The organism is Streptomyces sp. NPDC022910, from assembly GCF_055561075.1.
Window position 1 is genome coordinate 1 of the sequence record NZ_JBVHHL010000005.1, and the last position, 55421, is coordinate 55421.

Annotated in this window: 53 protein-coding genes and 2 pseudogenes (1 of these 55 running past the window's edge); 26 read left to right on the forward strand and 29 right to left on the reverse strand. The window is 70.7% G+C overall.

Features of this window, described 5'->3' with window-relative positions; translation table 11 throughout:
* From ACZ3TS_RS06305 to ACZ3TS_RS06320, 4 genes and pseudogenes are all read right to left on the reverse strand, one after another.
* Positions 1-146 (reverse strand): annotated as a pseudogene (locus ACZ3TS_RS06305) (ABC transporter ATP-binding protein); the annotation flags it as partial.
* 81 nt (positions 147-227) lie between these two features.
* The gene (locus tag ACZ3TS_RS06310; RefSeq protein ID WP_467614127.1) at positions 228-1694 is read right to left on the reverse strand and encodes an ABC transporter permease; all 1467 of its coding nucleotides are present in this window, start codon (positions 1692-1694) and stop codon (positions 228-230) included.
* 185 nt (positions 1695-1879) lie between these two features.
* On the reverse strand, positions 1880-3145 hold the full coding sequence (locus ACZ3TS_RS06315; RefSeq protein WP_467614129.1) for a L,D-transpeptidase: 1266 nt from the start codon (positions 3143-3145) through the stop codon (positions 1880-1882).
* 222 nt (positions 3146-3367) lie between these two features.
* Complete coding sequence (locus tag ACZ3TS_RS06320) at positions 3368-3730, reverse strand: hypothetical protein (RefSeq protein ID WP_467614131.1); 363 nt, start codon at positions 3728-3730, stop codon at positions 3368-3370.
* A 110-nt stretch (positions 3731-3840) separates the two neighbouring features.
* On the opposite strand from ACZ3TS_RS06320, the gene ACZ3TS_RS06325 reads away from it, so the two are divergent.
* Complete coding sequence (locus ACZ3TS_RS06325; protein WP_467614133.1) at positions 3841-4146, forward strand: hypothetical protein; 306 nt, start codon at positions 3841-3843, stop codon at positions 4144-4146.
* Positions 4147-4187: 41 nt separating this feature from the next.
* A complete protein-coding gene (locus ACZ3TS_RS06330; RefSeq protein ID WP_467614135.1) occupies positions 4188-4985 on the forward strand; it encodes a hypothetical protein in 798 nt (265 codons plus the stop codon).
* A gap of 65 nt (positions 4986-5050) precedes the next feature.
* Here the strand turns inward: ACZ3TS_RS06330 and hutH are convergent, their stop codons facing one another.
* From hutH to ACZ3TS_RS06345, 3 genes are all read right to left on the reverse strand, one after another.
* Positions 5051-6589, reverse strand: a complete 1539-nt coding sequence (gene hutH, locus ACZ3TS_RS06335; RefSeq protein ID WP_467614545.1) for a histidine ammonia-lyase — start codon at positions 6587-6589, stop codon at positions 5051-5053.
* An 85-nt stretch (positions 6590-6674) separates the two neighbouring features.
* Complete coding sequence (locus ACZ3TS_RS06340) at positions 6675-7814, reverse strand: GGDEF domain-containing protein (RefSeq protein WP_467614136.1); 1140 nt, start codon at positions 7812-7814, stop codon at positions 6675-6677.
* A 104-nt stretch (positions 7815-7918) separates the two neighbouring features.
* Positions 7919-8725 (reverse strand): enoyl-CoA hydratase/isomerase family protein, encoded by an 807-nt coding sequence (locus ACZ3TS_RS06345; RefSeq protein ID WP_467614137.1) that lies wholly within the window; start codon positions 8723-8725, stop codon positions 7919-7921.
* A 227-nt stretch (positions 8726-8952) separates the two neighbouring features.
* Between ACZ3TS_RS06345 and ACZ3TS_RS06350 the strand changes: the two genes are divergently transcribed.
* Positions 8953-9549: a hypothetical protein gene (locus tag ACZ3TS_RS06350; protein ID WP_467614138.1), complete on the forward strand. Its 597-nt coding sequence runs from the start codon at positions 8953-8955 to the stop codon at positions 9547-9549.
* A 579-nt stretch (positions 9550-10128) separates the two neighbouring features.
* On the opposite strand, the gene ACZ3TS_RS06355 is transcribed toward ACZ3TS_RS06350, so the two are convergent.
* Together ACZ3TS_RS06355 and ACZ3TS_RS06360 are read right to left on the reverse strand one after the other, a co-directional pair.
* Positions 10129-11268 (reverse strand): adenylate/guanylate cyclase domain-containing protein, encoded by a 1140-nt coding sequence (locus tag ACZ3TS_RS06355; RefSeq protein ID WP_467614140.1) that lies wholly within the window; start codon positions 11266-11268, stop codon positions 10129-10131.
* A gap of 149 nt (positions 11269-11417) precedes the next feature.
* Positions 11418-12311 (reverse strand): biotin--[acetyl-CoA-carboxylase] ligase, encoded by an 894-nt coding sequence (locus tag ACZ3TS_RS06360; RefSeq protein WP_467614142.1) that lies wholly within the window; start codon positions 12309-12311, stop codon positions 11418-11420.
* Between the two features lie 147 nt (positions 12312-12458).
* On the opposite strand from ACZ3TS_RS06360, the gene ACZ3TS_RS06365 reads away from it, so the two are divergent.
* From ACZ3TS_RS06365 to ACZ3TS_RS06380, 4 genes are all read left to right on the forward strand, one after another.
* The gene (locus ACZ3TS_RS06365; RefSeq protein ID WP_467614143.1) at positions 12459-14042 is read left to right on the forward strand and encodes an acyl-CoA carboxylase subunit beta; all 1584 of its coding nucleotides are present in this window, start codon (positions 12459-12461) and stop codon (positions 14040-14042) included.
* 24 nt (positions 14043-14066) lie between these two features.
* Positions 14067-14276, forward strand: a complete 210-nt coding sequence (locus ACZ3TS_RS06370; RefSeq protein WP_467614145.1) for an acyl-CoA carboxylase epsilon subunit — start codon at positions 14067-14069, stop codon at positions 14274-14276.
* A 172-nt stretch (positions 14277-14448) separates the two neighbouring features.
* Complete coding sequence (gene mmpB / locus ACZ3TS_RS06375) at positions 14449-14577, forward strand: morphogenic membrane protein MmpB (protein ID WP_467614147.1); 129 nt, start codon at positions 14449-14451, stop codon at positions 14575-14577.
* A gap of 22 nt (positions 14578-14599) precedes the next feature.
* A complete protein-coding gene (locus tag ACZ3TS_RS06380; RefSeq protein WP_467614149.1) occupies positions 14600-15220 on the forward strand; it encodes a Maf family protein in 621 nt (206 codons plus the stop codon).
* Positions 15221-15245: 25 nt separating this feature from the next.
* On the opposite strand, the gene ACZ3TS_RS06385 is transcribed toward ACZ3TS_RS06380, so the two are convergent.
* On the reverse strand, positions 15246-15758 hold the full coding sequence (locus tag ACZ3TS_RS06385; protein WP_467614151.1) for a hypothetical protein: 513 nt from the start codon (positions 15756-15758) through the stop codon (positions 15246-15248).
* Positions 15759-16122: 364 nt separating this feature from the next.
* Between ACZ3TS_RS06385 and ACZ3TS_RS06390 the strand changes: the two genes are divergently transcribed.
* Positions 16123-17895 carry an acetyl/propionyl/methylcrotonyl-CoA carboxylase subunit alpha gene (locus ACZ3TS_RS06390; protein ID WP_467614152.1) on the forward strand — a complete coding sequence of 591 codons (1773 nt, stop codon included), beginning with the start codon at positions 16123-16125 and terminating at the stop codon, positions 17893-17895.
* Between the two features lie 428 nt (positions 17896-18323).
* On the opposite strand, the gene ACZ3TS_RS06395 is transcribed toward ACZ3TS_RS06390, so the two are convergent.
* Both ACZ3TS_RS06395 and ACZ3TS_RS06400 read right to left on the reverse strand, forming a co-directional pair.
* Positions 18324-19283, reverse strand: coding sequence for a DeoR/GlpR family DNA-binding transcription regulator (locus ACZ3TS_RS06395; protein ID WP_467614153.1), 960 nt, complete (start codon positions 19281-19283; stop codon positions 18324-18326).
* A gap of 191 nt (positions 19284-19474) precedes the next feature.
* Positions 19475-20923 (reverse strand): NAD(P)H-quinone dehydrogenase, encoded by a 1449-nt coding sequence (locus ACZ3TS_RS06400; protein ID WP_467614154.1) that lies wholly within the window; start codon positions 20921-20923, stop codon positions 19475-19477.
* Between the two features lie 96 nt (positions 20924-21019).
* Here ACZ3TS_RS06400 and ACZ3TS_RS06405 point away from each other — a divergent pair, with 96 nt between their 5' ends.
* From ACZ3TS_RS06405 to ACZ3TS_RS06420, 4 genes are all read left to right on the forward strand, one after another.
* Positions 21020-21457, forward strand: coding sequence for a gamma-glutamylcyclotransferase family protein (locus ACZ3TS_RS06405; protein WP_467614155.1), 438 nt, complete (start codon positions 21020-21022; stop codon positions 21455-21457).
* A gap of 54 nt (positions 21458-21511) precedes the next feature.
* Positions 21512-21796 (forward strand): type II toxin-antitoxin system RelE family toxin, encoded by a 285-nt coding sequence (locus tag ACZ3TS_RS06410; protein WP_467614156.1) that lies wholly within the window; start codon positions 21512-21514, stop codon positions 21794-21796.
* Between the two features lie 113 nt (positions 21797-21909).
* Positions 21910-22734 carry a purine-nucleoside phosphorylase gene (locus ACZ3TS_RS06415; RefSeq protein ID WP_467614157.1) on the forward strand — a complete coding sequence of 275 codons (825 nt, stop codon included), beginning with the start codon at positions 21910-21912 and terminating at the stop codon, positions 22732-22734.
* Between the two features lie 300 nt (positions 22735-23034).
* Positions 23035-24693 (forward strand): phospho-sugar mutase, encoded by a 1659-nt coding sequence (locus ACZ3TS_RS06420; RefSeq protein ID WP_467614159.1) that lies wholly within the window; start codon positions 23035-23037, stop codon positions 24691-24693.
* 427 nt (positions 24694-25120) lie between these two features.
* Here ACZ3TS_RS06420 and ACZ3TS_RS06425 read toward each other — a convergent pair whose 3' ends face one another.
* Positions 25121-25798 carry a PH domain-containing protein gene (locus ACZ3TS_RS06425; protein WP_467614161.1) on the reverse strand — a complete coding sequence of 226 codons (678 nt, stop codon included), beginning with the start codon at positions 25796-25798 and terminating at the stop codon, positions 25121-25123.
* Positions 25799-25945: 147 nt separating this feature from the next.
* Here ACZ3TS_RS06425 and deoC point away from each other — a divergent pair, with 147 nt between their 5' ends.
* From deoC to ACZ3TS_RS06440, 3 genes are read left to right on the forward strand one after another with little or no spacing between them, the layout of a single operon-like run.
* Positions 25946-26902, forward strand: a complete 957-nt coding sequence (deoC, locus tag ACZ3TS_RS06430; protein ID WP_467614547.1) for a deoxyribose-phosphate aldolase — start codon at positions 25946-25948, stop codon at positions 26900-26902.
* Between the two features lie 6 nt (positions 26903-26908).
* On the forward strand, positions 26909-28342 hold the full coding sequence (locus ACZ3TS_RS06435) for an aldehyde dehydrogenase family protein (RefSeq protein WP_467614163.1): 1434 nt from the start codon (positions 26909-26911) through the stop codon (positions 28340-28342).
* Positions 28332-29252 (forward strand): aldehyde dehydrogenase family protein, encoded by a 921-nt coding sequence (locus ACZ3TS_RS06440; RefSeq protein WP_467614165.1) that lies wholly within the window; start codon positions 28332-28334, stop codon positions 29250-29252. Before ACZ3TS_RS06435 ends, ACZ3TS_RS06440 begins: the two co-directional genes overlap by 11 nt.
* Positions 29253-29337: 85 nt before the next feature.
* On the opposite strand, the gene ACZ3TS_RS06445 is transcribed toward ACZ3TS_RS06440, so the two are convergent.
* Complete coding sequence (locus ACZ3TS_RS06445; protein WP_467614167.1) at positions 29338-29739, reverse strand: hypothetical protein; 402 nt, start codon at positions 29737-29739, stop codon at positions 29338-29340.
* A gap of 127 nt (positions 29740-29866) precedes the next feature.
* Here ACZ3TS_RS06445 and ACZ3TS_RS06450 point away from each other — a divergent pair, with 127 nt between their 5' ends.
* Positions 29867-30496 carry a uridine kinase family protein gene (locus ACZ3TS_RS06450; RefSeq protein WP_467614168.1) on the forward strand — a complete coding sequence of 210 codons (630 nt, stop codon included), beginning with the start codon at positions 29867-29869 and terminating at the stop codon, positions 30494-30496.
* A 163-nt stretch (positions 30497-30659) separates the two neighbouring features.
* Here the strand turns inward: ACZ3TS_RS06450 and ACZ3TS_RS06455 are convergent, their stop codons facing one another.
* Complete coding sequence (locus ACZ3TS_RS06455; protein ID WP_467614170.1) at positions 30660-31397, reverse strand: SigE family RNA polymerase sigma factor; 738 nt, start codon at positions 31395-31397, stop codon at positions 30660-30662.
* A gap of 288 nt (positions 31398-31685) precedes the next feature.
* Here ACZ3TS_RS06455 and afsQ1 point away from each other — a divergent pair, with 288 nt between their 5' ends.
* The 5 genes from afsQ1 to ACZ3TS_RS06480 all read left to right on the forward strand — a co-directional run bounded on the left by afsQ1 (position 31686) and on the right by ACZ3TS_RS06480 (position 35572).
* Positions 31686-32363 carry a two-component system response regulator AfsQ1 gene (gene afsQ1, locus ACZ3TS_RS06460; RefSeq protein ID WP_467614171.1) on the forward strand — a complete coding sequence of 226 codons (678 nt, stop codon included), beginning with the start codon at positions 31686-31688 and terminating at the stop codon, positions 32361-32363.
* A complete protein-coding gene (locus ACZ3TS_RS06465; RefSeq protein WP_467614173.1) occupies positions 32360-33925 on the forward strand; it encodes an ATP-binding protein in 1566 nt (521 codons plus the stop codon). Before afsQ1 ends, ACZ3TS_RS06465 begins: the two co-directional genes overlap by 4 nt.
* A complete protein-coding gene (locus ACZ3TS_RS06470; RefSeq protein ID WP_467614175.1) occupies positions 33922-34536 on the forward strand; it encodes a hypothetical protein in 615 nt (204 codons plus the stop codon). Before ACZ3TS_RS06465 ends, ACZ3TS_RS06470 begins: the two co-directional genes overlap by 4 nt.
* 116 nt (positions 34537-34652) lie before the next feature.
* Positions 34653-35204 (forward strand): VanZ family protein, encoded by a 552-nt coding sequence (locus ACZ3TS_RS06475; protein ID WP_467614176.1) that lies wholly within the window; start codon positions 34653-34655, stop codon positions 35202-35204.
* A 164-nt stretch (positions 35205-35368) separates the two neighbouring features.
* Entirely contained in the window at positions 35369-35572 is a 204-nt protein-coding gene (locus ACZ3TS_RS06480) for a PspC domain-containing protein (protein ID WP_467614177.1), read from the forward strand.
* Between the two features lie 89 nt (positions 35573-35661).
* On the opposite strand, the gene ACZ3TS_RS06485 is transcribed toward ACZ3TS_RS06480, so the two are convergent.
* Positions 35662-36030, reverse strand: a complete 369-nt coding sequence (locus ACZ3TS_RS06485; protein WP_467614178.1) for an ATP-binding protein — start codon at positions 36028-36030, stop codon at positions 35662-35664.
* A 130-nt stretch (positions 36031-36160) separates the two neighbouring features.
* Positions 36161-37315 carry an adenosine deaminase gene (locus ACZ3TS_RS06490; RefSeq protein ID WP_467614179.1) on the reverse strand — a complete coding sequence of 385 codons (1155 nt, stop codon included), beginning with the start codon at positions 37313-37315 and terminating at the stop codon, positions 36161-36163.
* 113 nt (positions 37316-37428) lie between these two features.
* Between ACZ3TS_RS06490 and ACZ3TS_RS06495 the strand changes: the two genes are divergently transcribed.
* Positions 37429-38199: a dienelactone hydrolase family protein gene (locus tag ACZ3TS_RS06495; protein WP_467614180.1), complete on the forward strand. Its 771-nt coding sequence runs from the start codon at positions 37429-37431 to the stop codon at positions 38197-38199.
* Between the two features lie 40 nt (positions 38200-38239).
* On the opposite strand, the gene ACZ3TS_RS06500 is transcribed toward ACZ3TS_RS06495, so the two are convergent.
* Positions 38240-39202, reverse strand: coding sequence for a LysR family transcriptional regulator (locus ACZ3TS_RS06500; RefSeq protein ID WP_467614181.1), 963 nt, complete (start codon positions 39200-39202; stop codon positions 38240-38242).
* Between the two features lie 63 nt (positions 39203-39265).
* Between ACZ3TS_RS06500 and ACZ3TS_RS06505 the strand changes: the two genes are divergently transcribed.
* The 3 genes from ACZ3TS_RS06505 (at position 39266) to ACZ3TS_RS06515 (ending at position 42914) form a co-directional block, all read left to right on the forward strand.
* The gene (locus ACZ3TS_RS06505) at positions 39266-40546 is read left to right on the forward strand and encodes an MFS transporter (RefSeq protein ID WP_467614182.1); all 1281 of its coding nucleotides are present in this window, start codon (positions 39266-39268) and stop codon (positions 40544-40546) included.
* Between the two features lie 109 nt (positions 40547-40655).
* A complete protein-coding gene (dnaN, locus tag ACZ3TS_RS06510) occupies positions 40656-41798 on the forward strand; it encodes a DNA polymerase III subunit beta (RefSeq protein WP_467614184.1) in 1143 nt (380 codons plus the stop codon).
* Positions 41799-41906: 108 nt separating this feature from the next.
* On the forward strand, positions 41907-42914 hold the full coding sequence (locus ACZ3TS_RS06515) for a sigma-70 family RNA polymerase sigma factor (RefSeq protein ID WP_467614185.1): 1008 nt from the start codon (positions 41907-41909) through the stop codon (positions 42912-42914).
* On the opposite strand, the gene ACZ3TS_RS06520 is transcribed toward ACZ3TS_RS06515, so the two are convergent.
* From ACZ3TS_RS06520 to ACZ3TS_RS06565, 10 genes and pseudogenes are all read right to left on the reverse strand, one after another.
* A complete protein-coding gene (locus tag ACZ3TS_RS06520; protein WP_467614187.1) occupies positions 42807-43193 on the reverse strand; it encodes an STAS domain-containing protein in 387 nt (128 codons plus the stop codon). The two genes, ACZ3TS_RS06515 and ACZ3TS_RS06520, sit on opposite strands and share 108 nt — an antisense overlap.
* A 32-nt stretch (positions 43194-43225) precedes the next feature.
* A pseudogene (locus ACZ3TS_RS06525) lies at positions 43226-43694 on the reverse strand (Uma2 family endonuclease); the annotation flags it as partial.
* A gap of 5 nt (positions 43695-43699) precedes the next feature.
* The gene (locus tag ACZ3TS_RS06530) at positions 43700-44977 is read right to left on the reverse strand and encodes a thymidine phosphorylase (RefSeq protein WP_467614189.1); all 1278 of its coding nucleotides are present in this window, start codon (positions 44975-44977) and stop codon (positions 43700-43702) included.
* Between the two features lie 82 nt (positions 44978-45059).
* Positions 45060-45461, reverse strand: a complete 402-nt coding sequence (locus ACZ3TS_RS06535) for a cytidine deaminase (protein ID WP_467614190.1) — start codon at positions 45459-45461, stop codon at positions 45060-45062.
* On the reverse strand, positions 45458-46720 hold the full coding sequence (locus ACZ3TS_RS06540; protein WP_467614192.1) for an ABC transporter permease: 1263 nt from the start codon (positions 46718-46720) through the stop codon (positions 45458-45460). Before ACZ3TS_RS06540 ends, ACZ3TS_RS06535 begins: the two co-directional genes overlap by 4 nt.
* Positions 46720-47844 carry an ABC transporter permease gene (locus ACZ3TS_RS06545; RefSeq protein ID WP_467614193.1) on the reverse strand — a complete coding sequence of 375 codons (1125 nt, stop codon included), beginning with the start codon at positions 47842-47844 and terminating at the stop codon, positions 46720-46722. Before ACZ3TS_RS06545 ends, ACZ3TS_RS06540 begins: the two co-directional genes overlap by 1 nt.
* Positions 47841-49523, reverse strand: a complete 1683-nt coding sequence (locus ACZ3TS_RS06550) for an ABC transporter ATP-binding protein (protein ID WP_467614550.1) — start codon at positions 49521-49523, stop codon at positions 47841-47843. The genes ACZ3TS_RS06545 and ACZ3TS_RS06550 overlap by 4 nt, the downstream gene beginning before the upstream one ends.
* A 282-nt stretch (positions 49524-49805) precedes the next feature.
* Positions 49806-50858, reverse strand: a complete 1053-nt coding sequence (locus ACZ3TS_RS06555) for a BMP family lipoprotein (RefSeq protein ID WP_467614194.1) — start codon at positions 50856-50858, stop codon at positions 49806-49808.
* A gap of 407 nt (positions 50859-51265) precedes the next feature.
* The gene (locus tag ACZ3TS_RS06560) at positions 51266-52303 is read right to left on the reverse strand and encodes a BMP family lipoprotein (protein WP_467614196.1); all 1038 of its coding nucleotides are present in this window, start codon (positions 52301-52303) and stop codon (positions 51266-51268) included.
* 397 nt (positions 52304-52700) lie between these two features.
* A complete protein-coding gene (locus ACZ3TS_RS06565; RefSeq protein WP_467614198.1) occupies positions 52701-53921 on the reverse strand; it encodes a M20 family metallopeptidase in 1221 nt (406 codons plus the stop codon).
* 626 nt (positions 53922-54547) lie between these two features.
* On the opposite strand from ACZ3TS_RS06565, the gene ACZ3TS_RS06570 reads away from it, so the two are divergent.
* Positions 54548-55048 (forward strand): class I SAM-dependent DNA methyltransferase, encoded by a 501-nt coding sequence (locus ACZ3TS_RS06570; RefSeq protein ID WP_467614199.1) that lies wholly within the window; start codon positions 54548-54550, stop codon positions 55046-55048.
* Between the two features lie 30 nt (positions 55049-55078).
* Here the strand turns inward: ACZ3TS_RS06570 and pstB are convergent, their stop codons facing one another.
* Positions 55079-55421, reverse strand: partial view of a phosphate ABC transporter ATP-binding protein PstB gene (pstB, locus tag ACZ3TS_RS06575; RefSeq protein ID WP_467614552.1) — the final stretch only. Its footprint extends 449 nt past the window's final position; only the last 343 of its 792 coding nucleotides appear in the window; its start codon lies off the right edge, out of view; the stop codon is at positions 55079-55081.

Below are 55421 nucleotides of genomic sequence, written 5' to 3' on the forward strand. Positions count from 1 at the left end.
TGCAGCAGCGTGGACTTGCCGCCGCCGGTGGGGCCCTGGATGACGAGCCGGTCGCCGTCGCCGATGGTGAGGTCGACGCCGTCCAGGGCGTTGATGGTCTCCTTGCCCCGCGTGTAGCGCTTGGTGACGCCTCTGAGTTCGTACATGGGTGCAACTCCTGGGATGGGAAGGGGGTTGGGGCCTGCCATGACGACAGGCCCCGGGCCGCGCGCTGTACGGGGCGGGTTCTACTCGACGCGGCGCAGGGCGTCCGCCGGGCGCAGACGGGAGGCGCGCCAGCCGCCGAAGCCGCCGGCGATCAGACCGCCGGCCACCGCGAGGGCGACCGCGACGGTGATGGTGGTGGCGCTGACCGGTGCGGTGAGCGCCACCTCCAGGGTCTTCGCAGCGGCCTGCCGGCCGGGCCCGCCGAAGCCACCGCCGCCGGGACCGCCGCCGAAGCCGCCGCCACCACCGCTGCCGCTGCCGAGTTGCGCCTGCAGGGTCGGGCTGATCGCGGTGACGACGTACGCGCCCGCCAGGCCGAGCGCGATGCCGAGGGCCCCGCCCACCAGGCCGTTGACGACGGCTTCGCCGACCACCTGGCGGGTCACCCGGCTCGACTTCCAGCCCAGCGCCTTGAGCGTGCCGAACTCGCGTACCCGGCGGGAGACGGCGGAGGACGTGAGGAGGCCGGCGACCAGGAACGCGGCGACCAGCACCGCGATGGACAGCCACTTGCCCACATTGGTGGCGAGGCTGGAGGCGGTGGACAGGGAACCGGAGACGGTGGAGGCGAGGTCGGAGGAGGTGGTGACCGTCGTCCCCGAGATGTTCTTCTGGATGGTCTTCTTGACGGTCGCGATCTGCTTCGAGTCGGTCGCCTTGACGTAGATCGTGGTGACCTTGTTCTTCGCGTCGGCGAGTGTCTGGGCCTGCTGCAACGGGATGTAGAGGTTGGCCGCCGAGTCACCGCTGTCCGCCGTGGCGATGCCGATGACCTTGAACTTGACGCTCTTGATGGTGACGGTGCTGCCGACCTTGAGCTTCTTCTCCTTGGCATACGCCGAGTCCGCCACGACGACTTTGGCGTTCGTCTCGGAGGTCTTGAACGTACGGCCGCTGGTGATCTTCGAGGAGGTCAGCGGGCCGAGGGCGGGCTTGGTGACGTCGGTGCCGTAGACGGAGTAGTTGTTGACGTCGAAGTTGGCGCCGCCGCCCTCGACCTGGCCCTGCGGCTGGCCGGTGGGAGCCCCGCCCCGGCCGCCCTGCTGGCCGCTGTTCGGGTTCTGCTTGAACTGACCCCGCGTGAACTGGCCACTGATCTTGACGACTCGCAGGCTCAGTCCGCCCACGGCGTCCGAAACGCCGCTCTGTGAGCCGACCTTGTCGACCGTGCTGCCGGCCAGGGTCTGGAAGCCCTGGACCATGACACGGTCGCTGCTCTGGGTCTCGTCGGAGCCGTTGCCACGGGCGTCGAAGTTGAAGCGCGGCCCCTGCGAGCTGCCCGACGCGGGGGTGGCCGCCTTCGTGACGGTCATGTCGGTGCCGAGTCCGTACAGCGACTGCAGAACCTTGTCCTGTGCCTTCCCCATGCCCGAGGACACGGAGTTGACCACGATGACCAGTGCGATGCCCAGAGCGAGCCCGGAGGCGACGACGAGGGCCGCCTTTCTCCGGCGGCGCAGTTCGCGCCTCAGGTAGGTGAAGAACATGGCCGCAAACTAGGGAGGCACCCTGATGAACCCATAAGCCGGACATAAAAGAACGATGAGAAGCCTGTGCCCGGCCTCGGCTCCGCCGTGAAAAGGCCTGTGAGAAGACCGAGGCGCCCGCCGCCTCGGAGGGGGCGGCGGGCGCCTCGGGTGAAGTGTGGGGGACGATCCGCTGGGCCTTCGGCTCAGACCGCGGAACCCGCCTTCCACTGGGCCCAGTCCATGTTCCAGCCGTTGAGGCCGTTGTCCGGTGCGACCGTCTTGTCACCGGTGTTGGTCACGACCACGACGTCGCCGATGATCGAGTTGTTGTAGAACCACGAGCCCGGCGTGCTCGCGTCGTTCGCGCCCTTGGTGTCGGAGAGGCCGACGCAGCCGTGGCTGGTGTTCACGTTGCCGAAGATGGACTTCGCGCCCCAGTAGTTGCCGTGCACGAACGTGCCGGAGTTGGTCAGGCGGATGGCGTGCGGCACGTCCTTGATGTCGTACTCGCCCTTGCCGTCGCTGTCGGTGAAGCCGACCGTCGCGCCGTTCATCCGGGTTTCCTTGAACTTCTGCGACATGACCATCTGACCTTCGTACGTCTTGTTGTCAGGCGAGCCCGCGGAGATCGGGATGGTCTTGATGACCTTGCCGTCCTGCGTGACCTTCATCTGCTTGGTCTTCGCGTCGACGTACGAGACCTGGTTGCGGCCGATCTTGAAGGTGACCGTCTTCTGCTGCACGCCGTACACACCGCTCGTGCCCTCTACACCGTCGAGGTCGAGCTTCAGCGTGACGGTGGAGCCTTCCGTCCAGTACTGCTCGGGCCGGAAGTCGATCCGGTTGGCGCCGAACCAGTGCCCGACGACCTCCTGCCCGCTGCTGGAGGTGACGGTGATCCCCTTCTGCACGGCGGCCTTGTCGGTGATGGCCTTGTCGAAGTTGATCGAGACCGGCATGCCCACGCCGACGGTGGAGCCGCTCTCCGGCGTGAAGTTGCCTATGAAGGAGTGGGCCGGTGCGACGGTCGTGAAGGAGGCGTTCTCGTGGGCGGCACGGCCGGCGGAGTCCTGGGCCGACGCGGCGACCTTGTAGGTCGTGGCGCGCTCCAGCTGGTTGGTGGGCGCCCAGCTCAGCTTGTCCGCGGATATCTGCCCGGCGACGGGGGTTCCGGACGCGGTGGTCATGGTGACGTTGGTGAGCGTCCCCTTGCTGACCGTCACCTTGGCGGCGTTGTTGATGGAGGCGTTGTCGGAACCGTCCGCCGGTGTGATCTTGATCTGTGCCTCGGAGGCCTTCTTGGCCGCCGCCTCGTCCGCCTTTGCCTGCGAGGTGGAGTCGCCGCCACTGCCACTGGCCGCGTCGCCGCCTCCGCTGCACGCGGTGAGCACGAGTATTCCGCCGAGCAGTGCGGACGCGGTCACCAGACCCTTGCGCCGCTTACTGACCGTAATCACACACTTCTCCATGGTTGCCGAATCCCCAAAACCCCGTGAGCCCCCGTAAGAACCATCAACGCTACGACCGGTGGGCCCCGTTCCACATCGGTTGGATGTGTGGGCCACACCACGTCGGTGCGACGGATGCCCAGACGCTCTCCGTGTCACACGGGACGCCGGGGGAACACCTCTGGAGACGACGGAACCCCGGGCGCCGGTTGCCGCCCGGGGTCACGATTTCCCCAAGACACGTCAGCCGAGTCGGACCTCCTCGTCCTCCTCGTCTTCCTCGTCGTCATCGGACTCATCATCCTCGCCGAGGGCCCAGTCAGGCGAGTCCGGGTCGTAGTCGATCTCCTCGCTGCTCCAGGACGCCTGGGCGAGTTCGACCCCAGGCACCTCGCTGATCAGGGCGGACGGATCGATGAGATAGGCGAGGGCCTCTGCAGTGTCTTCCGTCACTGCGCTTTCCGTGTACGCACGCTCACCCTCGGGCATGTCCGGCTCGTCCTCGATCCGGTGCAGTGCGGCCTTGGCGACGGCGTCGGCGTCGGCGACCTCGACGACCAGCTCTACGCGAAGTCGGACAAACCGTGATGTCTCAGAAGTGCTCATGGCGGGCAGCGTACGGCCCGGAGGGGGCGCGACTTTCCCGCGACCCGCGCCTTTCACTAGCATCGCTCCACACGGCCAATTCGCAAGCACCACAGGGGGATCGGTATTTCGTGTCCGCCGCACGTCGATCGACGTCCACCGCACGCCGGACGTTGCTGACCGCCACCGCCGCGGGGACCCTGCTGGGGGCCCTGTGGTTCGTCCCGTCCGCCAACGCGACTCCGGATGCGTCCGGACAGCACTCCTCGACATCCGCACGAACGTCCGCGGAGACGGACGCCTCGGCGACGGGCACCCAACTGGCCGACACGGGCAGCGTCGACACGACGCCGTACGTGGTCGGAGGCACCCTCTTCCTCTGCCTGGGCGCGGGTTTCGTGGCGTACTCGGTGCGCAGGGAACGCATGGATTTTTGAATTGCTTGACGTGCCTTTGGCATGGCATTCACAGTCCGTTCATGAAGAGATCATCGAGGGTGCGGCTGTGCGCCACGGTTGCCGTGGGCGCGGTGTCGCTCTCCCTCATCACGAGCTGCTCCGACGGAGGGTCGAACGACTCCAAGGACTCCGGTTCCTCGGGGCCGGCCGCGGCCGCGAAGGCGCCGAGTGCCGCGGAGTTGAAGAAGCTGATCATCGCGAAGGGCGACGTGGACGGGTACAAGGTCGGCGCGGTCCCCAAGACGTACCCGGCCTCCAAGACCGCCATCAAGAGCGACGAGCGGTGCAAGCCGCTCCTCTACGTCATGAGCGGCCTCGCCCCGGGTGACGCGGCGGCGGAGACCAACAGCATGGCCACCGAGGAGAAGAAGCCCACCGACAAGGCCTCCACGTCCGCCCAGGACCTGTCGGAAGACGCGATCGAGGATGCGCTCACCGACTCGATGACCGTGAACGTCACGGTCGTGTCCCTGTCGTCGTACGAGGGCGACGGCGCCGAGAAGGCGATGAAGTCGGTCTCCGACGCGGTGAAGGGCTGCTCCGGCGGTTTCACGGCCGGCTCGGGCGGCGACGAGCAGAAGTTCACCAAGGTCACCGCCGAGAAGGCCGCGGAGGCGGGCGACGAGTCGGTGGCGTTCGGCGCCGGCGGCGAGATGGAGGACACGGACGGCAAGACGGGCACCCTGCACGCCCAGGTGGTGCGCCACGGCAACACCATCGCCACCTACTACACGATGAACCTCGGCGCGATGATGTCCGGCAAGGACTACACCGTGCCGGACGCGGTGATCCAGGCCCAGTCGGGCAAGCTGAAGTGAACCGTCGGGGCCCTGCCGTCCGGCAGGGCCCCGATCGCTTTGCTCCCCGCTGCCTGGCAACTTCCTTACTGCAGTGCCCCGGTGACCGTCTCCACCGCCGCGACCAGCCCGCCGTCGCGCACGAAGGCATCCGCGGCCGCCAGGTCGGGCGCCAGGAAGCGGTCCGGGCCCGGGCCCTGGGCGCCCGCCTCACGCAGGGCCGTGATCGCCGCCTGGGTGGCGGGAGCCGGGGTCAGTCCCTCACGGAGTTCGACGGCCCGCGCGGCCGCGTACAGCTCGACCGCCAGGACCCGGGTGAGGTTGTCCACGGCCGTGCGCAGCTTGCGCGCCGCCGACCAGCCCATCGAGACGTGGTCCTCCTGCATCGCGGAGGACGGGATCGAGTCGGCGGAGGCCGGAACGGCCAGCCGCTTCATCTCGCTCACCAGCGCCGCCTGCGTGTACTGGGCGATCATCAGGCCCGAGTCGACGCCCGCGTCGTCCGCGAGGAACGGCGGCAGGCCGTGCGAGCGGTTCTTGTCGAGCAGGCGGTCGGTGCGACGCTCCGCGATCGACGCCAGGTCGGCCGCCGCGATCGCCAGGAAGTCCAGGACGTAGGCCACCGGCGCACCGTGGAAGTTGCCGTTCGACTCGACCCGGCCGTCGGGCAGGACCACCGGGTTGTCGACGGCGGAGGCCAGTTCGCGCTCGGCGACCAGGCGGGCGTGCGCCAGCGTGTCCCGGCCGGCGCCCGCGACCTGTGGGGCGCACCGCACCGAGTAGGCGTCCTGGACGCGCGGCGCGTCGTCCTGGTGATGCCCCGTCAGGCCCGAACCCTTCAGCACAGCCAGCATGTTGGCGGCCGAGGCGCCCTGCCCGGGGTGCGGGCGGATGGCGTGCAGCTCCGGCGCGAGCACCTTGTCCGTACCGAGCAGCGCCTCGAGCGACAGCGCCGCCGTGACGTCGGCCGACTTGTACAGCTGCTCCAGGTCCGCCAGCGCCATGATCAGCATGCCGAGCATGCCGTCGGTGCCGTTGAGGAGCGCGAGGCCCTCCTTCTCGTGCAGCTCGACGGGGGCGATGCCGTGCTCGGCGAGGAGTTCGGCGGCGGGCCGTACGACGCCGTCGGGGCCCTCCGCCTCGCCCTCGCCCATGAGCGTCAGCGCACAGTGGGACAGCGGCGCCAGGTCGCCGGAGCAGCCGAGCGAGCCGTATTCGTGCACGACCGGGGTGATGCCAGCGTTGAGGATGTCCGCCATGGTCCGAGCGACCTCGGGGCGGACACCGGTGTGTCCGGAGCAGACGGTCTTCAGCCGCAGGAACATCAGGGCGCGCACGACCTCGCGCTCGACCCGCGGGCCCATACCGGCCGCGTGCGAGCGGACGATGTTGCGCTGCAGCTGGGTGCGCAGCTCCCGGCTGATGTGCCGGGTGGCCAGCGCGCCGAAACCGGTGCTGACCCCGTAGACGGGATCCGGCTTCGCCGCCAGCGCGTCCACGATCTCGCGGGCCGCCGCCAGGGCTGACAGGGCCTCCTGGGAGAGCTCGATCCGGGCGTCCGCGCGCGCCACGGCGAGAACGTCGGACGCGGTGACCCCGGACGTCCCCACCACCACAGTGTGCATATCCATATTCAGGAGCGTACGCAGTGAATTCAATGATGTCACTAGTGGGTGGCGGGTTGACCCCTTACCGCGACCCGGGCTTCACTCAGCGACGCCCCCGGAACCGACGCCGCTCCCCGGTGGAGGGCGGGGGCGCGTCGGCCAGGCGTACGACCGGGTCGTCGGGCCCCTCACGGCCCGCGACCACGGGCTTCGCCGCGCGCAGGGCCTTGGCCCGGTACTGGGCCGCGTCCGCGAGCCGGAACAGCCGTCGAGCCGAACGGACGGGACCGATCGGGTCCTCGGTCGAGGCGACCCCGCAGGCGACGCCGTCGCCGAGCTCCAGTTCGGCGGCGCGCCGGCAGACCTCGTCGGCTACCCGGACGACCTCGTCGGCCGGCGGACCGACCGCGAGGAGGCAGAACTCGTCGCCGCCGAGACGGGCGACGAGGGCGCCCGGCAGCATTGCGCCGCACAGCGAGAGGACCGATCCGAAGCGTTCCAGCAGCCGGTCGCCGACGGCGTGCCCGCGCGTGTCGTTGACTCGTTTGAGCCCGTTGAGATCGCAGACGACGAGCGAGACCGCGACGCCGTCCCCGCGGTGCCGTTCGATCGCCTCGTCGAGGCGTACGTCGACGGCGCGGCGGTTGGCGAGACCGGTGAGGGCGTCGGTGAAAGCCAGCCGACGGGCCTCCTCCAGGCGCTCGGTCTGGGCGATACCGGCGGCGACCACGGAGGCGAGGACGGTGGCGAAGTCGGCGTCGGCGTCACCGAAGACGGGGACGCCGGCCTCACGGGCGACGTACAACTCGCCCCAGGCACGGCCGTGCAGCAGCACGGGAGCGACCACGCAGCAGCCGCGGCCGCGTCGGCGCAACGCGGCGACCCGCTGGTGGCAGTACCCGGCGTGCCCCGCGGCCGGGCCCTCCGCGGTCTCCACCCAGGCGCTCGGCCCGCCGCCGCCCGCCCAGCGCTCGTGCAGGAACTCGGTGATCTCCGGGAACTGATGCACGGGGTAGGTCTCGCGCTCCGGGAACTCCTCCTCCTCGGGCGCCCGCTCCCCCACATTGACCAGGACCCGCAGCCGTCCGCGCTCGCGCTCCCACACGGAGAGCGCGGCGAAGCTCCCGGCGAGCGCCCGGCACGCACCGAGCGCGGCGGCCCGCCAGGACTCCCGCGGGTTGTGCGCCGCCGCCATCCCCTGGGCCAGCGCCACCACCGCACTGAGCCGACTGTCCTCACCCATCACTCCAGGCTAGGGACGATCAGGACAATGTGAGACATCGGTGCGGCGATCAGGGGTGCAGGCCATTCCGGCGTCAGTGGCGACACGACCCCGGCACTTCGGTACTACTCGCCCGGCCACTGCGGGCTGCGCTTCTCGTTGAAGGCGGCCACCCCTTCCGCGCGGTCCCCCGAGAACGCCACCGAGCGCCACGCCGCGTCCTCGACCTCGAGTCCGGCCCGCAGGTCGAGGCCGTGACCCAGGCGCAGGGCACGCTTCGCGGCCCGCAGGCCCACCGGGGAGTTCGCCGCGATACGGGCCGCGAGGGCGAGCGCCTCCTCGCGGTCGCTGCCTTCCGGTACGAGCTCGTCGACCAGGCCCAGCTCACGCGCCTCTGCCGCCTCCAGACGGCGCGCCGTGAAGATCAGCTCGGCCGCGCGCGCCGAGCCCACCCGGCGGGGCAGCAGCTGCGTACCGCCGCCTCCCGGGATCACCCCGACGGACACCTCGGGCAGGCCGACCACCGCGGTGCCGTCCGCCACGATCAGGTCGCAGGACAGCGCCAGCTCGAAGCCGCCGCCCAGCGCGAAGCCGTGCACGGCGGCGACCGTCGGCATCGGCAGCTCCAGGACGCCGGTGTACGCGGCGCGCGTGACAGGGCGCTGGCGCACCAGATCGGCGTCCGTGAAGGAGTTGCGCTCCTTGAGGTCGGCGCCCACGCAGAACGCCCGCTCGTGCGTCGACGTCAGCACCGTCACCCGCGCGTCCCGGTCGGCCGCCAGGTGCGTGCACGCCGCGGCGATCGAGCGCGCCATCTCCGTGGACACCGCGTTCATCGCCTTGGGCCGGTCGAGCGCCAGCTCCGCGACGTACCCGTGCCGCCGTACGACGACGTACTCGCCGAACGGCCGCTCGTCGCCCTGCTCCGCCATGACACCCTCCCGGTTAACGCGGGTTAACTTCCGACGTCCCGATCATCGCAGCCGAAGCGGCCCTGCGAAAGCCGCCGCGAGCCTGCGCCAGGGGCGGGCCACTTGGGCCCGCCCCTCCCCTTTCGGGTGACATCCGGGCCGTCTCCTCATCACCTTCCCCCAATCGGCACATAATCTGCCCACCGCGGCGCATCGGGGGAGTACGGGCACACCGGGGAGGGACGAGCATGACGACGGACACGGGTACCGCTGAGACCACGGCGGCGACGCACGGCGCCACCGGCCCCCTGCGGTTCCGCCCGGCGGGCCGGCACCGCAAGCCCCGGCGACGGCGTGTGGTCCTCGCCGTCGGCGGGCTCGCGCTCGCCGCCGGGTCCCTGAGCCTCGTACGCCTCGCGACCCAGTCGGCCACGGGCGGGAGCGGGACCGCGGAGGCCGAGCCCCGGATCGACACCACCGACACGGCGGCGACGGTCGCGACCGGCCCGGCGACGGGGGGCGTGAGCACCTCCGCGGCCGCTGTCACGCGGGCGGCGAGCCCGGCTTCGGCCGCGACGGTCCCCGCGAGCCTGTCCGCACACCCGTCCTCGTCGGCCCCACGCGCCACAAACCCCGCCACGGGCATCCCCGAAGCGCCGTGGTCGCCGACGGGCACCCGCACCTCCGAGCCCCCGGCGACCACGACTCCCGCCAAGCCGCGGCCCACCCCGACGGCGCCCGCGCCTACGCCCACGCCCACGCCCTCACCGGACCCGAGCCGACCGGGCCTGTGCATCCCGATCATCGGGCTGTGCGTCAACAGCCTGTCCTCACCGGGTGGTTGAGCCGAAGCCCCGGGCGCGTCCGGCGGTCGACATCGGACCGCAGGCCACGACCGGCCCGGGACCCGGCGGCCCACCCCAGAGTGCAGAACGCCGACCGCCCGGGACCCGGCGGCCCGTCCCCGGGCGCACGACCACGACCGTCCTGGACCCGGCAGACCGCGCATGGGTGCACCACAACAACCGACTCCAGGCCCGGCGCCCCATCCCCGGGGGGCACGACCACGACCGGCCCGGACCCGGCGCCCCGTCCCCGGGCGCACGACGACAACCGACCTGGACCCGGCGCCCCATCCCCGGGCGCACGACGACAACCGACCTGGACCCGGCGCCCCGTCCCCGGCCGCACCACCACGACCCACTCCGGACCAGGCAGCCCACCCCCGGCCGCACCACCACGACCCGCCTGGACCCGCCAGCCCACCCCCGGCCGCACCACCACGACCCACTCCGGACCAGGCAGCCCACCCCCGGCCGCACCACCACGACCCACTCCGGACCAGGCAGCCCGCCTCATGACCGGCGGCGTCCGGACCACGACCGGTGCGCGCGCCAAGGCCCCACCCGCGACGTACGAGCGGACTACGACGGCCCTTCCCGCCGGGTCAGCAGCCATGGCTCGATCACGCCGAGGCCGCGCACCGGACGTTGCCACATCGGCTGGAGCGCGAAGCGGTACGAGGGCGGTTCCTCACCCTCCTTCTCCGCGGCGGCCGCTGCCTCGGCGGCCTCCGCCTCAGAGGCGGGCGCCTCGCCCGTGCGGATCAGCTCCTCCGCGAAGGCCCCGTCGACCAGGACCGCGTCCCGGGGCGCTATCGAGGTGAGCCGGCTCGCCAGGTTCACCGTCGTACCGAAGACGTCGCCCATGCGGGTGGTCACCGTGCCGAAGGCGATGCCCACGCGCAGTTCCGGCATGGTCTCGTCGTTCGCCATCGTCTCGATCAGGCGGAGGGCGATCTCCGCGGCCGTACCGGCGTCGTCCGCCGCGTACAGCACCTCGTCGCCCAGCGTCTTGATGAGCCGCCCGCCGTGCGCGGCGACCAGGTCCGCCGCAGTCGTCTCGAACGCCTCGACCAGCTCGCCGAGTTCCTCCTCCTCCAGGCGGCGCGTCAGGCGTGTGAAGCCCACGAGGTCCGCGAAGCCGACTGCGAGGCGGCGGTCCACCATCTCCTCGTCGTCCCCGGCCTGGACGACCCGGCCGGTCGCGGCGGCGAGCTGGCGCCGCCAGACGTAGATGAGGAACTCCTCCAGCTCCGGCAGGAGCAGCTCGATCAGGGGGTAGGTCACCTCGGTGCGGGTCATGCCGGGCTCGGGGGGCTCGGTGAGGCCCTCCAGGAAGGAATCGATCTGCCACTCGGCCAGCCGGGCGGTGGTCTGCCCGGTCGACCGGGCCACCTGCACCGCCATCGCCTCGCTCAGCAGGCCCGCCTCGACCAGACCGGCGAGCCGGCGCAGGGCCAGCACGTCGGCCTCCGTGAGCGCCTTGGCCTGTCCTATGTCCGCGAAGCCCATCGCCCGCCAGAAACGGGACGCCAGTTCCATGGACACGCCCGCACTGCGGGCCGCCTGGAAGGGGGTGTAGCGGCGCTCCGCCCCCAGGATGAGCTGCTCCAGGCGCAGCGCCAGGGGGTCCTCGTCGGACTCGGCGTGTGCGTCCCGCCCCGGCTCACCGTCGGGGTCGGGGTGTACGCCCGTGCCCGAGCCCGTGTCGTCGACGGTCACGCGTGCTGCCCTTCCGATCTGCCGCGGTCAGGTATCGACCGCGGTCAACTCTACGGCAGGTGTGCGGTAGCTCACTCCTCAGCGGCATCCTCGGGCAGCCGACGAAGGGGTGGGCCGCCTCCCCGGGCCACGCCCGGGCCGGTCATCGCTCACGCCGGTCGCACGTGCACGATGTCCCCCGCCCCCACCGGCTCCTGCACTCCCTCTTCCGTCGCCAGCACGAGGCGGCCGTCGCCGTCGATCGCCACCGCCTCTCCGGTGATGGACCGGTCGCCGGGCAGTTCGGCCCGTACGAACCGGCCCAGCGTCGCGCAGCCGGCCGCGTACGTCTCCTGGAGGCCGCTCGCCACCGGGTCGCCGCTCGCGGCGCGCCAGCGGCCGTACCAGTCCTCCAGGGAGCGCAGCACCGCCCGCAGCAGCGGGTCGCGGTCCGTGCCGCGGGCACCCGCCAGGGCCAGGGAACCCGCCGTGGGCACCGGGAGCTCGTCCTCGCGGAGCGAGACGTTGATGCCGATACCGATCACCACACCGTCCTCGCCGGCACGCTCCGCGAGGAGCCCGCCGGTCTTGCGTTCCTCCTCGTCCACGGTGACCAGGAGGTCGTTGGGCCACTTGAGTGCCGTGTCGACGCCCGCCGCCCGCGCCAGCCCGGTCGCGACGGCCACCCCGGCCAGCAGCGGCAGCCAGCCCCAGCGGGCGACGGGCACCTCGGCGGGCCTGAGCAGGACCGAGAAGAACAGTCCGGAGCGGGCCGGGGCCGTCCAGGCTCGGTCCAACCGCCCGCGCCCGGCGCTCTGCTCCTCGGCGACCAGGACGGTGCCCTCGGCGGCCTTGCCGGCCGCGGCGAGGGCGACGAGGTCGGAATTGGTGGACCCGGTGCGCTGCACCACCTCGATCCCGGACCAGAGGCCGCCCTCCCGCACCAGCGCCCGGCGCAGCGCGGCAGCGTTCAGGGGCGGGCGCTGCAGGTCGGACCAGCGGCCGCCGCCGCCCGCGGAGTCGTTCGACCGGTCGTTCGCGTCTGAGGCATCTCGCGGCATCATGCAAGCCACCCTAGGTGTGGTAAACGCCGCACTGCCGATCGGTAGGTGCGCCACTACGCTACGGATGAGTAACCGTTCGTTCTTCTGAGCATTCTCTCAGCACCTCACCCTCACGTCCCCACTGAGCAGGCAGGGAGCCGCATCCCGATGTCCGAGCCGGAAGAGATCGACATTCACACCACCGCGGGCAAGCTCGCTGACCTCCAGCGCCGCGTCCAGGAGGCGACGCACGCCGGCTCGGAGCGTGCCGTGGAGAAGCAGCACGCCAAGGGCAAGTTGACGGCCCGTGAGCGGATCGAGCTGCTGATGGACGAGGGCTCGTTCGTGGAGCTGGACGAGTTCGCCAGGCACCGCTCGACCAACTTCGGCCTGGAGAAGAACCGCCCCTACGGGGACGGCGTGGTGACCGGTTACGGCACCGTCGACGGCCGCCCGGTCGCCGTGTTCTCCCAGGACTTCACCGTCTTCGGCGGAGCCCTGGGCGAGGTCTACGGCCAGAAGATCGTCAAGGTGATGGACTTCGCCCTGAAGACCGGCTGTCCGGTCATCGGCATCAACGACTCCGGCGGCGCCCGCATCCAGGAGGGCGTCGCGTCGCTGGGCGCTTACGGCGAGATCTTCCGCCGCAACACCCACGCCTCCGGTGTGATCCCGCAGATCAGCCTGGTCGTCGGCCCGTGCGCGGGGGGCGCGGTGTACTCCCCGGCGATCACCGACTTCACGGTGATGGTCGACCAGACCTCGCACATGTTCATCACCGGCCCGGACGTCATCAAGACGGTCACCGGCGAGGACGTCGGTTTCGAGGAGCTGGGCGGTGCCCGCACCCACAACACCGCCTCGGGCGTGGCCCACCACATGGCCGGGGACGAGAAGGACGCCATCGACTACGTCAAGCAGCTGCTGTCGTACCTGCCGTCCAACAACCTGTCCGAGCCCCCGGTCTTCCCGGAGGAGGCGGACCTGACGGTCACCGACGAGGACCACGAGCTGGACGTACTCGTCCCGGACAGCGCGAACCAGCCGTACGACATGCACACGGTGATCGAACACATCCTGGACGACGCCGAGTTCTTCGAGACGCAGCCGCTGTTCGCGCCGAACATCCTCACCGGCTTCGGCCGGGTCGAGGGCCACCCGGTGGGCATCGTCGCCAACCAGCCGATGCAGTTCGCGGGCTGCCTGGACATCGACGCGAGCGAGAAGGCCGCCCGCTTCGTGCGCACCTGCGACGCCTTCAACGTGCCCGTGATCACCTTCGTCGACGTGCCCGGGTTCCTGCCCGGCGTCGACCAGGAGCACACCGGTATCATCCGCCGCGGCGCCAAGCTGATCTACGCGTACGCCGAGGCCACCGTTCCCCTCATCACGATCATCACCCGCAAGGCCTTCGGCGGCGCCTACGACGTCATGGGCTCCAAGCACCTGGGCGCGGACCTGAACCTGGCCTGGCCCACCGCCCAGATCGCTGTCATGGGCGCGCAGGGCGCGGTCAACATCCTGCACCGCCGCACGATCGGCGAGGCCGACGACCCGGAGGCGACCCGCGCCCGGCTGATCCAGGAGTACGAGGACACTCTCCTCAACCCCTACATCGCGGCCGAGCGCGGCTACATCGACGCGGTGATCATGCCGTCCGACACCCGCCGCCACGTCGTACGCGGTCTGCGGCAGCTGCGCACGAAGCGGGAATCCCTGCCCCCGAAGAAGCACGGCAACATTCCCCTGTAAACCCGCGGACGCTTGGGAGCGGACATGACGATCAAGGTCGTACGGGGCAATCCGACCCCGGAGGAGCTGGCCGCCGCACTGGCGGTGGTACGGGCCCGCGCCGCGGCGGCGGCCGCCGAGCCGTCCGGCGCGGCGCGGGCCCGCGACTCCTGGGCCGACCCGGCCCGCATCGCCACCCACCGCCTGCCCCAGCCGGGGCCGGCGTCCTGGCCTCGTACGTACTGGCCCGGCTAGGTCCTGTCGCCCGGCAGGCGAGAGTTCGACGACAGGACCCAGGGGGCGTGCCGCGCCGGTCGGACCCGACGGGCCGACCGGCGTGGAGGCTCGGGGAGCCGTGCAGCCGCCCGGCCAAGTTGAGTACGCGTACTCAGGCGCCGGTGCCGGCCACCGTCGCACGATCGAAGGCATGCTGTGGTCCGACCCCGAGAACGAGCCGCCGGAGGAACTCCGCGACACGCAGAAGATGTTGCGGCGGCTGGGGGTCCTCATGGCACTGGCCATGGTGATCGCGATGATCGTCATCGGCACCGGGTGAGGTGCGCCGATACGCTGAGCCCATGACCGATCAGCCGCGTCGCCGTCTCGTACTCGCATCCCAGTCCCCCGCCCGGCTCGGACTGCTCCAGCAGGCCGGACTCGATCCCGAGGTCGTGGTCAGCGGGGTCGACGAGGACGCCGTCACCGCCCCCACCCCCGCCGAACTCGCGCTCGCGCTGGCCGAGGCGAAAGCCTCCGTCGTGGCGGCCAAGCCCGAGATCAAGGGCGCGCTGGTCATCGGCTGCGACTCGGTGCTCGACCTGGACGGCGAGGCCCTCGGCAAGCCGGCGGACGCGGAGGAGGCCACAGCCCGCTGGAAGGCGATGCGCGGCCGGGCGGGCACGCTGCAGACCGGCCACTGCGTCTACGACACGATCAGCGGCCGGTACGCGTCCGCCACCGCGTCCACCGTGGTCCGCTTCGGCGAGCCCACGGACGAGGAGATCGCCGCGTACGTCGCCTCCGGCGAACCGCTCTACGTCGCCGGGGCGTTCACCCTCGACGGCCGCTCGGCGCCCTTCATCGACGGCATCGACGGCGACCACGGCAATGTGATCGGTATCTCGCTGCCGCTGGTGCGCCGGTTGCTGGCCGAACTGGGCGTCGGCATCACGGAATTGTGGGCGCCGCCGCAGACGTGAGCACCGGCCGGCACGGGCGCGGCGCTCAGGGGGTGACCGGTGCGGGGCCGCCGTTCTCGGGGGTCTCGCCCTGCTCCACAGCCTTCAGAGCCGTCCCCTCGTCCTGCCCGGGGCCGCCGCCCGCGGACGGCGTGTCGACCGGGCCCGGCGGAAGGTCGTACGTCACGAGGGTGAGCAGTATGAGTCCCAACACCGCCATCATGAACGCGAACGCGCCCCAGCCCACCAGGCCGACCGTGAGGGCGCCGAGCAGACCGTGCACCACGGCCGCGCTGATCAGGAGAATGCGCCAGATGCCGGACGGGGAGCGGTCGCGCACGGCGACCAGCAGTGCGGCGAGGCCGCACAGCGCGAAGTAGAGCCCGAACACGACGCCGCCCGCCTTCGACGACAGCGACATCGCGTCGGGGTCGAGGCCGGCCAGGGACATGTTCTGCCGGTCGACGACCACTCCCAGGAACCAGTTCAGCAACGCGATACCGATCGCCTCCACGAAGAGGACGATCGCAACGAGCCATGCCACCGGTCTACGGACCACCGGCCCCCACCCACCTTCGTGCGCGTTTCCGTGTTACTCCCAGTACGTTCGAGACATCGCGAACGCTACTAACGGGTAAACGACGGGACAAGAGGTCTGGCAGGGGCAAAGATTCGTTGGGCCATTAGTAGGGACTCCACAAAGAAACACGACCTGCGGCAGGACTACTTCATAGAGACCTTGACCACATCGGAGGGCTAGGGTTTTCCGGTGGATTCCCATGTGCGGCGGTGCGACAAGGGATTTCGTAGGTTGAGTGAGCCTGGTTTCACGCTCCGTGTGGGCAAGCTCACCACTGGGGACGGGTCGAAACGTCGTGTCGGCAGTCCCTAAACTCGGCTTGTTTCAAGGAGAGGGAGCCATCGTGCGCAAGGTGTTGATCGCCAACCGTGGCGAAATCGCTGTCCGTGTCGCCCGGGCCTGCCGTGACGCCGGGATCGCGAGCGTGGCCGTGTACGCCGACCCGGACCGGGACGCCCTGCACGTCCGCGCGGCGGACGAGGCTTTCGCCCTGGGCGGCGACACACCGGCCACCAGCTACCTGGACATCGACAAGGTCCTGCAGGCCGCCAAGGACTCCGGCGCGGATGCCATCCACCCCGGCTACGGCTTCCTCTCCGAGAACGCCCACTTCGCCCAGGCCGTCCTGGACGCCGGGCTGACCTGGATCGGCCCGCCGCCGCAGGCCATCCGCGATCTGGGTGACAAGGTCGCGGCCCGCCACATCGCGCAGCGCGCGGGCGCCCCGCTGGTCGCCGGTACGCCCGACCCGGTGTCCGGGGCCGACGAGGTCGTCGCCTTCGCCGAGGAGCACGGCCTGCCCATCGCCATCAAGGCGGCCTTCGGCGGCGGCGGGCGCGGCCTGAAGGTCGCCCGCACTCTTGAAGAGGTCCCCGAGCTGTACGAGTCCGCGGTGCGCGAGGCGGTCGCCGCCTTCGGCCGCGGCGAATGCTTCGTCGAGCGCTATCTGGACAAGCCCCGGCACGTGGAGACGCAGTGCCTGGCCGACAGCCACGGCAACGTGGTCGTGGTCTCCACCCGTGACTGCTCCCTGCAGCGTCGCCACCAGAAACTCGTCGAGGAGGCCCCGGCGCCCTTCCTCTCCGACGAGCAGGTCGCGCAGCTGTACTCCGCCTCGAAGGCCATCCTCAAGGAGGCCGGGTACGTGGGCGCGGGCACGGTGGAGTTCCTGGTCGGCAACGACGGCACGATCTCCTTCCTGGAGGTCAACACCCGTCTCCAGGTCGAGCACCCGGTCACCGAGGAGGTCGCCGGCGTCGACCTGGTCCGCGAGATGTTCCGCATCGCCGACGGCGAGGAACTGGGCTACGGCGACCCCGAACTGCGCGGCCACTCCTTCGAGTTCCGTATCAACGGTGAGGACCCGGGCCGCAACTTCCTGCCGGCGCCGGGCACCGTCACACGGTTCGACCCGCCGTCCGGCCCGGGCGTCCGCCTGGACGCCGGTGTGGAGTCGGGCAGCGTCATCGGCCCGGCGTGGGACTCGCTGCTGGCCAAGCTGATCGTGACGGGCCGCACCCGTAAGGAAGCCCTGGAGCGGGCCGCCCGCGCCCTGGACGAGTTCCAGGTGGAGGGGATGGCCACGGCGATCCCGTTCCACCGTGCGGTGGTCAGGGACCCGGCGTTCGCCCCCGAACTCACCGGCTCGAAGGACCCGTTCACCGTCCACACCCGCTGGATCGAGACCGAGTTCGTCAACGAGATCAAGCCGTTCGCGGCGCTCGCCGAGGCGGAGGCCGAGGAGGAGCCGGGCCGCGAGACGGTCGTGGTCGAGGTGGGCGGCAAGCGCCTGGAGGTCTCCCTGCCCGCCTCCCTGGGCATGTCCCTCGCCCGCACGGGCCTCGCGGCGGGCGCCAAGCCCAAGCGCCGCGCGGCCAAGAAGTCCGGTCCGGTGGCCTCCGGCGACACCCTCGCCTCTCCGATGCAGGGCACGATCGTAAAGGTCGCGGTCGAGGAGGGGCAGGAGGTCAAGGAAGGCGACCTGGTCGTCGTCCTCGAGGCCATGAAGATGGAACAGCCCTTGAACGCGCACAAGGCGGGCACCATCAAGGGCCTGAACGCGGAGGTCGGCGCGTCCATCACGTCCGGCGCCGCGATCTGCGAGATCAAGGACTGACACACGCTTGCACCGAGGCGCCCCACGGGCCGGTCGTTCCGGTCCGCGGGGCGCCTTGTCGTTCGCGCTGCTGTGCGCCGTGTCCGCGGCACGTACGCCATGCGGGCCGGTGTGCGGGCGGGGCGGAGTCGGTGGCCGCAACGAGCGGCGCGGTGACCAGCGGCGGCGCGCCCAGGCATACGGCGCTCATCAACAAGGACGCGCCCAAGGCGTGTGCGCGATCGACGGCGGGCCGAAGGCCGACACGGCGGCTGCCCGCGGGTCGAAGCCCGAGCGGCCCCTCGGCGGACCGGACGCCTCGCGACGGCGTCGCCCCCGGCGCTCGCGGCGGACCCGAGGCACACCCGGCGGCCGACTGAGGCCACAGGCCGACGCGCCCCCGGGCATCGCACCGACGCCACGCGTGGCGGGCCCGAGGCCGCCGGTCGCTACCGGCGCCGCAGATCCGCGACGCGGGCGCGTTCTCCCGTGGCAGGCTCCCCGAGGACCGTCGCGGTGCGCAACTGCGGGCCACCGGACACCTGGCTGCGGCGCGGGCCGGGGAGGGGCACGTCCCGGCGCGGCTGGCGCCCCGCCGGGACCGCATCGCCTCCCGCCGCGCCGCCGCCCGACCCGGCGACCGCGATCTGCACGCCCTGATCGGCCAGGGCCTGCAGCTCGGTGGCCGCACGGTCGTCGTGCGCGGGCGGCTCGTCGGTCACCAGCCGGGTGATCACGTCCGTCGGCACGGTCTGGAACATCGTGTCCGTGCCGAGCTTGGTGTGATCGGCGAGGACGACGACCTCCCCGGCCGCCTGCACCAGCGCGCGGTCGACGGACGCCGACAGCATGTTGGACGTGGACAGCCCTCGCTCGGCGGTGAGCCCACTCCCGGACAGGAAGGCCCTGGAGACACGGAGTCCCTGGAGCGACTGTTCCGCGCCGCTGCCGACGAGGGCGTAGTTGGAGCCGCGCAGAGTGCCGCCGGTCATCACGACCTCGACGCGATTTGCGTGGGCCAGCGCCTGCGCCACCAGCAGGGAGTTGGTGACGACGGTCAGCCCGGGGACCCGCGCGAGCCGGCGCGCCAGCTCCTGCGTGGTGGTCCCCGCCCCGACCACGATGGCCTCGCCCTCTTCGACGAGACCCGCGGCGAGGTCGGCGATGGCCGTCTTCTCGGCGGTCGCGAGATGTGATTTTTGCGGAAAGCCGGACTCCCGCGTGAACCCGCCCGGCAATACCGCACCGCCGTGCCGGCGGTCGAGGAGTCCTTCTGCCTCAAGTGCGCGCACGTCCCGCCGTACGGTCACTTCGGAGGTCTGGACGACGCGGGCGAGCTCACGGAGCGACACGGCCCCGTTCGCTCGCACCATTTCGAGGATCAATTGGCGACGTTCTGCAGCGAACACGAAACTGACAGTAACCCCAACGACCGTCTGCTTTCAGCAGTTTGCGCCGAATAACAGAAGTTGTTCGCACGGCAGCGCGGAAAGTGGTAAAGGCGCCTACGCCCGCCGCCTATGCCGTACGCATCGTCGACCACTCCCCGTGACCGGCCCCGTGAGCGGCCGCGAGCCCGGCGACCGCCCGTTGCGGGCCGTCAGACCTCGGCGCCGGCCTTCCGGGTGTGCAACTGCCGTGCAACCTCGGCGATCGAGCCCGACAGCGAGGGGTACACGGTGAACGCGTTCGCGATCTGCTCGACCGTCAGATTGTTGTCGACCGCGATCGAGACGGGATGGATCAGTTCGGAAGCGCGCGGCGCGACGACCACACCGCCGACGACGATCTCGGTGCCGGGGCGGCAGAAGATCTTGACGAAGCCGTCCCGGATGCCTTGCATCTTGGCGCGCGGGTTGCGCAGCAGCGGCAGCTTGACGACCCGGGCGTCGATCTTGCCGGCGTCGACGTCGGCCTGGGTGTAGCCGACGGTGGCGATCTCCGGGTCCGTGAAGACGTTCGAGGAGACGGTCTTCAGGTTGAGAGGGGCCACCGCGTCGCCGAGGAAGTGGTACATGGCGATGCGTCCCTGCATGGCGGCGACGGACGCGAGCGCGAAGACACCGGTCACGTCACCGGCGGCGTACACGCCCGGAGCCGTCGTCCGGGAGACCTTGTCGGTCCAGACGTGCCCGGACTCGCGGAGCTTGACCCCGGCCTCCTCGAGGCCCATCCCACTGGTGTTGGGGATGGCGCCGACGGCCATGAGGCAGTGCGAACCGGTGATCACGCGCCCGTCGGCGAGGGTGACCTCGACCCGGTCGCCGACGCGCTTGGCGGACTGCGCGCGCGAGCGGGCCATGACGTTCATGCCACGGCGGCGGAAGACGTCCTCGAGGACGGCGGCGGCGTCCGGGTCCTCGCCGGGCAGCACCCGATCGCGCGAGGAGACGAGGGTGACCTTGGACCCGAGGGCCTGGTAGGCGCCGGCGAACTCGGCACCGGTGACACCGGACCCGACGACGATGAGCTCCTCGGGCAGCTCGTCGAGGTCGTAGACCTGGGTCCAGTTGAGGATCCGCTCGCCGTCGGGCTGGGCGTCGGGCAGCTCGCGCGGGTGACCGCCGGTGGCGATGAGCACGGCGTCGGCGGTGAGGGTCTCCTCGGTGCCGTCCGCGGCCCGCACGACGACCTTGCGCGACCCGTCCAGGGCCTGCATGCCCTCCAGCCGGCCGCGTCCGCGCACGACCCGGGCGCCGGCGCGCGTGACCGACGCGGTGATGTCGTGCGACTGGGCGAGCGCGAGCCGCTTCACCCGTCGGTTGACCTTCCCGAGATCGACACCCACGACGCGGGCGGACCGCTCCAGGGGAGGGGTGTCGTCGGCGACGATGATGCCGAGCTCTTCGTACGAGGAATCGAAGGTGGTCATCACCTCGGCCGTCGCGATGAGCGTCTTCGACGGCACGCAGTCGGTGAGCACCGACGCACCACCCAGACCGTCGCAGTCGACGACGGTCACCTCCGCGCCGAGCTGCGCGGCCACCAGCGCCGCTTCATATCCGCCGGGTCCGCCACCGATGATCACGATCCGAGTCACGTACCCCATTGTCCCGCACGCTCAAGGTGGCGCTTCCCCCGGGGGCCGAGCGGTGGTGCTTCTGTTACACGAGAGGCGGACGGAGTGCTGACGTACCCTCGATCCATGTCGCTCTACGCCGCGTACGCCGGCAACCTCGACGCGCGGCTGATGACCCGCCGCGCACCGCATTCGCCGCTGCGCGCGACCGGCTGGCTCAACGGCTGGCGGCTGACCTTCGGCGGCGAGCACATGGGGTGGGAGGGCGCCCTCGCGACGATCGTCGAGGACCCGTTCTCGCAGGTTTTCGTCGCGCTGTACGACATCGCCCCGATGGACGAGGACTCCATGGACCGCTGGGAGAGCGTGGGGCTCGACGTCTACCGCCGGCTGCGCGTCCGCGTCCACACACTGGACGGCGAGGAGCCGGCCTGGACCTACGTCCTCAACAGCTACGAGGGCGGCCTCCCGTCGGCCCGCTACCTGGGCGAGATCGCGGACGCCGCCGAGTCGGCCGGGGCGCCGCACGATTATGTGATGGAGCTGCGCAAGCGGCCTTGCTAGAGGGGCTCGGCCCCTAAAATCGGGCTGACCGACGCACGAATGGGAGGGCGCGCCATGGCCCCCATCGGCACGTACGACGTGTATTACACCGAGCAGGCCGCCGCAGCCCGTGACCGGCTCGACGACGAGCAGCGCACGGCCTTCGACAAGGGCATCTCCCTTCTGGCCCGGGACCCCTTTCTTCCGGTGTCCCGCCCCATAAGCTCCACGGGGGACGACCGCACGATCCGAGTCACCCGCAACATCCTGGTGGAGTACACGGTCAGCCGGGGCCGACTGCTGATCTTCATCGTCGAGGTCTTCAACGACAAGGACATCCTCATCCCGGACGAGGGCTGACCCCCGGCCGGCCCCAGGGGCACCACTCTCGTCGAAAACGACAAGACAACGATCGCATTGCCGTGGCCTCCGTCATCTACGCGCGTAGGCCGGGACCGGCTACCCTCATGCGCGTGAACGCATCTCTTCTTCCGGACGACATCCACGGCGACCCCTACGCCGCCGCCGACGCCGCCGCCTCTCGGCTGCGTGAGCTGACGGGTGCCGAGACCCATGATGTCGCCCTCGTGATGGGCTCCGGCTGGGCTCCGGCCGTCGACGCCCTCGGCGAGGCCGACGCCGAGTTCCACGTCACCGAGCTGCCCGGGTTCCCGCCGCCGGCCGTCGAGGGCCACGGCGGCAAGATCCGCTCGTACCGGATCGGCGAAAAGCGCGCCCTGGTGTTCCTGGGCCGTACGCACTACTACGAGGGCCGCGGCGTCGCCGCCGTCGCGCACGGTGTCCGCACGGCCGTCGCCGCCGGCGCGAAGACCGTCGTGCTGACCAACGGCTGCGGCGGCCTGCGCGAGAGCATGCGTCCGGGTCAGCCGGTCCTGATCAGCGACCACATCAATCTGACCGCGACCTCCCCGATCGTCGGCGCCAACTTCGTCGACCTGACGGACCTGTACTCCCCGCGCCTGCGCACCCTGTGCAAGGAGATCGACCCCTCCCTCGAGGAGGGCGTCTACGCACAGTTCACCGGCCCGCACTACGAGACCCCGGCGGAGATCCGCATGGCCCGCGTCATCGGCGCGGACCTGGTGGGCATGTCCACGGTTCTCGAGGCGATCGCCGCGCGGGAGGCGGGGGCCGAGGTCCTGGGCATCTCCCTGGTCACGAACCTGGCCGCGGGCATGACGGGCGAGCCGCTGAACCACGAGGAGGTCCTCCAGGCGGGCCGGGACAGCGCCGCGCGCATGGGTGCTCTGCTGGCCCAGGTACTGAACCGGCTGTAGGACGCGGCCTGCCGGGTGGCCGGCACCGCGCCCCGGACCCTCGGCGGACCGGTCGCGCCCCGGCCCGGGCCCGGGAGTGTCAAGTCCGGCCGGATGGCGAAGGGTGCCGACCGCGCCGACCGGTGCTGCACTGGACGGGACAACGGGGTGTCGCGGGCAGCGGCCGCACGCGGCCACCGGCACCCTCCGCACCGGACGGCTCGGAGCGGGGTCGCGGACGGATCCCTACCGATCCGGCCTCCCGACCCGCCACAGGTGACGCGAGCCCCGCACAAACACACAACGAGAGGTTGACCCGACGTGCACGACGAACTCATCGCACGGGCCAAGGCGTGGCTGGCCGAGGACCCCGACGCGGAGACCCGTGAGGAACTCGCCAAGCTCATCGACGCCGAGGACCACGCAGAGCTCGCCGCGCGCTTCAGCGGCACCCTCCAGTTCGGCACCGCCGGTCTGCGCGGCGAACTCGGCGCGGGACCCATGCGCATGAACCGCGCCGTGGTCATCCGTGCCGCCGCCGGCCTCGCCGCGTACCTCAAGTCCAAGAACCGGGCCGACGGTCTCGTGGTCATCGGCTACGACGCCCGCCACAAGTCCGCCGACTTCGCCCGGGACACCGCGGCCGTGATGACCGGCGCGGGCCTGCGCGCGGCCCTCCTCCCCCGTCCCCTGCCCACCCCGGTGCTCGCGTTCGCCATCAGGCACCTCGGGGCGGTCGCCGGTGTGGAGGTCACCGCCAGCCACAACCCTCCCCGTGACAACGGCTACAAGGTCTACCTCGGCTGGGGGTACCCCCGGACGGGGTCCGGGGGAGGCTCCCAGATCGTGCCGCCCGCCGACGCCGAGATCTCGGCCGAGATCGACGCGATCACCAGCCTCACCGCGGTCCCCCGCCCGGACAACGGCTGGGACACGCTCGACGACGGCGTCCTCGACGCCTATCTCGCCCGCACGGACGCGGTCGTCGCCGAAGGCTCCCCCCGGACCGCCCGCACCGTCTACACGGCGATGCACGGCGTCGGCAAGGACGTCCTCCTCGCCGCATTCGCCCGCGCCGGCTTCCCCGCCCCGGCCCTCGTCGCCGAACAGGCCGAACCCGACCCGGACTTCCCGACCGTCGCCTTCCCCAACCCGGAAGAGCCGGGCGCCATGGACCTCGCCTTCGCGAAGGCCCGCGAGACGGACCCCGACCTCGTCATCGCCAACGACCCCGACGCCGACCGCTGTGCCGTGGCCGTCAAGGACGGCGAGGACTGGCGCATGCTCCGGGGCGACGAGGTGGGCGCGCTCCTCGGCACGCACCTGGTCCGCCGCAAAGCCACCGGCACCTTCGCCGAGTCGATCGTCTCCTCCTCGCTGCTGGGCCGCATCGCCGAGAAGGCCGGGCTCCCGTTCGAGGAGACCCTCACCGGCTTCAAGTGGATCGCCCGCGTCGAAGGGCTGCGCTACGGCTACGAGGAGGCGCTCGGTTACTGCGTCGACCCCGACGGCGTACGGGACAAGGACGGCATCACTGCCGCACTGCTGGTGACCGAGCTCGCCTCCGAGCTGAAGGAACAGGGCCGCACACTCCTGGACCTCCTCGACGACCTCGCCGTCGAACACGGTCTGCACGCCACGGACCAGCTCTCGGTCCGTGTCGAGGACCTCTCGGTCATCGCGAACGCGATGCGACGCCTGCGTGAGCAGCCCCCCACGCAGCTGGCGGGCCTGCCGATCACCGGGTCCGAGGACCTCACCAAGGGCACGGACAAGCTCCCGCCCACCGACGGTCTGCGCTACACGCTGGACGGCGCGCGGGTCATCGTCCGGCCGAGCGGCACCGAGCCCAAGCTCAAGTGCTACCTCGAGGTCGTCGTGCCGGTCGGCTCCCGTGAGAAGCTCGACGCCGCGCGGGCCAAGGCCGCGGAACTGCTCGGCGGCATCAAGCAGGACCTTGCGGCGGCCGCGGGGATCTGAACCGCCTGCCCGGAGGGGAAGCGGGCCCTTGCGCTGTCGGTCGGCGTACCGCGGCGGCGCCACCGTCCTGATGCGGCCAGCGCTCCCCGAGCTGGGGAAAGTGTCTGCCGCACACGCTTCACACCAAAGTGGTCCCTAGGTAACCCCTGGGAAAGGCAAAGAGAAAACGCTCGCTGCACTTGTTGGACAACGTTGCCATCTGGGGCGGAAGCGCTCCCATGGGGCAGGCGACCGCACGGTGGTCAGGCACGCGACCGCACGGTGGTCAGCCCCCGGGCCCAGAAGCCGGGCTCTCTTGGGCGCGTGGGCAATGCGGGGCGGCGGAAGCCCCCGACACGCCCGGACAGGAGGCAACCGGGCAGAGTCTGGGCCTCTGCCCGGCACCCGGACAAGCCCGACGGACCAGCCGTCCAGCGCCCCTACGGAATCAGCCGACAGCCAGCAGGATCGCCAGCAGCACCGCGCCGGCCGCCGCCGGGCCCATCACCTCGTACGCCCAGCGGACGGTCGGTTCCCCCTGGGCGCGCTCGGACTTCTCGTGTGCCTCGGCAAGTTCGCGCAGGTCGTCCATGATCTGGTCCGTCTGGGCCCGGGGAGCCACGGCCGGAGCCGAGGCGCGTCCGCCGGGCGCACCGCCCACCAGCCGGCCGAGCGCACCGCCCCGGCGGTCCCCGGCGCCCTGCTTCGCCGTCTGCCGGGCCGCCCTCTTGCGTGCCCGCAGCGAAACCGGAATCGCCCACAGTTGGTAGCTGGTGCCGGACGCGGCGACGACCTCGTTCGAGTAGCCGGAGCGGAGCGTGGCGACCGAGCCCCACGGGAGCACGATCACCCGGAAGGGGTTGCGGATGCGCAGCCGCTCCGCGTTCGCGTACACGGCCGGGCGCAGGGTGAAGGCGGTGACGAGCGGGATGACCAGAATCAGTGCGGCGAGCGCCAGCCAGGGTGTGCGGCCGTGCCCGGAGACCAGCGCGTCGATGCCGAGCCAGAGCACGATGGCGAGCAGCAGCACGCCGGCCGCGATGCCGGCGGGCGACCGGTAGATCCGGTCCCGGGACTCGGGTCCCGAGTGGTCCGGCGCGGGCGGCTGGTGATCCGGGGTCGTCATGAACCCGATTCTGCACGACGGGCGCCTCAGGCCGCGTAGCCGGTGCACAACAGGAGCCCGCATGGTGCGTGCCCATATCCGGCCCGCATCCGGAACCTCCCCGGGCTGTACAGCCGCTACGCGCGTAGATATGCTCGGCTGGTGACCATGCCCACCTCTGCACCAGCACACGCTCTTACGGACGTCACCGCGTCCGACAGTACGCTGCGCCGCTTCCTCCACGGGCTGCATGGCGTCGACGCGGTCGGCCTGGAGGCGCGCGCCGCCTCGCTCGGCACCCGTTCCATCAAGACCACCGCGAAGGCGTACGCCATCGACCTTGCCATCTCGATGGTCGACCTGACGACGCTGGAAGGCGCGGACACCCCGGGCAAGGTCCGGGCGCTCGGCGCCAAGGCGGTCCACCCCGACCCGACGGACCGTACGACCCCCCGGGCCGCGGCCGTCTGCGTCTACCCCGACATGGTGGCCGTCGCGAAGGAAGCCGTCGCGGGCTCCGGAGTGAAGGTCGCCTCCGTCGCCACCGCCTTCCCGGCGGGCCGTGCCGCGCTCGAGGTGAAGCTCGCCGACGTGCGCGAGGCCGTGGCGGCGGGCGCGGACGAGATCGACATGGTCATCGACCGCGGGGCGTTCCTCGCGGGCAGGTACATGAAGGTGTACGACGAGATCGTCGCCGTGAAGGAGGCCTGCGGGGCGGGCGCCCGGCTGAAGGTCATCTTCGAGACCGGTGAGCTGTCGACGTACGACAACATCCGGCGGGCGAGCTGGCTCGGCATGCTGGCCGGGGCCGACTTCATCAAGACCTCGACCGGCAAGGTGGCGGTGAACGCCACGCCCGCGAACACCCTCCTCATGCTGGAGGCGGTCCGCGACTTCCGCGCGCAGACCGGTGTCCAGGTCGGCGTGAAGCCGGCCGGCGGCATCCGCACCTCCAAGGACGCCGTCAAGTTCCTGGTCCTGGTCAACGAGACCGCCGGCGAGGACTGGCTGGACAACCACTGGTTCCGCTTCGGCGCCTCCTCGCTTCTGAACGACTTGCTGATGCAGCGCCAGAAGCTGGCCAGCGGCCGCTACTCCGGTCCCGACTACGTGACGGTGGACTGATCCCCCATGGCTTTCGAATACGCACCCGCGCCCGAGTCCCGCGCGATCGTCGACATCGCGCCCTCCTACGGGCTGTTCATCGACGGCGAGTTCACGGAGGCGGCCGACGGCAGGGTCTTCAAGACGATCAGCCCGTCCACCGAGGAGGTCCTCTCGGAGGTCGCCCAGGCCGGCGAGGCCGACGTCGACCGCGCGGTGAAGGCCGCCCGCAAGGCCTTCGCGAAGTGGTCCGCGCTGCCGGGCACCGAACGCGCCAAGTACCTGTTCCGCATCGCCCGCATCATCCAGGAGCGCAGCCGCGAGCTGGCGGTCCTGGAGACGCTGGACAACGGCAAGCCGATCAAGGAGACGCGCGACGCCGACCTGCCCCTGGTCGCCGCGCACTTCTTCTACTACGCCGGGTGGGCCGACAAGCTCGAGCACGCCGGCTTCGGCCCGGACCCGAAGCCGCTGGGCGTCGCCGGCCAGGTCATCCCCTGGAACTTCCCATTGCTGATGCTGGCGTGGAAGATCGCTCCAGCGCTGGCGACCGGCAATACGGTCGTCCTGAAGCCCGCGGAGACCACTCCCCTGTCGGCCCTGTTCTTCGCGGACATCTGCCGCCAGGCGGGTCTGCCCAAGGGCGTCGTCAACATCCTTCCGGGGTACGGCGAGGCGGGCGCCGCGCTGGTCGCGCACCCGGACGTGAACAAGGTCGCCTTCACGGGCTCCACGGCGGTCGGCAAGGAGATCGCGCGCACGGTCGCGGGCACGCAGAAGAAGCTCACCCTCGAACTGGGCGGCAAGGGCGCCAACATCGTCTTCGACGACGCCCCGATCGATCAGGCCGTCGAGGGCATCGTGAACGGCATCTTCTTCAACCAGGGCCAGGTCTGCTGCGCGGGCTCCCGTCTCCTGGTGCAGGAGTCGATCCAGGACGAGCTGCTGGAGTCCCTCAAGCGGAGGCTCTCCACGCTCCGCCTCGGCGACCCGCTCGACAAGAACACCGACATCGGCGCGATCAACTCCGCCGAGCAGCTGGCCCGGATCACCGCGCTCGCCGAGCAGGGCGAGGCGGAGGGCGCCGAGCGCTGGTCGCCGGCCTGCGAACTCCCGACGTCCGGTTACTGGTTCGCCCCGACGCTCTTCACGAACGTCACCCAGGCGCACACGATCGCCCGCGACGAGATCTTCGGCCCGGTGCTGTCCGTGCTGACCTTCCGCACGCCCGAAGAGGCCGTGGCCAAGGCGAACAACACCCCGTACGGCCTGTCCGCCGGCATCTGGACGGAGAAGGGCTCCCGGATCCTGGCCGTCGCGAACAAGCTGCGCGCCGGTGTCGTCTGGTCCAACACGTTCAACAAGTTCGACCCGACCTCGCCTTTCGGCGGCTACAAGGAGTCGGGCTTCGGCCGCGAGGGCGGCCGCCACGGCCTGGAGGCGTACCTCGATGTCCGATAAGTCCGAGAAGACGGCGATGACGGAAAAGATCGAGCGACTGTCGGTCTTCAAGACCTACAAGCTGTACGTCGGCGGGAAGTTCCCGCGTTCCGAGAGCGGCCGGGTGTACGAGGTGAGCGACTCCAAGGGCAACTGGCTGGCGAACGCACCGCAGTCCTCCCGCAAGGACGCCCGTGACGCCGTGGTCGCCGCACGCAAGGCGTTCGGCGCCTGGTCTGGTGCGACGGCGTACAACCGCGGCCAGATCCTCTACCGCGTCGCCGAGATGCTGGAGGGCCGCAAGGAGCAGTTCGTACGGGAGGTCGCCGACGCCGAGGGCCTGTCGAGGGCGAAGGCGGCGGCGGTCGTCGACGCGGCGATCGACCGCTGGGTCTGGTACGCGGGCTGGACCGACAAGATCGCCCAGGTGGTCGGCGGCGGCAACCCGGTGGCGGGCCCGTTCTTCAACCTCTCCTCCCCCGAGCCGACCGGCGTGGTCGCGGTCCTCGCCCCGCAGGAGTCGTCCTTCCTGGGCCTGGTCTCGGTGATCGCCCCGGTGATCGCGACCGGCAACACGGCGGTCGTGATCGCGAGCGAGAAGTCCCCTCTCCCGGCTCTCTCCCTCGGCGAGGTCCTGGCCACCTCCGACCTCCCGGGAGGAGTCGTCAACGTCCTCTCCGGCCGGACGGCGGAGATCGCTGCCCCGCTGGCCGCCCACCAGGACGTCAACGCGATCGACCTCGCGGGCGCCGACGACGTTCTGGCGAAGGAACTGGAGATCTCGGCGGCGGACAACCTGAAGCGCGTTCTTCGTCCACAGCCTGTGGATTACTTCGGGAAGCCGGGTACCGAGCGTCTGACGGCCTTCCTGGAGACGAAGACGGTCTGGCACCCGACGGGGTCGCTGGGCGCGTCCGGCTCGTCGTACTGACGCCCGAGAACCGGAGAGCCGCGCTTCCCCGCCGTCCCGGGGAAACGCGGCTCTCCGTCGTTCCGGCCGCCCGTCGCGTGGACGCTCAGTGCACCGCCCCGAGCACCTGCCCGACCAGCGGCACACTGCCCAGCGACTGCGCCTGAGCCACCGGCCGGGTCAGTGCCTGTGTGGACAACGGCTTGAAGTCGGCGAGCTGCGTGCCGACTCCGTTGTCGAGCGGGTCGACGCCCGTGCCCGCCAGCGGGTTGGGCTTGAGCCCCGCGAGCGGACCGGTGACGTAGCCCACGGTCCCCGTCAGCGCCGGCAGCGCCGCCTGCGGGTCGGCATGACCGAGCGACGCGGGCCGGGTGCGCATCACGTCGAGGACCGGGCCCGTGTCCGCCGACGCCGTGGCCGCGCCCGCCCCCAGTGCGGCGCCCGCGGTCGCGAGGGCGACGAAGGTCCGCCGAGCGGTGGGGGTCTTGGGGGACGCGTGTCGTGCCATGGTGCTGCCACCTTCTCACTTCGCAAGGTAATCCTGTCGACACGTAGGGTAGTTGAGGTGTGATGTGCGCTCCAACGTCGACCCACGGGGTCGGCGCGGTGCAGGCGATGCGTCAGACTGGTGTCTCGTGAGTCTCCATCCCCCGGCCCCCGCCCGCGTCGTGCTGCTCTGCGGCCCCTCCGGCTCCGGCAAGTCCCTTGTCGCCGCCCTCTCCGGTCTGCCCGTGCTGCGGCTCGACGACTTCTACAAGGAGGGCGGCGACCCCACGCTTCCGCTGGTGGAGGGGAGTTCGGACATCGACTGGGACCATCCGCGGTCGTGGGACGCCGACACCGCGGTCACGGCCATCGCCGAACTGTGCGCCACGGGCCGTACGACGGTACCGGTGTACGACATCGCGCTGAGCGCGCGCACCGGCGAGGAGACGCTGCACATCGACCGTACGCCGGTGTTCGTCGCGGAGGGCGTCTTCGCCGCCGAGATCGTGGAGCGCTGCGGCGAACTCGGCGTCCTGGCCGACGCGCTGTGCCTGACCCGCGGCCCCTTCGCCACGTTCCGCCGCCGCTTCGTGCGCGACCTCAAGGAGGGTCGCAAGTCGGTCCCGTTCCTGCTGCGCCGCGGCTGGCGGCTGATGCGCGCGGAGCGGTCCATCGTCGCCCGCCAGACAGCCCTCGGCGCGTACGCCTGCGACCGGGACGAGGCACTGGGCCGGCTGGCGGCGGCGGGCCGACGCGCCTCGGTGAGTACGGCGGCGTAGCCCCGGTACAACGAAAACGGGACTGGACGGACCCCCCGGCCCTCCAGTCCCGCTCTCTTGTGCTCCCCCGTGCTCCCCCGTGACCCCGTTGGTTCCCCCGTGATCCCCCGGTACTGCTCCCCCGTGCTTCCCCCTGGGCGGGGCTCCCCCGAGCCCCCGGTCCTCAGGCGACGAGTTCGCCGAAGGACTCCTCCTCGTCACGGCCGAAGCTGAGGACCTCGTCCTCGCGCAGCCGGCGGAGCGACCGCCAGATGCTGGACTTCACCGTGCCGACGCTGATGCCGAGGATCTCCGCGATCTCCGGGTCCGTGCGGCCCTCGTAGTAGCGCAGGACCAGCATGGTGCGCTGGAGTTCCGGCAGCCGGGCGAGCGCCTGCCACAGGACGGCGCGCAGTTCCGTGCCGCGCATCGCGTCCGTGTCGCCGGCGGTCTCCGGCAGTTCCTCGGTCGGGTACTCGTTCAGCTTGCGGCGGCGCCACGCGCTGATGTGCAGGTTGGTCATCGTCCGCCGCAGATAGCCCCCCACAGCGGCCTTGTCGCTGATCCGGTCCCACGCCTTGTACGTCGAGAACAGCGCGCTCTGCAGCAGGTCCTCGGCCTCGAAGCGGTCACCGGTCAGGTGGTAGGCGGTGGCGTACAGGGAGGCGCGGCGCTCCTCGACGTAGGCGGTGAACTCCGCCTCCGTCGCCGAACGACGCTCCCCCGGTGCCTCCCCGTACGCGGCTCCCCCGTGAGCCTCCCCCGTGCGAGCGTCGACCACCGCCATGTACGGCGCGGTGTGCTGACGCCCGGTGCCGCGAGCGCACCCCCGCCCTCCACCACCGGACTTCTCGGAACCCCGGGCCACGTCGTGGAGCCGCGTGACCACTGCGCTGGTGCTGGTGCCGTGCAGCGTGTTCATCTCGCGCCCCCCGTCGTGGACTTCCGGACTTCGGCTCGCTTCCTTGCCTGTGCCGAAAAGATTGCCCGGGCCACTTCATGGCCGTGTCCGCCGACTGTCACAGACCTGTCACAGGGGTGGTCCGCAACCGCGCCACAGCCCGGTCACAGAGAAGAGTCGTACGGCTACGCATGCGTACCCGAAGTCGACGCCTCGTACGGACGAGAGGAGCGGGACCGCCCGGGGTGCCCCCGAACGAAGTGTGAGGGGAGTCGAAAGACGGCCTCGCCATGGGCCAGAATGGCCCCTGTGCCTTCCCTGTTGCTGATCGAGGACGACGACGCCATCCGAACGGCCCTGGAGCTCTCTTTGACGCGCCAGGGACACCGTGTGGCCACCGCTGCCACCGGCGAGGACGGTCTCAAACTGCTGCGCGAACAGCGGCCGGACCTGATCGTGCTGGACGTGATGCTGCCCGGCATCGACGGATTCGAGGTGTGCCGTCGCATCCGGCGCACCGACCAGCTGCCGATCATCCTGCTGACCGCGCGCAGCGACGACATCGACGTCGTGGTCGGCCTTGAGTCCGGAGCCGACGACTACGTCGTCAAGCCCGTGCAGGGGCGGGTGCTCGACGCCCGGATCCGGGCCGTGCTGCGACGCGGCGAGCGCGAGGCAAGCGACTCGGCGACGTTCGGCAACGTCGTCATCGACCGGGCGGCGATGACGGTCACCAAGAACGGCGAGGACCTGCAGCTCACCCCGACCGAGCTGCGGCTGCTCCTGGAGCTGAGCCGCCGGCCCGGACAGGCGCTGTCCCGGCAGCAACTGCTGCGGCTCGTGTGGGAGCACGACTACCTGGGCGACTCGCGGCTCGTCGACGCGTGCGTGCAGCGGCTGCGCGCCAAGGTCGAGGACGTCCCCTCGTCCCCCACACTGATCCGTACGGTCCGTGGGGTCGGATACCGGCTGGACGCCCCTCAGTGACCGATCCGCACGGCGGACTCCGCGGCTGGGCCGCGGCACGCAGATCCGGACTGTCACGACTCCGCTTCACGAGCCTCAGGCTGCGCCTGGTCGTGGTCTTCGGGCTGGTCGCGCTGACCGCCGCCGTGTCGGCGTCCGGCATCGCGTACTGGCTCAACCGCGAGGCCGTCCTCACGCGCACCCAGGACGCGGTGCTGCGCGACTTCCAGCAGGAGCTGCAGAACCGGGCGAGTTCGCTGCCGGTGCACCCGACGCAGGACGAGCTGCAGCACACCGCCGGGCAGATGGCGAACAGCAGTCAGCGCTTCAGCGTGCTCCTGGTCGCGACGGACGACCGGGGCAGGACCGTGGTCGGCAACTCCGACCTGGACACCTTCACGCTGGAGGACGTGCCGAAGTCGCTGCAGAAGGCCGTCGACAAGCAGCAGGACGTGTCCTCGAACAACAAATACGCCTACCACCTGTACTGGCAGCGGATCGTCGAGGGCGGCAAGCCGTACCTGGTGGGCGGCGCCAAGGTGATCGGCGGCGGCCCGACCGGCTACATGCTCAAGTCCCTGGAGCCGGAGGCCAAGGACCTCAACTCCCTCGCCTGGTCGCTCGGCATCGCCACCGGACTCGCGCTCATCGGCTCCGCGCTGCTCGCGCAGGCCGCCGCCACGACCGTGCTGAAGCCGGTGCAGCGCCTCGGTATCGCGGCCCGGCGCCTCGGTGAGGGCAAGCTGGACACCCGGCTGCGCGTGTCCGGCACCGACGAACTGGCCGAGCTGTCCCGGACGTTCAACAGCGCCGCCGAGTCCCTGGAGAAGAAGGTCGCGGACATGAGCGCGCGCGAGGAGGCCTCCCGCCGCTTCGTCGCCGACATGTCCCACGAACTGCGAACCCCCCTCACCGCGATCACGGCCGTCACCGAGGTACTCGAGGAGGAGCTGGACGCGGAGACGGGCGGCCTCGACCCGATGATCGAGCCGGCCGTACGGCTCGTGGTCAGCGAGACCCGGCGGCTGAACGACCTGGTCGAGAACCTGATGGAGGTCACCCGCTTCGACGCGGGCACGGCCCGGCTGGTCCTGGACAACGTGGACATCGCCGACCAGATCACGGCGTGCATCGACGCCCGCGCCTGGCTGGACGCCGTCGAGCTGGATGCCGAGCGCGGCATGATGGCCCGCCTCGATCCGCGCCGCCTCGACGTCATCCTGGCGAACCTGATCGGCAACGCGCTCAAGCACGGCGGTTCGCCGGTGCGCGTCTCGGTGCGCGAGGAGGACGAAGAGCTCGTCATCGAGGTACGCGACCACGGTCCCGGCATCCCCGAGGAGGTCCTGCCGCACGTCTTCGACCGCTTCTACAAGGCGAGCGCCTCGCGCCCGCGCTCCGAGGGCAGCGGTCTCGGGCTGTCCATCGCGCTGGAGAACGCCCACATCCACGGCGGCGAGATCACGGCCGCCAACTCCCCCAAGGGCGGGGCGGTGTTCACGCTGCGCCTGCCGCGCGACGCGTCGCCGCTGATCGAGGAGGAGAAGCGGAACGGGAAGAGCACGGAGGGGAACGCCCGATGAGAATACGTGGCGGTCGCTCCTGGCTCGCCGTTCCGCTGCTGGCCACGCTGCTGGCCGGCTGTGGCCTCCGCTCGACCCAGGTGCCGACGGACTTCGGCCCCGCGCCGTCCCGGGTGCCCTGCGCACTGTCCGGCGCGGACCTGTCCACGCAGGCGGCCCGCGGCATACCCGTCCAGGTCTTCCTGCTGTGCGCCGGGCAACTGGTGCCGGTGGACCGTTCCGTGCGCATACCGGACGGCACGGCCGAGGCGGAGCGCCGGGTGCTGGTGGCACAGGGGCTGCTGGACGAGCTCGCCGCGAAGCCGTCGTCCGCGGAGAAGCAGGCCGGCTACACGACGAACGTGACCGGCGGCACCAGGGTGAGTGGGCCGCGCGGCAAGGACCCGGAGGGCACGTTCCGGCTGAGCACCCGCGTACAGGACCTCACCTCCTACGCCCTCGCGCAGATCGTCTGCACGTTCGCCACCTCGGAGGCGACGGCCGCCGACGACGGGACGGTCGTGCTCGGCGGCTCGGACGACCGGCTGCCGCGCCGCTACGAGTGCACGACCGAGGTGCGTACCCGCCCGGGCAGCGAGGAGCCGCCGTCCAGCGAGGTCAGCGGGCCCTGAACCGGCTCCGGACCGGCCGCCCGGCGCCTCGGTCGGCGCGCGTACGTGTGTGGCACCCGTCATTCGCCCCAGGGCGGGGCGGAACCGATCGTGCCGCACCCCGCGTCTAGGGGGGCGTGCAGCGTCAAGGCTCAATCGGCGGCAGCGCCGCGGTCCGCGTCCGTGTGGCAGGGGGTGTCCTCCTTGTCGCACACCTCGCGCTCGTCGCCTGGATCACGCTGCGGCCGCTGGACGTGCCCTGGGTGAGTCCCGCCAATCTCCATCCGCTCGCCGGTATCAGAGCCGATCTCGCGCTGGGCTGGCCGGAGGCCGCCCGACGCATCGGCCAGGGGCTCGCGCTGCTCGCACCGCTCGGGGTGCTGCTGCCCATGGCGGGCGGCAGGCTCGACGTCTCGCCGCTCGCCTCGCTGGCCCGTACGGTCGCCGCGGGCACCCTGATCTCGCTGGTCATCGAGCTGCTGCAGACCGGGGTGCCCGGTCAGGTCGCGGACATCGACGCGATCCTGCTCAACACGACCGGGGTGGCGCTGGCCCACCTCCTGGTCGTGCCCGCTGCGCGGTACCGGCTCCGCCGCCGGGCCGAGTGCCGGCGCCGGGCCGCCCTCCCGCGGGAGGAGCCGTCTCAGGGTCGGACCCGGACGATTCCCAGGGTCGGAATAGCTCCGTAGAGCGACGCTTCGCCCGCTTCGTCCCCGTAGCGTGGAAAACGTCGAAAGCGCCGAGGACATCACACCGTCGGGAACACCGACATCGTCGACGACTTCGACGCCGACCGGACGTCCCGGCAGCCGCCGGGACCGGATGCACGGCTACGGTTCGCGAAGGAGCCACCATGACCGCCCTTGCCCGCCCCACCAACGGACGGATGATCGGCGGAGTGTGCGCAGCGCTGGCACGGCGCTTCGGCACCTCCGCGACCACGATGCGCGTGATATTCGTGCTGTCGTGTCTGCTCCCCGGCCCCCAGTTCCTGCTCTACATAGCGCTCTGGATCCTGTTCCCCTCCGAGGAGAAGACAGCCGGCGCGGCCTGGTGACACGAGGGCGTACGCCAACGCACCGATGGGGCGCCCCGGTTCGGGGCGCCCCATCGGCGTGCAAGGGGGGCGCGCAAGGGCGAGAGACTTCAGCCCAGCGGGATCCCGTTCACCGGCAGGCCGTGCGTCGGCAGTCCCTTGACCGGCAGTCCGCCGAGCAGCCCGGCGACCGGAGCGGCCGGCCCGTCGGCGACGACCTTGTGGGCGACCGGCTGGGCGGCGGCCACCGCTTGGCCGAGCGCGTTCTGCCCCTGGCCGAGCGCCTCGCTCGTTCCGGGCACCACCCCGCTGATGTTGCCCACCGGCAGCGCCTGGGTGACGGTGTCCAGTCCGGCGACGTCCGGCACGGCCGGGGCGGCCGGGGCGGCCGGGGCGGCGCTCGCGACACCCGCGCCCGCGGCGGCGAAGGCGGCACCGAGAGCGGCGACACCGAGGGTCTTGGCAGCAGACTGCTTCATGATGAACGCGTCCTTGGGTCCGATGACGGGGATGTGAGCGGTCCAAAACCGTAAACACGCGCCAGGGGGGTCCGCAAACATACGAAAGCGGCCGGGAAATCGCCTCCCGGCCGCTTCGAAGACAAGCCCGTCAGCCCTCGGACGCCACGGAACCGCTGGTGGAGGCGGTCTGCTGGAACAGCCATTCGGACTTCAACTCGGCATAGCCGGGCTTGATGACGTCATTGATCATCGCCAGTCGTTCATCGAAAGGAATGAATGCTGACTTCATAGCATTGACCGAGAACCACTGGAGATCATCGAGCGTATAACCGAATGCCTCGATCAGATGGTCGAATTCCCGGCTCATGCTCGTCCCCGACATCAGGCGGTTGTCCGTGTTCACGGTGGCACGGAAGTGCAGCCGCCGCAGCAGCCCGATGGGGTGGTCGGCGTACGAGTCGGCGGCCCCGGTCTGCAGGTTCGAGCTGGGGCAGAGCTCGAGCGGGATGCGCTTGTCGCGTACGTACGAGGCGAGGCGCCCGAGCTTCACCGAGCCGTCGTCGAGGACCTGGATGTCGTCGATGATGCGCACCCCGTGCCCGAGCCGGTCGGCGCCGCACCACTGCAGTGCCTGCCAGATGGACGGCAGCCCGAAGGCCTCGCCGGCGTGGATGGTGAAGTGGTTGTTCTCGCGCTTGAGGTACTCGAAGGCATCGAGGTGCCGGGTGGGCGGGTAACCGGCCTCGGCGCCGGCGATGTCGAAGCCGACGACCCCGAGGTCCCGGTAGCGGTTGGCCAGTTCGGCGATCTCCAGGGCGCGGGCCGCGTGCCGCATGGCGGTCAGCAGGGCGCCGACCCGGATGCGGTGGCCGTTCGCCCTGGCCCGTCGCTCGCCCTGCCGGAAACCCTCGTTGACGGCCTCGACGACCTGCTCGAGGGTGAGCCCGCCCTCCAGGTGCTGCTCGGGCGCGTAGCGCACCTCGGCGTAGACCACCCCGTCCTCGGCGAGGTCCTCGGCGCACTCGGCGGCCACGCGCACGAGCGCCTCGCGGGTCTGCATCACGCCGACGGTGTGGGAGAAGGTCTCCAGGTACCGCTCCAGGGAACCGGAGTCGGCGGCCTCGCGGAACCAGACGCCCAGCTTGTCCGGGTCGGTCTCGGGGAGATGGGCGTAGCCGGTGTCGCGGGCGAGTTCGACGATGGTGCCGGGACGCAGGCCACCGTCGAGGTGATCGTGCAGCAGGACCTTGGGCGCCCGGCGGACCTGGTCCCGGCTCGGGGTGTTCTGGTGCTGGCTGGTCATTTCCGCACCATAACGCCTACGCGCGTAGAGTTCGCCGTACGACGAAACGTCGATACCCAAAGGTGACCGGCAGGACGGGTTTCGTACACCGTCGCTTCTGACACTGTTCTGTCATGGCACACCAAGCGACGCCGGTTCGCAGGGCCCGGCTGGGGAGGGCACTCGGCCCGGAGCCGACGGCGGTGAGCGGCGCGGTGCTGCTGCTCCCGGACGGCGACGAGGTCTCCGCGCGAAGACCGTCCCCCCTGATGGCCGCCGGCTCCGTGCGCGCCCTCGGCCGCCGACTGGCGCGGGCGGGCCACGGCGAAGGCCTGGTCACCCACGTGGTGCACTACCGCTTCCGGGGCTGGAACGGCAGCGAGGCACATCTGGCGCAGGACGCCACCTGGGCCGCCGACGAGGTCGTACGGCGCTACGGAGACGTGCCGGTCTGCCTCGCCGGCGTGGGCATGGGAGGCCGGGCGGCGCTGCGCTCGGCCGGGCACACGGCCGTCAACTCCGTTCTGGCACTGGCCCCTTGCCTGCCCGAGGAGGACATGGCGGCGTCCCCCGAACCGGTGAAGCAGCTCGCCGGGCGGCAGGTCCTCATCGTGCACGGCACGAACGACGAGCGCACGGACCCGGAGCTGTCCTTCCGGCTGGCGTCGCGGGCGAAGAAGGCGAACCGTGAGGTCTGCCGCTTCGAGGTGCACTCCGACGGACACGCGTTACACCAGTACCGGTCCGAAGTACACGCGCTCGCCGAGGACTTCGTGATGGGCACACTGTTCGGACGGGCTTTCTCCCGCCCGGTGCAGGACGCGCTCGCGGCCCCGCCGCCACTGGGGTTGCGGATGCCGCTGGCGGCGGGTTTCGGGCGGTCGTTGCGGAAGTGGCGGAAGTGAGCGTCCCGCGCCCCGCACGGGGCACGGGACGGCCCGCGCCTCACTCGGGCAGCAGCAGCCCCCTCCTCGACAGCAGGAACCTCTTGAAGGCAGCGACCGGCGGCGTGTCGACGTGCCCCTCCAGCCATGCGACGCCGATCTCCCGCACCGCCCGCGGCGCGGTGACCGTCAACTCGACGACCCCGGGGCGAGGCACCGCGGGCGGCGGCAGCAGCGCGACGCCGAGCCCCGCGGCGACCAAGCCCCGCAGGGTCTCCGCCTCCTCGCCCTCGAAGGCCACCCTCGGCGTGAACCCCGCCTCCCGGCACAGGTCGTCGGTCATACGGCGCAGCCCGTAGCCGGCTTCGAGGGTCACGAAGGTCTCGTCGGCGGCCTCGGCGAGACGGATGCGCCTTCGGCCCGCGAGCCGGTGGTCGGCGGGGACGACGAGCCGCAGCTTCTGCTCGTCGAGACGGCGGGCCACCAGATCGGGAGCGTCGGGTACCGGGGAGGTCAGACACAGGTCCAGCTCCCCCGCCCGCAGTTTCTCGAGCATCGCCTCGCCGTAGTTCTGGACGAGGCTGAAGCGGACGCGCGGATGGTCGGCGCGGAACGCGTGGATCAGACCGGGCACGGTCTCGGCGCCCATCGTGTGCAGAAAGCCGAAGGCGACCTTGCCGGTGGCCGGGTCGGCGTCCGCGCGCACCTCCTCGGCGGCCCGCTCGATCTCCGCGAGGGCGCGCTCGACGGAGACGAGGAACGTACGGCCCGCCGGGGTGAGCGAGACCGTTCGGCCACGACGGGCGAACAGTTCGACGCCCAGGTCCTGTTCGAGTCGAACGAGCGCGCGAGACAGGGTGGACTGCGGGACCTGCATCTCCTGCGCGGCACGCGTGACGTGTTCGGTACGGGCCACGCCCGCGAAGTACGCCAGGCGCGGCGCGAGCAGCGTGACGATGTCTTCTGCGTCACTTGTGTCACCGGACGATGACAGGCCTCTGGCTGACCTCTGCTGATGCACCATGGGAACGATTATGGGGTTTCTGTGCATTGGACGGATGAGGCGCGAGGTCCGTACGTTCGAAGTATGCCTGCTGCCGATACCGGGGCGTCCACCACCGTGGGCGCCGATGCCTCCACCGTTCCCGCCGTCGACTCCCGGATGACCCCGGGTGGCCTTGGCTACCGACGGATGAGCCTCGCCCTCTTCCTGGCCGGGGTGGCGACCTTCGCCCTCCTCTACTCCACGCAGGCCCTGCTGCCGCTCGTCTCCGCCGACTTCGGGGTGACGGCGAGCGCGGCGAGCTGGACGGTGTCGGCCGCGACGGGCGGACTGGCGCTGTTCGTCCTCCCCATGAGCGCACTCTCCGAGCGGTTCGGACGGCGTACGTTGATGACGGCGTCGCTCGCGGTCGCGGTGACGGTCGGTCTGCTGGTCCCCTTCGCCCCGTCGCTGGGCGCGCTCATCGCCCTGCGGGCGATCCAGGGCGCGGCGCTGGCGGGGCTGCCGGCGTCGGCGACCGCGTACCTGGCCGAGGAGGTCACCCCGAAGGCACTGATCACCGCGATCGGCCTGTTCGTGGCCGGCAACAGCGTCGGCGGGATGAGCGGCCGGGTCATCACCGGCTGGGTCGCGCAGGAGTGGGGCTGGCGGGTCTCCGTCGGCACCATCGGCGTGATCGCGGTGGCCTGCGCGGTGGCCTTCCGCCTTCTGCTCCCGGCGCCCAAGCACTTCAGGCCGGGCTCGCTGCGCCCGCGCGTCCTGGCCCGCACCGTCCGCGACCACCTCGCCAACCCGCTGCTGCGGAGGCTGTACGCGATCGGCGCGCTGTTCATGACGGTGTTCGGCGGCGTCTACACGGTGATCGGCTTCCGCCTGACGGAGGAGCCGTTCGGGCTGCCGCAGGGCATCATCGGCTCGATCTTCCTGGTGTACCTGGTGGGTACCGTGTCTGCGTCCACGGCCGGCCGACTGGTGGGCCGCCTGGGCCGCCGCGGTGCGCTGTACCTGGCCGCCGGCACCACGACGACGGGTCTGCTCCTGTCCCTGTCGTCCTCCCTTCCACTGGTCCTGCTGGGCCTGGTCCTGATCACGGCGGGCTTCTTCGCGGGCCACGCGGTGGCGTCGTCGGCGGTCAGCCACACGGCGAAGCAGGGCCGCGCCCAGGCCTCCGCCCTCTACCAGTCGGCGTACTACATCGGCTCCAGCACGGGCAGCACCCTCGGCGCTGTGGCCTTCCACTCGGGCGGCTGGGCCGGGACGGTGGGCATGGGCGCGCTGGCGGTGCTCGGAGTCGTGACGATCACGGTGTTCGGGTCGCGGGCGGCGCGGGTCGCCGCGCGGCGAGAGCCGGTGCCCGCGCACTGAGCCCCGCTCGGCAGAGCCCGGCCTCGTTGCGTACCCCCTGCTCAGGGCCGGTTGTCAGTGGTCGCGTATAGCGTCTGCGGGGCAACCGGGCCGAGCAGGGGGTTTGTTGATGGAGTTCCGGGTCGACCGCGGGCGCTTCGCCGAGGCCGTGGGGTGGGCGGCCCGTGTGCTGCCCGCGCGGACGCCGGTGCCGGTGCTGGGCGGACTGCTTCTGGAGGCGACGGCGGGACGGCTGCGCGTCTCGGGGTTCGACTTCGAGACGGCGGCGCGCATCGAGACCGAGGCGGAGACGGCGACGGACGGGCAGGTACTCGTCCTCGGGCGCAGGCTGCTGGACATCTGCCGGGTACTGCCGGACGGTCCGGTGAGCTGCGGGCTGGAGGGAACGCGGTTCACGGTGGAGGCAGGCGGTACGCGTTTCGGGCTGTCGACGCTGCCGCGGGAGGAGTACCCGGCCCTGCCGGTGCCGCCGGAGCCGTACGGGAGCGTGGACGCCGCCGCGTTCGCGACCGCCGTCGGCCAGGTCGCCGTGGCCGCGGGCCGCGACGACACCCTTCCCGTGCTCACCGGCGTACAGCTGCATCTCGACGGCGACACCATGACGCTCGCCGCGTCGGACCGCTATCGGTACGCCGTACGACGGCTGGGGTGGAAGCCGGGAGCCGCGACGGCCGACGGCTCGATCGACGCCCTGCTGCCCGCGCGTCGGCTGCTCGACGTCACGCGGTCGCTGGCCCGCTCAGGTCAGGTGCACATGAGACTGGCGCCCGACGGGGGCCTGATCGGTTTCGAGGGTGGCGGCATGCGGGTGGCGGTGCGGCTGCTGGAGGGCCGGCTGCCGCGGTACGGGTCGCTGTTCGACGTGACGGGAGCCGCGGTCGCCGAGGTGGAGCGCGGGACACTGGCGGAGGCGGTGCGACGGGTCGCGGTGGTGGCGGAGGCGAACAGTCCGGTGCGGTTGGACTTCGCGGCCGACGGATCCGTGCTGCTGGAGGCCGGATACGGGGACGACGTCGCCGCGCAACGGCTGCCGGCCGCACTGAGCGGTGCGGACGAGGTGTCCGTGGCCTTCAACCCGGCGTATCTGCTGGACGCGCTGAACTCCTTCGAATCGCCGCGCCTGCGGATGGAACTGCTGGGGACGGGTCAGCGGGCGCTGCTGACCGGCCTTGCGGCCGACGGCCCGGCTGTGGTCGGCACCTCGGAGGCGGCCCACCAGCATCTGCTCATGTCCGTGAGGCAACTGGTATGAGCTGGGCTTTTGTGCGGTCCGGGGACCGTTGTCAGTGGGCTGCGGTAGCTTCCGAAGTGCTGGTGCGCAAAGGCGCGCGACGGGAACGGCCACAGGGGTGGGTGGACCATGGGTGACGGCACGGCGACGGTGGACGATCTCGACGTCCGGCTGGAGAAGCACCGGGTCGAGCTGACCGGATACTGCTATCGCATGCTCGGTTCCTCCTTCGAGGCGGAGGACGCGGTGCAGGACACGATGGTCCGCGCATGGCGCAGCTACGAGAAGTTCGAAGGACGCTCCTCCCTCCGCTCGTGGCTGTACCGGATCGCGACGAACGTCTGCCTGGACATGCTGAGCGCGGGCAACAAGCGCGCCCGCCCGGTGGACCTCACCGACCCGACGCCGCTCGCCCAGGCGGCCTTGTCCCCGCGCCCGGACAACACCTGGCTGGAGCCGATGCCGGACGCCCGCGTGCTTCCGACGGTCAGCGACCCGGCGGAGGCAGCGGTGGCGAAGGAGTCGGTGCGCCTCGCGTTCATGGCCGCTCTGCAGCAACTGCCGTCCAAGCAGCGCGCGGTGCTCATCCTGCGCGAGGTCCTGGCCTGGAAGGCGAGCGAGGTCGCCGAGCTGCTCGACACTTCGGTCGCCTCGGTCAACAGCGCGCTGCAGCGGGCCCGCACGACGCTTGCGGAGCGGGGCGGGGAGGACGCCGACGCCGCCGTCTCCGACCCCCTCGACGAGGAGCAGCAAAAACTCCTGGAGCGCTATGTGGCGGCCTTCGAGGGGTACGACATGACGGCGCTGACGGCACTGCTGCACGAGGACGCGGTGATGACGATGCCGCCGTTCGACCTGTGGCTGCGCGGCACTTCGGACATCACCGGTTTCATGACGACGCTCGGCTCCGCCTGCGAGGGCTCCCGGCTGGTGCCGGTCGCAGTCAACGGTCTGCCGGGCTTCGCCCAGTACAAGCCGGATCCGGACACGGGGGGCTTCACGGCCTGGGCGGTCCAGGTCCTGGAGATTTCAGACGGCCGGCTCACCGGGTTCCACTTCTTCCTCGACACGAAGCGCTGGTTCCCGCTGTTCGGCCTTCCCCTCCAGCTCGAAGGGGAGGCCGACGAGATCGACTAGGGCGCGGAGGGCCGGGGCGGGATCACGCAGCCGTATCCGGCCCCCGGCCCGCCGGGCGGCCAGCTGCAACCGGGCCAGCACGTCGATGGTGGCGAGCTGTACGGGCCTCAACGCACCGACATCGCATACGACAACCCCGGCGCCGGTCGCCTCCAGTAACGCCCGCACGTCGTCACCGAGCCTCGTCACGTCGTCCGGGGTGACGAGGCCGGCCAGCACGAGTACGGCGGGTGTCTCTGGGTCCACGGTGGGTAGACCGGGCGGGCGCCTGGAACTCATCGGCGGTGGATCCGCGAGACACGGCCGTACCTTCAGTCGACGGGGAACTCGCTGGTGTCGATGACGAGGTCAAAGGGAGCGGGAAGCTTGATGGCCTCGCCGAACTTGGCGGTGCTCAGGGGGCGACAGACATCGCCCTTGGGTTCTCCGTAGAGCGTCGTGGTCGGGCCGTCGGGAGCCCAGCGGTCGACGAGGAGATAGAGCGGGATTCCCGCGGGTGGCGTAGGCGGCGGGTTTGCTGACGCGGTCGTGGCGGGCGTTGGACTTGGAGGTCACCTCGACGACGAGTTCGGCGAGGGCGGCCGGGATGTGGTTCTCCGACTCCGCGCACTCCGGCATCGGAACCACCACGAGGTCCGGGATGAGCATGCCCAGTCGCGACGGCACGGCGATGGCCTGGGTCTGGAAGATCTCCCAGTCCTCCGGGATCACTGAGTAGAGGCGACGCTGGATGCGGGCCGCGATCACGTTGTGGCGAAACGCGGGAGCAGGTGACACGGTGAAGGTCAGGCGATACGTTCCAGCACGACCGGCGTGGCCGTGAACTCCGTGCCCGTCGCCGCGACGTCGTACGCCCCCTCGATCGCCTCAAGCGCGTACCCGAACCGCTCCGGCGTGTCCGTGTGCAGGGTCAGCAGCGGCCGGCCCTCCGTCACCGTGTCACCCGGCTTGGCGTGCATCTCGATGCCCGCCGCCGCCTGCACCGGGTCCTCCTTGCGCGCGCGGCCTGCGCCGAGGCGCCAGGCGGCGACGCCGATGCCGTAGGCGTCCAGGCGGGTCAGGACACCCGACGACGGCGCCTTGATCACGTGCTGCTCCTTCGACGTCGGCAGCGGCGCGTCCGGGTCGCCGCCCTGTGCCGCGATCATCCGGCGCCAGACGTCCATCGCCGAGCCGTCGGCCAGGGCCTTCACGGGGTCCGCGTCCTTCACACCGGCCGCGTCGAGCATCTCTCGCGCCAGGGCGATCGTCAGATCCACCACGTCCGCCGGACCGCCGCCCGCCAGCACCTCGACCGACTCGCGGACCTCCAGCGCGTTGCCCGCCGTCAGGCCGAGGGGCGTCGACATGTCCGTCAGCAGCGCCACCGTCTTCACGCCGTGGTCGGTCCCCAGGCCCACCATCGTGGACGCCAGCTCCCGTGCGTCCTCGATCGTCTTCATGAAGGCGCCCGAGCCGACCTTCACGTCCAGGACCAGCGAGCCCGTCCCCTCAGCGATCTTCTTGGACATGATGGAGGAAGCGATGAGAGGGATCGCCTCCACCGTGCCCGTGACATCGCGGAGCGCGTAGAGCTTCTTGTCCGCGGGCGCCAGGCCGTCGCCCGCCGCGCAGATCACCGCGCCCGTCGTGTCGAGGACGTGCAGCATCTCCTCGTTCGACAGCAGGGCGCGCCAGCCGGGGATCGACTCCAGCTTGTCCAGCGTGCCGCCGGTGTGGCCGAGGCCGCGGCCCGACAGCTGCGGGACCGCCGCGCCGCAGGCGGCGACCAGAGGGGCCAGCGGGAGTGTGATCTTGTCGCCGACTCCGCCCGTCGAGTGCTTGTCGGCCGTCGGGCGGGACAGCGACGAGAAGTCCATGCGCTCGCCCGAGGCGATCATCGCCGCCGTCCAGCGGGCGATCTCGCGGCGGTTCATGCCGTTGAGCAGGATGGCCATCGCGAGCGCGGACATCTGCTCGTCGGCGACCTCGCCCCGCGTGTACGCGTCGATGACCCAGTCGATCTGCTCGTCGCTCAGCTCACCGCGGTCCCGCTTGGTGCGGATGACGGAGATGGCGTCCATGGCCATGGTTTCCTTCCGAAGTTCCGAAGGTGTGCGGCCCCTCTGCGCCACTGCGGGGCGACGCGGAGGGGCCGCACGGGAGTTACTTGGTGAGATGGTCCGGCCCGAAGGCCTGCGGGAGCATCTCGGAGAGCGGCAGGATCCCGGCCGGTGTCTCGAGGAGCAGCTCGGGTCCGCCGAACTCGTACAGCAGTTGGCGGCAGCGACCGCAGGGGACGAGGATGCCGCCCTTGCCGTCCACGCAGGTGAAGTGCGTGAGCCGACCGCCCCCGGTGTTCTGCAGCTGCGAGACGAGACCGCACTCGGCGCACAGGCCGAGTCCGTACGAGGCGTTCTCCACGTTGCAGCCGGTGACGATGCGCCCGTCGTCGACGAGGGCCGCGACGCCGACCGGGTAGCCCGAGTAGGGCGCGTAGGCGCGGGACATCGCCGCGCGCGCCTCCTCACGCAGGACCGCCCAGTCGACCGTCGCGGGCGGGGTCACTTGCCCTGTCCCTTCCGGTAGGGCAGACCGTCCGCCTTCGGCATCCGCAGGCTCTGCGCGGACAGCGAGAGCACCAGCAGGGTGACGATGTACGGGGTCGCGGTCACGAGCTGCTTCGGGACTTCGTCGGTGCCGACGTACCAGACGAACATCAGGGCCGAGACCACGGCCGTGACGATCGCGGGGACGTACTTCTTCCTCCACGCGAGGTACGCCGCGCCGAACACCAGCAGGATGGCGAGCAGCAGGATCAGCGCATGCACGTTCGTCGTGCCGCCGCGCAGGTTGAGGCTGTCGGTGTAGCCGAACAGGCCCGCGCCGAGGGCGAGACCGCCCGGCATCCAGTTACCGAAGATCATCGCGGCGAGACCGATGTAGCCGCGACCCGCGGTCTGGCCGTCCAGGTACACGTTCGACGCCACGATCGACAGGAACGCGCCGCCCAGGCCGGCGAAGCCGCCGGAGATTATCACGGCGATGTACTTGTACTTGTAGACGTTGACGCCGAGCGACTCGGCCGCCACCGGGTTCTCGCCGCAGGAGCGCAGTCGCAGACCGAAGGCCGTGCGCCACAGCACCCACCAGGTGACCGGGATGAGGGCCACCGCGATCACGGTGAGCGGCGACAGGTCGGTGACCAGACCGCCGACCAGGCCCGCGATGTCCGAGACCAGGAACCAGTGTTTCTGGTTCAGCGTGTCCAGCCAGCTGGACAGGCCGGGGATGTCGAAGGTGCCCAGCGAATCGATCGGCGGGGACTGCTTGGAGGAGCCCTGAGGCGCGTTCTCGAAGGTGAACTTCGACAGGTAGCGGGTGGTGCCGAGGGCGAGGATGTTGATCGCCACACCGGAGACGATGTGGTTCACGTTGAAGGTGACGGTGGCGATGGCGTGCAGGAGGGCGCCGAGCGCACCGCCGATGATGCCGAAGACGACACCGGTCCACGGGCCCCACTGGTAGCCGGCCCAGGCGCCGAACCAGGTGCCGAGGATCATCATGCCCTCGAGACCGATGTTGACGACGCCCGAGCGCTCGGACCACAGGCCACCGAGGCCCGCGAGGCCGATCGGGACGGCCAGGCGCAGCGCCGTGGACATCTGGCCGGTCGAGGTGATGCCGTCCGCGCCGGTGATGAGGCGGACGATCGAGGTCAGGATCAGTACGCCCGCGATGATCAGCAGAAGTACGGGGAGCGAGAATCGGCGGCTGCCCTTGCCGGGCTGCTGGGCCTTCGGCTTCGCGACGGTCGCGGTGGACATCAGGCAGCCACCTCCTTCTTGTGCGAGTTGTTGTTGGCCTCCGCGGCCAGTTCGGCGCCCACCCGCTTCTGCTGGCGGCGCAGGCCCCACTGGCGTACGGCCTCGTACGAGATGACGACCGCGAAGACGATCAGGCCCTGCATGATCGTGGCGATCTCCTTCTCGTACGCCACCGGGGTCGCGTAGTCGAGGGCGGGGGACGCCTTGTCGAGGAAGGCGATCAGAAGCGCGGCGAAGGCGATGCCGGCCGGGTTGTTGCGACCGAGCAGGGCGATGGTGATGCCGGTGAAGCCGAGGCCCGTCGGGAAGCTCAGGCTGTAGGTGTGGGCGTCGCCCAGCAGCAGCGGCAGGCCGGACAGACCCGCGACAGCGCCGGAGATCACCATCGCGGTGAGGACCATCTTCTTGGCGTCGACGCCGGAGGCCGCGGCGGCGGTCTCGGAGGCACCGGTGGCGCGCAGGTCGAAGCCGAAGCGGGTGCGGTTGAGCACGAGCCAGTACAGGATGCCCGCGAGGACCGCGAGGAAGACCAGGCCGTAGATCTCGCCGACGTCGGCGCCCATGTTGATGCCCGGGAACCAGCCGGACTTCTTCATGATGCCGGTCGTCATGTTGTTGCCGACCTGCACGCCCCACACGTTGGACAGGGTGAGGTAGCCGATGAGGCTGGTGGCGATCGCGTTGAGCATGATGGTCGCGACGACCTCGCTCACGCCCCGGGTGGTCTTCAGGATGCCCGCGATACCGGCCCAGAAGGCGCCGGTGAACATGGCGACCAACATCAGCAGCGGGATCTGCAGGAAGGACGGCAGCGCGATGTGCGCGCCGACGACGGCGGTCATCATCGCCGCGAGGCGGTACTGCCCGTCGACGCCGATGTTGAACAGGTTCATACGGAAGCCGATGGCCACCGCGAGTGCCGCCAGGTAGTACAGCGACGCCTGGTTGATGATGAGCACCTGGACGTCGGAGAATCCCGCCTGCTCGATCATCAGCCGGTACGGCTCGAACGGGTTCTTGCCGGAGGCGACCAGCACGACCGAGGTGAGCAGGATGGCCGAGACGAGCGCGATGACCGGACCGGCTACCGCGAGGAGCACCCGCTCCTTGTCGAACTTCTTCATCGGGCGTCGTCCTCCGGGGCGGCGTCGCTTGCGTCTTCGGTGGATTCCTCCACGTGCTCCAGGTGGCCGGACGCGGCACCCGTCATGGCGGAGCCCAGCTCCTCAGGAGTGATGGTGGCCGGGTCGGCGTCCGCGACCAGCCGGCCGTTGTAGATCACCCGGAGGGTGTCGGACAGACCGATCAGCTCGTCGAGGTCGGCGGAGATCAGCAGCACGGCCAGGCCCTCGCGACGGGCCTCACGGATCTGGTCCCAGATCTGCGCCTGCGCGCCGACGTCCACACCGCGCGTGGGATGGGCGGCGATGAGGAACTTGGGCTTGTGGCTCATCTCACGGCCGACGATGAGCTTCTGCTGGTTGCCGCCGGAGAGGGAGGCGGCGGTCACGTCGATGCCGGGGGTGCGGACGTCGTAGTCCTCGACGATCCGCCGCGTGTCGTCCTGGGCGCCCTTGATGTCGAGCCAGAAGCCCTTGGCGTTGGGGCGCTCGGTGACATGGCCGAGGATGCGGTTCTCCCACAGCGGGGCCTCGAGCAGGAGACCGTGGCGGTGCCGGTCCTCGGGGATGTAGCCGACGCCCTGCTCGCGGCGCTTGCGGGTGGACCAGGAGGCGATGTCCTCACCGCGGAAGGCGATGGAGCCGGAGTCGGCCCTCTTGAGGCCGATCAGTGCGTCGATCAGCTCGGTCTGGCCGTTGCCCTCGACGCCGGCGATGCCCATGACCTCGCCCGCGTGGATGGTGAAGGTGATGTCGTCGAGGACGCGCCGCACCTCGCCGGCGCCCTCGGCGGCGCCCTCCGTCAGCAGACCGGAGGCGGCCGGCTCGGCGAGCTCGCCGAGGGAGGCGCCGCCGCTCGCGAACGCCGTGAGGCCCTTGACCTCGATGACCGGCCGGTCCGTGACCGTGGACTCGGCGGTCTCCGGGGTGGGCAGCTCGCTGCCGACCATCATCTCGGCGAGCTGGCGCGAGGTGGTCTCGGAGGGGACGGCGGTACCGACCGTCGTACCGCGCCGGATGACGGTGATGTCGTCGGCGACCGACAGGACCTCCCCCAGCTTGTGGGAGATGAAGATGACCGCCAGGCCCTCGGACTTCAGCTCGCGCAGGTTGTCGAAGAGCGCGTCGACCTCCTGCGGGACGAGCACGGCGGTCGGCTCGTCCAGGATCAGCGTCCTCGCGCCGCGGTAGAGGACCTTGAGGATCTCCACGCGCTGGCGGTCGGCGACCCCGAGGTCCTCGACGAGGACGTCGGGGCGTACGTTCAGCCCGTAGCGGTCGGAGATCTCCTTGATCTTCTTACGGGCGTCGCCGCCGATCCCGTACAGCTTCTCGCTGCCGAGGACCACGTTCTCCAGGACCGTGAGGTTGTCGGCGAGCATGAAGTGCTGGTGCACCATGCCGATGCCGCGGGTGATGGCGTCGGCGGGGCTGTTGAAGGACACCTGCTCGCCGTCGACGGTGATCGCGCCCTCGTCCGGCTTCTGCATGCCGTAGAGGATCTTCATCAGCGTCGACTTGCCGGCGCCGTTCTCGCCGACGAGGGCGTGCACGGTGCCCCTGCGGACCGTGAGGTGGATGTCGTGGTTGGCTACGACACCAGGGAATCGCTTGGTGATCCCCGCCAGCTCGACCGCGATGGTCGGCTGAGCGGTGAGCGGAGGGCTGCTGGACGCGTCGATGGCGCACTCTCCTTGGAAAAGGGGCCCCTCTACGCGCGTAGCGCCCCTGCCTTAAATAGGGCTCGGGCCTGACCGGAACCGAGCGGTTTCCAATCGTTCCGAGCATTGTGCCGCGCGAACGGGGTGCGGTCAGGCCATCCTTCCCGCACCCCGTTCCTCGGCCGTAACGCTCCCATTACGGCAACGCCTTGGCCATGGCCTGTTATGGCCTCTTGTCCCGGACGTCCCGGCGCCGTGATGTCGGCGCCGGGACTCCGGGGACGCACTTCACGCAGGCGGACGTCAGGAGGTCTTGACCTTGATCGTGCCGTCCTTGATGCCCTGCTCGGCCTTCTTCAGCGCGGCCTGCAGGTCGGCGTTGTTCTTGAACACCGGGTTGGAGTCGGCCAGGCCGACGCCACCGTTGTCCAGGCTGCCGCGGATCTCGCCGCTCAGCGGCTTCTTGTCCTTGATGACCGACTGGGCGAGGTCGTACACGGCACCGGAGACGTTCTTCAGGGCCGAGGTGAGGATGTAGTTCTTGTACGACGCCAGCGCGCTCTGGTTGTACTGGTCGGAGTCGACACCGATGGCCCACACCTTGTGCGCGGCGGCGGCCTTGATGACGCCCTGACCGGACAGACCGGCCGCGTGGTAGATGACGTCGGCACCGGCGTCGATCTGGCCGTTCGTGGCGCTCTCGCCCTTGTCGGGGCTGGAGAAGCCGCCCTCCTGGGGCGTCTGGGTCAGATACTGCGACTCGATCTTGATCTTCGGGTTGACGGACTTGGCGCCCTGGTCGAAGCCCGCCTCGAACTTGTGGATGAGCGGGATGTCCACGCCACCGATGAAGCCGATGTGGTTCTTCTTGGTGGTCTTGGCCGCGGCGACACCGGCGAGGTAGGAGGACTGCTCCTCGTGGAAGACCAGGTCGGCGACGTTCTTCGCCTGGATGGTGTTGTCGTCGATGATGCCGAAGGACACCTTCGGGAACTTGGCGGCGACCTCCTTGACGGCCGGCGCGTACACGAAGCCGACGCCGATGACCGGGTTGTAGCCCGACTTGGCGAGCGTCTCCAGACGCTGCACCTTGTCGGCGTCCGTCTCGCCGTCCTGCGGCTCGACGTCGCGGCCACTGACGCCGAAGTCCTTCTCGGCTTTCTGGAAGCCGGCGTACGCGGCATCATTGAAGGACTGGTCGCCCTTGCCGCCGATGTCGTACGCGAGGCCGATGCCCTTGGACTTGCCGCCCTTGCTGCCGGCGGACGAGGTGGACGAGCTGCCGCAGGCGGAAACGGTGACAGCAAGGGCTGCGGTTGCTACGCCAGCAACGGCGATACGGGACACCCGGCGCATGGAACGAGACTCCTTTGTGCGTTGCGCCCATACCAGGCGCTGGTTCCGCGGCAGCGTAACGCGCGTAGACCGGACGGAAAACCCCTTCTGTCCGGTCCGTTATCGAGATGTGGCCACAGCCACACAGCACGTCACGGAGAGCGGTGCAGCGCTTGCAGGAGGCAAGGGCGCGGGCATCGCACGGAGGGGAATGAGGGGTGGTGTCATCGCGGAAATTCGGGAGGGGCTCGCGCGGTCGTGGATTCGGATGCGCCGGGAAGCAGCCACCCTACGCCGCCTGCTTCCAAGCTGCGCCCGGCCCCCTCCGCAGGTCCGCCCGGCCTCGCGGCGCGGACACGGAGGCGCCCCCGCCCGGTTCCTTCCCCGGCCGGGGGCGCCTCTGGTCGTAGGCCGCTCCGCGGAGCCGACTAGTTGGTGTTGACGGTGATCTTGCCGTCGATGATGTCCTGCTTGGCCTTCTCGACCGCCGCGACGACGTCCTTCATCGCCTGGTACTTCGGGTTGGAGTCCGCGAAGCCGACGCCGCCGGACTTGAGGTCGCCGCGCTGCTCACCGGTCAGCGGCTTGCCGTCGACGACGGACTTGGCCAGGTCGTAGACCGCGCCGCCGACGTTCTTCAGGGCCGAGCCGAGGATGTAGTCCTTGTACTTGGCCAGCGCGCTCTGCTCGTACTGGTCAGAGTCCACGCCGATCGCCCAGACCTTGTGCTCGGCGGCGGACTGGATCACGCCCTGACCGGACAGGCCGGCCGCATGGTAGATCACGTCGGCGCCCGCCGCGATCTGGCCGTTGGCCGCCTCCTTGCCCTTGTCGGGGCTGGAGAAGCCGCCCTCCTGGGGCGTCTGGGTCAGGTACTGCGACTCGATCTTGATCTTCGGGTTGACGGACTTGGCGCCCTGGTCGAAGCCCGCCTCGAACTTGTGGATGAGCGGGATGTCCACACCGCCGATGAAGCCGATGTGGTTCTTCTTGGTGGTCTTGGCCGCGGCGACACCGGCCAGGTAGGAGGACTGCTCCTCATGGAAGACCAGGTCGGCGACGTTGTTCGCCTGGACCGTGTTGTCGTCGATGATGCCGAAGGTGATCTTCGGGTACTTGGCCGCGACCTCCTTGACGGCCGGCCCGTAGACGAAGCCGACACCGATGATCGGGTTGTAGCCCGCCTTGGCGAGCTGCTCGAGCCGCTGCACCTTGTCGGCGTCCGACTCGTTGTCGTTCGGCTCCACGTCCCGGCCGCCGATCTTGAACTCCTGCTCGGCCTTCTGGAAGCCGGCGAAGGCGGCGTCGTTGAAGGACTGGTCGCCCTTGCCGCCGATGTCGTAGGCCAGACCGATGCCCTTGCCCGTGTAACCGGACGAGCTCTTGCCAGAGTCGGAGTTGCTGTTCGACTCCGTGCTGGACTTGCCGCACCCAGCGGCCGCGAGGGCGATGACCGCCACGGTCACCGCAGCTTGGGAGAACCTCGTCCTCCGAGAGATCAGACGCACAGCCAGCCACCCCTTCGTCCCCACGGCACCGTGACCGGCCCGCTTCCCCAATGCGCCGCCACAGCAGCGATTCCGGCGCACAGTAACGCGCGTAGAAGGAGAGGGGAACGGGGTTCCTCGCGGCCGTTATCGATTCGTGCCGCCACCGGGTTACGTTTGCGCGACGACCGTTACCGAGGAGTGTCACAAGGGGGCGAAAGGCGCGGATCGGGAGCCGGTTCCGGCCACCCCGGTGGTGCCATGAGCGACACCCCGGCGGCACCCCGCGGCACCGCCCTGGCGTCCCTCAGGCCCACCGCTCCGGAACCCGGGGCCGCGCGGTCGGCGCCCCCGGAACCGGCGGCTCCCGTACGGTCTACCGCTCCGCGTCCAGCAGTGCCGCCGCCGTCATCAGCTCGACGCCCACGGTGATGGCATGCTCGTCCACGTCGAAGTCGCCCTGATGGAGATCGTGGATCAGGCGGTCCCCGGGCCGGCGGACACCGAGGCGGGCCATGGCGCCCGGCACGTGCTCCAGGTACCAGGAGAAGTCCTCGCCGCCGAGGCTCTGCTCGGTGTCCTCGACGGAGTGGACGCCACGGCGCGCGACCATGGCCTCGCGCAGCAGCTCGGTCACGATGGGGTCGTTGACGACGGGCGGCACCCCGCGGATGTAGTTGATCTCGGACTTGGCCCGGTACAGGTTGGCGATCTCGTCGATCGCCGCGTGCACGAGGTCGGGCGCCTGCCGCCAGGCGTCGAGGTCCAGACAGCGCACGGTCCCGGACAGCTCCGCGTGCTGCGGGATGACGTTGGGTGCGTGGCCGGACTCGATCCGGCCCCAGGTGACCCCCAGCCCGCTCCGGGCGTCGACGCGGCGCGCGACCAGCGCCGGCACCTCGGTGGCGACGCGCGCGGCGGCCGTGACGAGGTCGGTGGTGAGGTGGGGGCGCGCGGTGTGGCCGCCGGGGCCGTTCAGCGCGATCTCCAGCCGGTCGCAGGCGGAGGTGATGGGGCCGTGCCGCAGCCCGATGCGTCCCGCGTCGACCCTGGGGTCGCAGTGCACGGCGATGATGCGCCCCACGCCGTCCAGGACACCGGACACGATGGCGTCGGCGGCGCCGCCCGGGAGGACCTCCTCGGCGGGCTGGAAGACCAGCCGCACGGGCTGCGGCAGCCTGCCCTCGCGGTGCAGTGCGGCAAGGACGAGTCCGGCGCCGAGGACGACCGTGGTGTGCACGTCATGCCCGCAGGCGTGGGCGCGGTCGGGCACGGTGGAGCGGTAGGCGCAGTCGGTCTTGGTGTCGGGAATGGGGAGCGCGTCGATATCGGCGCGCAGGGCGAGCATGGGGCGTACGCCGTCCGCCTCGCCGATGTCACAGAAGAGCCCGGTACCGGCGTCGAGCACACGCGGAGCAAGTCCGGCCTGCTCGAGGCGTTCCTTGATCGCGGCAGTCGTGCGGAACTCCTGATTGCCGAGTTCCGGGTGCATGTGCAGGTCGCGGCGGAAGGCGACGAGTTCAGCGCGCAGTGCCTCGGGCAGCGCGCCGGGGAGCAGGGCGTCCCCGGGGTGATCGGCCTCGGACTCTCTGGACATCAAATGGTTCACCCTTTGAAGGGTAGGGCGATCGAGCGGTCGACCGGCCCTCGATGGCGAAACTTCAGCCCGTCAGGCGAAGAAAAGTCGGCCACCCGCCGCATATCCGGCGGTTGGGATGGGTATACTCGCCCGGCTTTTCCGGGCAATGGGATCGACGGATGTCGACCGGGTCCGTCGGGGTGGCCGCGGAGCCGTCCGGCGCCGCGGAGGGCGCCCCGTGATCCCTGCACGGGACCGCTCCCGAGTCCGAGCGTCCCGCCGCGGGGAACGTCCGGACGACCCGGCTCCATTCCCGCGTACCCCACGGATACCACGCCACCCCCCGTTCCTCTCCCCTAAGCACCGCTCCATACGCCGGTTCGGCTTCCAAGGCCGGGACCGACGTCCACATGGCGGGACGGTGAACCCTCGAAAGCCCGCCCCCGGTCCCCCTTCCGGCCGAGTAGCGTGCGCCAGCGTGAACGCCCAGGAACCGGACTTCATACACGCCACACGGGTCTCGTACGACGCCATGGCCCCCGACTACGCCGCCCGTTTCCCCGACGGCCTCGCCACCCGCCCGGTGGACCCGTGCCCTGGTCACCGGGTTCGCGGACCTGGTACGGGAGCACGGTCCCGCTCCGGTGGCCGATCTGGCTTGCGGCGCCGGTCATGTCACGGCGAGACTCCACGCCCTCGGCGTGCCCGTGTTCGGGGTCGACGTGTCCCCCCGCATGGTGGCCCTGGCCCGGCGCACGCACCCCGATGTCCGCTTCCATGTGGGCACGATGACGGCCCTGGACCTGCCGCCCCGGACCCTCGGCGGCATCGCGGCGCTGCACTCGATCATCCATGTGCCGCAGGAGCACCTGCCCACGGTCTTCGCCGAGTTCCACCGGGTCCTGACTCCCGGCGGGCACGCCCTTGTGGCGTTCGAGACAGGTGACGACGAGCACGTCGCGGTGACGGAGTGCCTCGGGCACGAGATGGCCCTTGACCACTACCGGCACGCCCCCGACACGAGCGCGGCCCATCTCGCGAAGGCCGATCTGCCCGTCCACACGCGCACGCTCCTCGAGGCAGACCCGGACGAGAAGCGGCAGCGTGCGTTCCTGCTCGCCCGCGAACAGTGCGCCGAGGACTGAGCAGCCGGGCACGAGGCATGCCCGGCGCCGTCAGCCGAAGCGGCCCGCCACGTAGTCGGCCGTCCGCTGGTCCTGCGGAATGCCGAAGATGTCCTCGGTCGGGCCGTGTTCCACGATGCCGCCGGGGGTGCCCTGTTCGGCGAGGAAGAAGGCGCACTGCTGGGAGACGCGCGCGGCCTGCTGCATGTTGTGGGTGACGATCACGATGGTCACCTGACCGGCGAGCTCGTGGATCGTCTCCTCCACCCGGCGGGTGGAGGTGGGATCGAGCGCCGAGCACGGTTCGTCCATGAGCAGCACCCGAGGGCGCACGGCCAGCGCGCGGGCGATGCAGAGGCGCTGCTGCTGGCCACCGGAGAGCGCGCCGCCCGGC

What these genes read in the sequence shown, in the direction of transcription:
- ACZ3TS_RS06310 (WP_467614127.1), bottom strand. Translation starts at nt 1,694, where the DNA reads ATGTTCTTCACCTACCTGAGGCGCGAACTGCGCCGCCGGAGAAAGGCG.
- ACZ3TS_RS06315 (WP_467614129.1), bottom strand. Translation starts at nt 3,145, where the DNA reads ATGGAGAAGTGTGTGATTACGGTCAGTAAGCGGCGCAAGGGTCTGGTG.
- ACZ3TS_RS06320 (WP_467614131.1), bottom strand. Translation starts at nt 3,730, where the DNA reads ATGAGCACTTCTGAGACATCACGGTTTGTCCGACTTCGCGTAGAGCTG.
- ACZ3TS_RS06330 (WP_467614135.1), top strand. Translation starts at nt 4,188, where the DNA reads ATGAAGAGATCATCGAGGGTGCGGCTGTGCGCCACGGTTGCCGTGGGC.
- hutH (WP_467614545.1), bottom strand. Translation starts at nt 6,589, where the DNA reads ATGCACACTGTGGTGGTGGGGACGTCCGGGGTCACCGCGTCCGACGTT.
- ACZ3TS_RS06340 (WP_467614136.1), bottom strand. Translation starts at nt 7,814, where the DNA reads ATGGGTGAGGACAGTCGGCTCAGTGCGGTGGTGGCGCTGGCCCAGGGG.
- ACZ3TS_RS06345 (WP_467614137.1), bottom strand. Translation starts at nt 8,725, where the DNA reads ATGGCGGAGCAGGGCGACGAGCGGCCGTTCGGCGAGTACGTCGTCGTA.
- ACZ3TS_RS06350 (WP_467614138.1), top strand. Translation starts at nt 8,953, where the DNA reads ATGACGACGGACACGGGTACCGCTGAGACCACGGCGGCGACGCACGGC.
- ACZ3TS_RS06360 (WP_467614142.1), bottom strand. Translation starts at nt 12,311, where the DNA reads ATGATGCCGCGAGATGCCTCAGACGCGAACGACCGGTCGAACGACTCC.
- ACZ3TS_RS06365 (WP_467614143.1), top strand. Translation starts at nt 12,459, where the DNA reads ATGTCCGAGCCGGAAGAGATCGACATTCACACCACCGCGGGCAAGCTC.
- ACZ3TS_RS06370 (WP_467614145.1), top strand. Translation starts at nt 14,067, where the DNA reads ATGACGATCAAGGTCGTACGGGGCAATCCGACCCCGGAGGAGCTGGCC.
- mmpB (WP_467614147.1), top strand. Translation starts at nt 14,449, where the DNA reads ATGCTGTGGTCCGACCCCGAGAACGAGCCGCCGGAGGAACTCCGCGAC.
- ACZ3TS_RS06380 (WP_467614149.1), top strand. Translation starts at nt 14,600, where the DNA reads ATGACCGATCAGCCGCGTCGCCGTCTCGTACTCGCATCCCAGTCCCCC.
- ACZ3TS_RS06400 (WP_467614154.1), bottom strand. Translation starts at nt 20,923, where the DNA reads ATGGGGTACGTGACTCGGATCGTGATCATCGGTGGCGGACCCGGCGGA.
- ACZ3TS_RS06405 (WP_467614155.1), top strand. Translation starts at nt 21,020, where the DNA reads ATGTCGCTCTACGCCGCGTACGCCGGCAACCTCGACGCGCGGCTGATG.
- ACZ3TS_RS06410 (WP_467614156.1), top strand. Translation starts at nt 21,512, where the DNA reads ATGGCCCCCATCGGCACGTACGACGTGTATTACACCGAGCAGGCCGCC.
- ACZ3TS_RS06425 (WP_467614161.1), bottom strand. Translation starts at nt 25,798, where the DNA reads ATGACGACCCCGGATCACCAGCCGCCCGCGCCGGACCACTCGGGACCC.
- deoC (WP_467614547.1), top strand. Translation starts at nt 25,946, where the DNA reads ATGCCCACCTCTGCACCAGCACACGCTCTTACGGACGTCACCGCGTCC.
- ACZ3TS_RS06435 (WP_467614163.1), top strand. Translation starts at nt 26,909, where the DNA reads ATGGCTTTCGAATACGCACCCGCGCCCGAGTCCCGCGCGATCGTCGAC.
- ACZ3TS_RS06440 (WP_467614165.1), top strand. Translation starts at nt 28,332, where the DNA reads ATGTCCGATAAGTCCGAGAAGACGGCGATGACGGAAAAGATCGAGCGA.
- ACZ3TS_RS06445 (WP_467614167.1), bottom strand. Translation starts at nt 29,739, where the DNA reads ATGGCACGACACGCGTCCCCCAAGACCCCCACCGCTCGGCGGACCTTC.
- ACZ3TS_RS06455 (WP_467614170.1), bottom strand. Translation starts at nt 31,397, where the DNA reads ATGAACACGCTGCACGGCACCAGCACCAGCGCAGTGGTCACGCGGCTC.
- ACZ3TS_RS06470 (WP_467614175.1), top strand. Translation starts at nt 33,922, where the DNA reads ATGAGAATACGTGGCGGTCGCTCCTGGCTCGCCGTTCCGCTGCTGGCC.
- ACZ3TS_RS06480 (WP_467614177.1), top strand. Translation starts at nt 35,369, where the DNA reads ATGACCGCCCTTGCCCGCCCCACCAACGGACGGATGATCGGCGGAGTG.
- ACZ3TS_RS06485 (WP_467614178.1), bottom strand. Translation starts at nt 36,030, where the DNA reads ATGAAGCAGTCTGCTGCCAAGACCCTCGGTGTCGCCGCTCTCGGTGCC.
- ACZ3TS_RS06490 (WP_467614179.1), bottom strand. Translation starts at nt 37,315, where the DNA reads ATGACCAGCCAGCACCAGAACACCCCGAGCCGGGACCAGGTCCGCCGG.
- ACZ3TS_RS06495 (WP_467614180.1), top strand. Translation starts at nt 37,429, where the DNA reads ATGGCACACCAAGCGACGCCGGTTCGCAGGGCCCGGCTGGGGAGGGCA.
- ACZ3TS_RS06500 (WP_467614181.1), bottom strand. Translation starts at nt 39,202, where the DNA reads ATGGTGCATCAGCAGAGGTCAGCCAGAGGCCTGTCATCGTCCGGTGAC.
- ACZ3TS_RS06505 (WP_467614182.1), top strand. Translation starts at nt 39,266, where the DNA reads ATGCCTGCTGCCGATACCGGGGCGTCCACCACCGTGGGCGCCGATGCC.
- dnaN (WP_467614184.1), top strand. Translation starts at nt 40,656, where the DNA reads ATGGAGTTCCGGGTCGACCGCGGGCGCTTCGCCGAGGCCGTGGGGTGG.
- ACZ3TS_RS06515 (WP_467614185.1), top strand. Translation starts at nt 41,907, where the DNA reads ATGGGTGACGGCACGGCGACGGTGGACGATCTCGACGTCCGGCTGGAG.
- ACZ3TS_RS06520 (WP_467614187.1), bottom strand. Translation starts at nt 43,193, where the DNA reads ATGAGTTCCAGGCGCCCGCCCGGTCTACCCACCGTGGACCCAGAGACA.
- ACZ3TS_RS06530 (WP_467614189.1), bottom strand. Translation starts at nt 44,977, where the DNA reads ATGGACGCCATCTCCGTCATCCGCACCAAGCGGGACCGCGGTGAGCTG.
- ACZ3TS_RS06540 (WP_467614192.1), bottom strand. Translation starts at nt 46,720, where the DNA reads ATGTCCACCGCGACCGTCGCGAAGCCGAAGGCCCAGCAGCCCGGCAAG.
- ACZ3TS_RS06545 (WP_467614193.1), bottom strand. Translation starts at nt 47,844, where the DNA reads ATGAAGAAGTTCGACAAGGAGCGGGTGCTCCTCGCGGTAGCCGGTCCG.
- ACZ3TS_RS06555 (WP_467614194.1), bottom strand. Translation starts at nt 50,858, where the DNA reads ATGCGCCGGGTGTCCCGTATCGCCGTTGCTGGCGTAGCAACCGCAGCC.
- ACZ3TS_RS06565 (WP_467614198.1), bottom strand. Translation starts at nt 53,921, where the DNA reads ATGTCCAGAGAGTCCGAGGCCGATCACCCCGGGGACGCCCTGCTCCCC.